At 65.1% G+C, this 55004-nt stretch carries 59 protein-coding genes, 2 tRNA genes, 1 other RNA gene and 1 pseudogene (2 of these 63 cut by a window edge); 29 read left to right on the top strand and 34 right to left on the bottom strand.

Annotated elements, in window-relative coordinates:
• The 5 genes in view from AOA14_RS13945 to AOA14_RS13965 are tightly spaced (at most 47 nt apart) and all read right to left on the bottom strand, a layout consistent with a single transcriptional unit that may run on beyond the window.
• Positions 1–948, bottom strand: the 5' portion of a protein-coding gene (locus AOA14_RS13945) for a pilus assembly protein CpaE (protein WP_062902232.1). Its footprint begins 324 nt before the window's first position; 948 of the gene's 1272 nt are visible here — the first part of the coding sequence; its start codon is at positions 946–948; its stop codon lies beyond the left edge, outside the window.
• Positions 945–1592: a CpaD family pilus assembly protein gene (locus AOA14_RS13950; protein ID WP_040590037.1), complete on the bottom strand. Its 648-nt coding sequence runs from the start codon at positions 1590–1592 to the stop codon at positions 945–947. The genes AOA14_RS13945 and AOA14_RS13950 overlap by 4 nt, the downstream gene beginning before the upstream one ends.
• Before the next feature lie 23 nt (positions 1593–1615).
• The gene (locus AOA14_RS13955; protein WP_062902233.1) at positions 1616–3121 is read right to left on the bottom strand and encodes a type II and III secretion system protein family protein; all 1506 of its coding nucleotides are present in this window, start codon (positions 3119–3121) and stop codon (positions 1616–1618) included.
• 1 nt (position 3122) lies between these two features.
• Positions 3123–4145: a Flp pilus assembly protein CpaB gene (gene cpaB, locus AOA14_RS13960; RefSeq protein WP_062902234.1), complete on the bottom strand. Its 1023-nt coding sequence runs from the start codon at positions 4143–4145 to the stop codon at positions 3123–3125.
• 47 nt (positions 4146–4192) lie between these two features.
• The gene (locus AOA14_RS13965) at positions 4193–4681 is read right to left on the bottom strand and encodes an A24 family peptidase (protein WP_003044552.1); all 489 of its coding nucleotides are present in this window, start codon (positions 4679–4681) and stop codon (positions 4193–4195) included.
• 94 nt (positions 4682–4775) lie between these two features.
• On the opposite strand from AOA14_RS13965, the gene AOA14_RS13970 reads away from it, so the two are divergent.
• Together AOA14_RS13970 and AOA14_RS19350 are read left to right on the top strand one after the other, a co-directional pair.
• Positions 4776–5915 (top strand): NAD(P)/FAD-dependent oxidoreductase, encoded by a 1140-nt coding sequence (locus tag AOA14_RS13970; RefSeq protein ID WP_062902235.1) that lies wholly within the window; start codon positions 4776–4778, stop codon positions 5913–5915.
• An 84-nt stretch (positions 5916–5999) separates the two neighbouring features.
• A complete protein-coding gene (locus AOA14_RS19350) occupies positions 6000–6176 on the top strand; it encodes a YegP family protein (RefSeq protein ID WP_082657463.1) in 177 nt (58 codons plus the stop codon).
• 54 nt (positions 6177–6230) lie between these two features.
• Here the strand turns inward: AOA14_RS19350 and dcd are convergent, their stop codons facing one another.
• Genes dcd through AOA14_RS13990 form a run of 4 tightly spaced genes read right to left on the bottom strand, consistent with a single transcriptional unit; the run spans position 6231 to position 8532 of the window.
• Entirely contained in the window at positions 6231–6785 is a 555-nt protein-coding gene (gene dcd, locus AOA14_RS13975) for a dCTP deaminase (protein ID WP_062902236.1), read from the bottom strand.
• 39 nt (positions 6786–6824) lie between these two features.
• Positions 6825–7277, bottom strand: a complete 453-nt coding sequence (locus AOA14_RS13980) for a cytidine deaminase (RefSeq protein ID WP_062766683.1) — start codon at positions 7275–7277, stop codon at positions 6825–6827.
• Complete coding sequence (locus AOA14_RS13985; protein ID WP_238929666.1) at positions 7277–8038, bottom strand: glycoside hydrolase family 25 protein; 762 nt, start codon at positions 8036–8038, stop codon at positions 7277–7279. The genes AOA14_RS13980 and AOA14_RS13985 overlap by 1 nt, the downstream gene beginning before the upstream one ends.
• The gene (locus AOA14_RS13990) at positions 8035–8532 is read right to left on the bottom strand and encodes a UPF0262 family protein (RefSeq protein WP_003044535.1); all 498 of its coding nucleotides are present in this window, start codon (positions 8530–8532) and stop codon (positions 8035–8037) included. The genes AOA14_RS13985 and AOA14_RS13990 overlap by 4 nt, the downstream gene beginning before the upstream one ends.
• Before the next feature lie 128 nt (positions 8533–8660).
• Between AOA14_RS13990 and AOA14_RS13995 the strand changes: the two genes are divergently transcribed.
• Positions 8661–10172, top strand: coding sequence for a replicative DNA helicase (locus AOA14_RS13995; RefSeq protein WP_062903176.1), 1512 nt, complete (start codon positions 8661–8663; stop codon positions 10170–10172).
• A 124-nt stretch (positions 10173–10296) separates the two neighbouring features.
• Here the strand turns inward: AOA14_RS13995 and AOA14_RS14000 are convergent, their stop codons facing one another.
• From AOA14_RS14000 to astD, 6 genes are all read right to left on the bottom strand, one after another.
• Entirely contained in the window at positions 10297–11205 is a 909-nt protein-coding gene (locus AOA14_RS14000; RefSeq protein ID WP_238929667.1) for a phosphoadenylyl-sulfate reductase, read from the bottom strand.
• The gene (locus AOA14_RS14005; RefSeq protein ID WP_062902237.1) at positions 11198–11620 is read right to left on the bottom strand and encodes a DUF934 domain-containing protein; all 423 of its coding nucleotides are present in this window, start codon (positions 11618–11620) and stop codon (positions 11198–11200) included. The genes AOA14_RS14000 and AOA14_RS14005 overlap by 8 nt, the downstream gene beginning before the upstream one ends.
• Entirely contained in the window at positions 11613–13247 is a 1635-nt protein-coding gene (locus tag AOA14_RS14010) for a nitrite/sulfite reductase (RefSeq protein WP_062902238.1), read from the bottom strand. The genes AOA14_RS14005 and AOA14_RS14010 overlap by 8 nt, the downstream gene beginning before the upstream one ends.
• Position 13248: 1 nt before the next feature.
• Positions 13249–13545 (bottom strand): DUF2849 domain-containing protein, encoded by a 297-nt coding sequence (locus tag AOA14_RS14015; protein WP_062902239.1) that lies wholly within the window; start codon positions 13543–13545, stop codon positions 13249–13251.
• Positions 13533–14330 carry a uroporphyrinogen-III C-methyltransferase gene (cobA, locus tag AOA14_RS14020; protein ID WP_062902240.1) on the bottom strand — a complete coding sequence of 266 codons (798 nt, stop codon included), beginning with the start codon at positions 14328–14330 and terminating at the stop codon, positions 13533–13535. Before cobA ends, AOA14_RS14015 begins: the two co-directional genes overlap by 13 nt.
• 86 nt (positions 14331–14416) lie before the next feature.
• Positions 14417–15862 carry a succinylglutamate-semialdehyde dehydrogenase gene (gene astD, locus AOA14_RS14025; protein ID WP_062902241.1) on the bottom strand — a complete coding sequence of 482 codons (1446 nt, stop codon included), beginning with the start codon at positions 15860–15862 and terminating at the stop codon, positions 14417–14419.
• Between the two features lie 229 nt (positions 15863–16091).
• Here astD and AOA14_RS14030 point away from each other — a divergent pair, with 229 nt between their 5' ends.
• The 3 genes from AOA14_RS14030 to AOA14_RS14040 all read left to right on the top strand — a co-directional run bounded on the left by AOA14_RS14030 (position 16092) and on the right by AOA14_RS14040 (position 19670).
• Complete coding sequence (locus AOA14_RS14030; RefSeq protein WP_062902242.1) at positions 16092–16982, top strand: alpha/beta fold hydrolase; 891 nt, start codon at positions 16092–16094, stop codon at positions 16980–16982.
• Positions 16979–18181, top strand: a complete 1203-nt coding sequence (locus tag AOA14_RS14035; protein ID WP_202988271.1) for a glycosyltransferase family 4 protein — start codon at positions 16979–16981, stop codon at positions 18179–18181. Before AOA14_RS14030 ends, AOA14_RS14035 begins: the two co-directional genes overlap by 4 nt.
• Positions 18182–18266: 85 nt before the next feature.
• On the top strand, positions 18267–19670 hold the full coding sequence (locus tag AOA14_RS14040; RefSeq protein WP_062902243.1) for an NAD(P)H-dependent flavin oxidoreductase: 1404 nt from the start codon (positions 18267–18269) through the stop codon (positions 19668–19670).
• Between the two features lie 42 nt (positions 19671–19712).
• Here AOA14_RS14040 and AOA14_RS14045 read toward each other — a convergent pair whose 3' ends face one another.
• Entirely contained in the window at positions 19713–20711 is a 999-nt protein-coding gene (locus AOA14_RS14045; RefSeq protein WP_062902244.1) for a 2-hydroxyacid dehydrogenase, read from the bottom strand.
• 136 nt (positions 20712–20847) lie between these two features.
• Between AOA14_RS14045 and AOA14_RS14050 the strand changes: the two genes are divergently transcribed.
• On the top strand, positions 20848–21306 hold the full coding sequence (locus tag AOA14_RS14050) for an SH3 domain-containing protein (RefSeq protein ID WP_062902245.1): 459 nt from the start codon (positions 20848–20850) through the stop codon (positions 21304–21306).
• Between the two features lie 83 nt (positions 21307–21389).
• Here the strand turns inward: AOA14_RS14050 and AOA14_RS14055 are convergent, their stop codons facing one another.
• Both AOA14_RS14055 and AOA14_RS14060 read right to left on the bottom strand, forming a co-directional pair.
• The gene (locus AOA14_RS14055; RefSeq protein WP_062902246.1) at positions 21390–21854 is read right to left on the bottom strand and encodes an RcnB family protein; all 465 of its coding nucleotides are present in this window, start codon (positions 21852–21854) and stop codon (positions 21390–21392) included.
• 278 nt (positions 21855–22132) lie between these two features.
• Positions 22133–23320, bottom strand: coding sequence for an acetyl-CoA C-acyltransferase (locus AOA14_RS14060; RefSeq protein ID WP_058813245.1), 1188 nt, complete (start codon positions 23318–23320; stop codon positions 22133–22135).
• Between the two features lie 166 nt (positions 23321–23486).
• On the opposite strand from AOA14_RS14060, the gene AOA14_RS14065 reads away from it, so the two are divergent.
• The 5 genes from AOA14_RS14065 to AOA14_RS14085 all read left to right on the top strand — a co-directional run bounded on the left by AOA14_RS14065 (position 23487) and on the right by AOA14_RS14085 (position 29631).
• The gene (locus AOA14_RS14065) at positions 23487–24941 is read left to right on the top strand and encodes a coniferyl aldehyde dehydrogenase (RefSeq protein ID WP_062902247.1); all 1455 of its coding nucleotides are present in this window, start codon (positions 23487–23489) and stop codon (positions 24939–24941) included.
• 66 nt (positions 24942–25007) lie between these two features.
• Positions 25008–25092, top strand: a tRNA-Leu gene (locus AOA14_RS14070).
• A 95-nt stretch (positions 25093–25187) separates the two neighbouring features.
• Positions 25188–26048 carry a non-homologous end joining protein Ku gene (gene ku, locus AOA14_RS14075; protein WP_062902248.1) on the top strand — a complete coding sequence of 287 codons (861 nt, stop codon included), beginning with the start codon at positions 25188–25190 and terminating at the stop codon, positions 26046–26048.
• A 156-nt stretch (positions 26049–26204) separates the two neighbouring features.
• Complete coding sequence (ligD, locus tag AOA14_RS14080) at positions 26205–28712, top strand: DNA ligase D (protein WP_062902249.1); 2508 nt, start codon at positions 26205–26207, stop codon at positions 28710–28712.
• Positions 28713–29010: 298 nt separating this feature from the next.
• The gene (locus tag AOA14_RS14085; protein ID WP_058813295.1) at positions 29011–29631 is read left to right on the top strand and encodes a PilZ domain-containing protein; all 621 of its coding nucleotides are present in this window, start codon (positions 29011–29013) and stop codon (positions 29629–29631) included.
• 5 nt (positions 29632–29636) lie between these two features.
• Here the strand turns inward: AOA14_RS14085 and AOA14_RS14090 are convergent, their stop codons facing one another.
• The 7 genes and pseudogenes from AOA14_RS14090 to rpsD all read right to left on the bottom strand — a co-directional run bounded on the left by AOA14_RS14090 (position 29637) and on the right by rpsD (position 35449).
• Positions 29637–30296, bottom strand: a complete 660-nt coding sequence (locus AOA14_RS14090; RefSeq protein WP_062902250.1) for an FABP family protein — start codon at positions 30294–30296, stop codon at positions 29637–29639.
• A gap of 23 nt (positions 30297–30319) precedes the next feature.
• Positions 30320–31171: an N-carbamoylputrescine amidase gene (aguB, locus tag AOA14_RS14095; protein ID WP_062903179.1), complete on the bottom strand. Its 852-nt coding sequence runs from the start codon at positions 31169–31171 to the stop codon at positions 30320–30322.
• 112 nt (positions 31172–31283) lie between these two features.
• The gene (locus tag AOA14_RS14100) at positions 31284–31745 is read right to left on the bottom strand and encodes a hypothetical protein (RefSeq protein WP_062902251.1); all 462 of its coding nucleotides are present in this window, start codon (positions 31743–31745) and stop codon (positions 31284–31286) included.
• A 60-nt stretch (positions 31746–31805) separates the two neighbouring features.
• A pseudogene (locus AOA14_RS20390) lies at positions 31806–31934 on the bottom strand (hypothetical protein); the annotation flags it as partial.
• A gap of 90 nt (positions 31935–32024) precedes the next feature.
• Positions 32025–33008 carry an agmatine deiminase family protein gene (locus tag AOA14_RS14105; RefSeq protein WP_062902252.1) on the bottom strand — a complete coding sequence of 328 codons (984 nt, stop codon included), beginning with the start codon at positions 33006–33008 and terminating at the stop codon, positions 32025–32027.
• A gap of 14 nt (positions 33009–33022) precedes the next feature.
• Positions 33023–34720: a M28 family metallopeptidase gene (locus AOA14_RS14110; protein WP_062902253.1), complete on the bottom strand. Its 1698-nt coding sequence runs from the start codon at positions 34718–34720 to the stop codon at positions 33023–33025.
• Positions 34721–34837: 117 nt separating this feature from the next.
• Complete coding sequence (rpsD, locus tag AOA14_RS14115) at positions 34838–35449, bottom strand: 30S ribosomal protein S4 (protein ID WP_003044490.1); 612 nt, start codon at positions 35447–35449, stop codon at positions 34838–34840.
• 198 nt (positions 35450–35647) lie between these two features.
• On the opposite strand from rpsD, the gene AOA14_RS14120 reads away from it, so the two are divergent.
• Positions 35648–35959 carry a chorismate mutase gene (locus AOA14_RS14120; protein ID WP_062902254.1) on the top strand — a complete coding sequence of 104 codons (312 nt, stop codon included), beginning with the start codon at positions 35648–35650 and terminating at the stop codon, positions 35957–35959.
• Between the two features lie 7 nt (positions 35960–35966).
• Here the strand turns inward: AOA14_RS14120 and AOA14_RS14125 are convergent, their stop codons facing one another.
• From AOA14_RS14125 to rpiB, 6 genes are all read right to left on the bottom strand, one after another.
• Positions 35967–36182, bottom strand: coding sequence for a hypothetical protein (locus AOA14_RS14125; RefSeq protein WP_062902255.1), 216 nt, complete (start codon positions 36180–36182; stop codon positions 35967–35969).
• A 110-nt stretch (positions 36183–36292) separates the two neighbouring features.
• Positions 36293–37045 (bottom strand): RNA methyltransferase, encoded by a 753-nt coding sequence (locus AOA14_RS14130; RefSeq protein WP_062902256.1) that lies wholly within the window; start codon positions 37043–37045, stop codon positions 36293–36295.
• 2 nt (positions 37046–37047) lie between these two features.
• A complete protein-coding gene (nrdR, locus tag AOA14_RS14135) occupies positions 37048–37512 on the bottom strand; it encodes a transcriptional regulator NrdR (RefSeq protein WP_062902257.1) in 465 nt (154 codons plus the stop codon).
• 3 nt (positions 37513–37515) lie between these two features.
• Entirely contained in the window at positions 37516–37734 is a 219-nt protein-coding gene (locus tag AOA14_RS14140) for a hypothetical protein (RefSeq protein WP_062766734.1), read from the bottom strand.
• Between the two features lie 5 nt (positions 37735–37739).
• Complete coding sequence (gene glyA, locus AOA14_RS14145; protein WP_062902258.1) at positions 37740–39047, bottom strand: serine hydroxymethyltransferase; 1308 nt, start codon at positions 39045–39047, stop codon at positions 37740–37742.
• Positions 39044–39496 carry a ribose 5-phosphate isomerase B gene (rpiB, locus tag AOA14_RS14150; protein WP_062902259.1) on the bottom strand — a complete coding sequence of 151 codons (453 nt, stop codon included), beginning with the start codon at positions 39494–39496 and terminating at the stop codon, positions 39044–39046. The genes glyA and rpiB overlap by 4 nt, the downstream gene beginning before the upstream one ends.
• Before the next feature lie 179 nt (positions 39497–39675).
• Here rpiB and AOA14_RS19865 point away from each other — a divergent pair, with 179 nt between their 5' ends.
• Positions 39676–39813, top strand: a complete 138-nt coding sequence (locus AOA14_RS19865) for a hypothetical protein (protein ID WP_238929793.1) — start codon at positions 39676–39678, stop codon at positions 39811–39813.
• A 148-nt stretch (positions 39814–39961) separates the two neighbouring features.
• On the opposite strand, the gene AOA14_RS14155 is transcribed toward AOA14_RS19865, so the two are convergent.
• Positions 39962–40618, bottom strand: a complete 657-nt coding sequence (locus tag AOA14_RS14155; RefSeq protein WP_003044467.1) for an alpha/beta hydrolase — start codon at positions 40616–40618, stop codon at positions 39962–39964.
• A 211-nt stretch (positions 40619–40829) separates the two neighbouring features.
• Between AOA14_RS14155 and AOA14_RS14160 the strand changes: the two genes are divergently transcribed.
• From AOA14_RS14160 to AOA14_RS14225, 14 genes are all read left to right on the top strand, one after another.
• Positions 40830–41915, top strand: a complete 1086-nt coding sequence (locus AOA14_RS14160) for a cysteine desulfurase family protein (protein WP_062903180.1) — start codon at positions 40830–40832, stop codon at positions 41913–41915.
• On the top strand, positions 41912–42250 hold the full coding sequence (locus tag AOA14_RS14165) for a 2Fe-2S iron-sulfur cluster-binding protein (RefSeq protein WP_120694163.1): 339 nt from the start codon (positions 41912–41914) through the stop codon (positions 42248–42250). Before AOA14_RS14160 ends, AOA14_RS14165 begins: the two co-directional genes overlap by 4 nt.
• Complete coding sequence (gene bla, locus AOA14_RS14170) at positions 42250–43158, top strand: class A beta-lactamase (protein WP_062902260.1); 909 nt, start codon at positions 42250–42252, stop codon at positions 43156–43158. The genes AOA14_RS14165 and bla overlap by 1 nt, the downstream gene beginning before the upstream one ends.
• 41 nt (positions 43159–43199) lie before the next feature.
• An RNA gene (gene ffs, locus AOA14_RS14175) (signal recognition particle sRNA small type) lies at positions 43200–43297 on the top strand.
• 1 nt (position 43298) lies between these two features.
• Positions 43299–44423, top strand: a complete 1125-nt coding sequence (locus AOA14_RS14180; RefSeq protein WP_202988272.1) for a hypothetical protein — start codon at positions 43299–43301, stop codon at positions 44421–44423.
• Positions 44424–44517: 94 nt separating this feature from the next.
• Entirely contained in the window at positions 44518–45564 is a 1047-nt protein-coding gene (locus AOA14_RS14185; RefSeq protein WP_202988273.1) for a hypothetical protein, read from the top strand.
• A 59-nt stretch (positions 45565–45623) separates the two neighbouring features.
• Positions 45624–47357, top strand: a complete 1734-nt coding sequence (locus AOA14_RS14190; protein WP_409372269.1) for a DNA polymerase III subunit gamma/tau — start codon at positions 45624–45626, stop codon at positions 47355–47357.
• Positions 47354–47689 carry a YbaB/EbfC family nucleoid-associated protein gene (locus AOA14_RS14195; protein WP_062902263.1) on the top strand — a complete coding sequence of 112 codons (336 nt, stop codon included), beginning with the start codon at positions 47354–47356 and terminating at the stop codon, positions 47687–47689. The genes AOA14_RS14190 and AOA14_RS14195 overlap by 4 nt, the downstream gene beginning before the upstream one ends.
• Positions 47690–47943: 254 nt before the next feature.
• On the top strand, positions 47944–50340 hold the full coding sequence (gene lon / locus AOA14_RS14200) for an endopeptidase La (RefSeq protein ID WP_003044448.1): 2397 nt from the start codon (positions 47944–47946) through the stop codon (positions 50338–50340).
• Between the two features lie 171 nt (positions 50341–50511).
• Positions 50512–50784, top strand: a complete 273-nt coding sequence (locus AOA14_RS14205; RefSeq protein ID WP_003044445.1) for an HU family DNA-binding protein — start codon at positions 50512–50514, stop codon at positions 50782–50784.
• A 162-nt stretch (positions 50785–50946) separates the two neighbouring features.
• Positions 50947–51021, top strand: a tRNA-Val gene (locus tag AOA14_RS14210).
• A gap of 97 nt (positions 51022–51118) precedes the next feature.
• Positions 51119–51433, top strand: a complete 315-nt coding sequence (locus tag AOA14_RS14215) for a PepSY domain-containing protein (RefSeq protein WP_062902264.1) — start codon at positions 51119–51121, stop codon at positions 51431–51433.
• Positions 51434–51533: 100 nt separating this feature from the next.
• Positions 51534–52199 (top strand): response regulator transcription factor, encoded by a 666-nt coding sequence (locus AOA14_RS14220; RefSeq protein ID WP_003044440.1) that lies wholly within the window; start codon positions 51534–51536, stop codon positions 52197–52199.
• Between the two features lie 104 nt (positions 52200–52303).
• Positions 52304–53608: a sensor histidine kinase gene (locus AOA14_RS14225; RefSeq protein ID WP_040590107.1), complete on the top strand. Its 1305-nt coding sequence runs from the start codon at positions 52304–52306 to the stop codon at positions 53606–53608.
• Between the two features lie 108 nt (positions 53609–53716).
• On the opposite strand, the gene AOA14_RS14230 is transcribed toward AOA14_RS14225, so the two are convergent.
• The gene (locus AOA14_RS14230) at positions 53717–53896 is read right to left on the bottom strand and encodes a PspC domain-containing protein (RefSeq protein WP_003044434.1); all 180 of its coding nucleotides are present in this window, start codon (positions 53894–53896) and stop codon (positions 53717–53719) included.
• A 61-nt stretch (positions 53897–53957) separates the two neighbouring features.
• Positions 53958–54086, bottom strand: a complete 129-nt coding sequence (locus AOA14_RS20275; protein WP_255265911.1) for a hypothetical protein — start codon at positions 54084–54086, stop codon at positions 53958–53960.
• A 250-nt stretch (positions 54087–54336) separates the two neighbouring features.
• Here AOA14_RS20275 and recF point away from each other — a divergent pair, with 250 nt between their 5' ends.
• Positions 54337–55004, top strand: the 5' portion of a protein-coding gene (gene recF / locus AOA14_RS14235) for a DNA replication/repair protein RecF (RefSeq protein ID WP_062902265.1). Its footprint extends 442 nt past the window's final position; only the first 668 of its 1110 coding nucleotides appear in the window; its start codon is at positions 54337–54339; the stop codon falls past the right edge of the window.

The raw sequence follows: 55004 nt of genomic DNA on the forward strand, positions 1-55004 counted from the left end.
GACGCGCGCGCCCGGCACATTTTGCTTGAACCACGACAGGAGACGGATCGTATCGCGCGCCGAAGCCAGCGTGACGTCGGTGACGAGCACGATCGTCCCGCATTCCGACACGAGGTGCGGGAAGGGGATGAGAACCTGACGCGGAATATCGACGATCGTCATCTCGAACGCGTTCCGCAGCTCTTCCTCGAGCTGATAGAAGGCCGAACCGTCGGTCATGACCGGCTGGTGGATCGGCGCTTCGGCCGACAGCAGGCTGAGCTTGTCCGAGGCGCGCACCATGGCGCGTTCGATGAACAGCCCGTCGATACGGCTGGGATTGTCGATCGCGTCGATCAGCCCGCGGCCGGGCTCGAGATCGAGCGTCAGCGCACCGGTGCCGAAATGCACGTCGAGGTCGAGCAGCGCGGTCTGGCGGTCGGCCTGTTCGCTGATCGCCCAGGCGAGCGAGGTCGACACCATCGAGGCGCCGACGCCGCCGCGCACGCCGACGACCGCCATCATGTGGTGCGGCTTGTCGTCATGCATGTCGGCATGCTTGGGGGCCGAAAGGATCGCCTGCGCATTGGTCAGGGCGTCGCGGACCTGATCGAGCGACAGCGGTTTCAGGAGGTAATCCTGAATGCCGCTCGACAAGAGATCGCGATAGAGGCGAACGTCGTTGACCTGGCCCGCCGCGATGACGACGGTGCCGGGTTCGCAGACCTCTGCCAGCGCGTTGATGTCGTTGATCGGATCGCCCGACTCGGACATGTCGACGAACAGGATGTTCGGGCTCGCCGAGACCGACAGCGACTGCACCGCGTTGCGCAGGCCGCCCTTGTTGCACTTCTCGATGGGCCAGCCCATGTCGGCGGCGGCGACGCGGATCAGCTCCAGCGTATCGTCGTCGCACACAAAGGCGTTGAACGGGTCACGCAGCCCGGCTGCTTTGAAAGGCGCGTTCACTGGCTTCCTCCGCTGTTGCTGGTCGCCTGTCCGCGCAGGTCGCCTGCGCCCGTCGGCGGTTTGTCGCGATAGGTCTTGATCGCTCGGGTCGCGGTCGTCGGATCATTGTCGCGCTCGCTGGTGCCCTTGATCAGATCGTTGGGATCGGCGACCATCGCGGCCAGATTGCTGTTCGTCGCGCAGCCATAGTTGGCCGAGGTCGCGTTGTTGACGTTGATCGCCGAACGGCTCGACCAGTTGGGGCAGCTCGGCACCGAAGCCGAAGCGCGCGTCACGATCACGCGAACATAGCCCGGCGCGACCGCGCCCGTCGTCACCGGCACATCGCCGCTGAGCAGCAGGCCGCGGCGTTCGACCATCTCGCGGATCGTTTCCTTCGCGCCGCTGCTGCCATAGGCCGACGGGTCTTCGATCGCGATACGGTCGCCGTAACGGACGTTCATGGCATCGAGCCAGCCCTGCAGACGGCCTTGCTCGCTGGGGGCGAGGTCACCGCCTGCCGCCGCGACGTCGAACTGGTAGATATCGTTGCGCACGACCGGCTGATGCACCGATTCAAGGCTGCGATTGCTGTTCGCGGCGCCTGCGCAGCCGGCGAGAGTGGTTGCCAGCGCCAGGACGGTCCAAGTTGCGATTTTCTTCATCACGTTGCTCCTGTTTGCCAGCATCACTTCTTGAGGTTGAAGCCGGGCGCCGCATCGGGCGAACCCGCGCGCGGCCGGTCGGCATCGTTCACCGAGGTGTCGAGGCGCGGTTTGGGACGATCGCCGCCCGTCACGCCATCGGTCTGCTGATTGAGCAGCAGGCGCTGAAGGTCGTTCGCGTCCTGATAGCCATCGGTCGGCAGCTTGATCTCGTTCGCCGACACCGGCTTGACGAGATAGGGTGTAACCACGATCACCAGTTCGGTTTCACCGCGGCGGAAGCTGTCCGATTTGAACAGCATGCCCAGGATCGGCACGTCGCCGAGGCCAGGCACCTTGTCGATGGCGCCGATCGAACGGTTGTTCATCAGGCCCGCGATCATGAAGCTTTCGCCCGAACCGAGTTCGACCGTCGTTTCGGCGCGGCGGATGGTCAGCGCGGGGATCTGGAAGCCATCCATTTCGATCGCGCCTTCGGTCGACAGTTCCGACACTTCGGGACGGACGCGCAGGCTGATGCGGCCATTCGACAGCACCGTCGGCGTGTAGGCCAGGCTGACGCCATATTTGCGATATTCGATCGTCGTGCCGGCGAAGTTGCCGGGGATCGGGATCGGGAATTCGCCGCCCGCCAGGAAGTCGGCGGTTTCACCCGAAATGGCCGTGAGGTTCGGCTGTGCCAGCGTCACCACCATGCCCGAGCGTTCGCCGAGATCCAGCGAAGCCATCAGGTCCATGCCGAACAGGCGGCCGGCGGCCCCAAAGCTGTTGGTGCCCGTGGGAACATTGAAATTATAGGCGGTCGTGCCAGGCGCAACCGGCGGTTCGCCTTCGCCCGGATAAAGGATCGAGCCCGGCGAGCGGCCGCGCACGATGCTGCCGAGAAAGCCGTTGCCCATCGCCCCGTCGCGATCGCGCGACAGCACGTTGCCGCTGATTTCCTTGACGAGCGTGCGGTTCACTTCGGCGATGCGGACCTGCAAATTGACCTGCAGCGGCGTCGCGGTGCGCAGGCGCGAAAGTACCTTCGTCTGTTCACCGACAAACGCCTGGACGAGGCGTTCGGCCTCGGCCGCATCGTCGGGCGACTGGACGGTGCCGGTCAGCAGGACGAAGCCGTTCATCGTGTTCGACTGGATCTTCGCGTCAGGCATTGCGAGCGCGAGCATCTGGTCGATCGTTTCGATATTGTTGCCGACGCGGGCAACGGTCGAATAGACAACGCGGCCGTTGCCGTCGGTCGCATAGATGCTCGTTTCACCCGGCGCCTTGCCGAAGATGTAGAGCTGGCGCGCCGAGCGGACCTGAACGTCGGCAACCTGGTCGTTGGCGACGAAGACGTCCGACATGGCGGCCGGCAGGCTGACCAGGCGGCCGCGGCCGACCGACAGGTCGATGCTGCTGCTGGCGTTCTGAATGGCCTGCGCAACGGCTTGCTGCGCGGGGGCGGAGATCAGCGTCGCTGCAACCAGGCCGACGGCCAGGGTGCGGGCGAGGGCCGCCGCCTTGAAATTGGCTTTGCTGTGCATCTTACTTACCCCCAACCGGAACTGCGGTCACTTTATCGCCACGGGTCACGCGGACCACCGGGCCGATCGGCACGGCGGCGGCCTGCGGGCTGCCGGCTGCGATCGGCATGCCGGCGGGCGGACGCGGCGCCGAGACCCGGCCGCTGACCGGAATCCAGAAGCGCGAGACGTCGCCGCCCGTGGTAGCGGTGCGCGACGGGGTCGGACGACCGGCGGCATCGGCCATCATCCGGCGCTCGGCCGCGCTGCCGCCCTTGGTCGGCACGTTCACGTCGCCCGACGCGATCGCCGCTTCGAGTTCGCCGGTGTTTTCGGCGAGCGGACGCAGCGCGAGCGAGAGCTTGCCCATATTTTCGGCGACCGCGATGCGTTCGGCGATGTCGGGCGTTGCTTCCAGCGTCACCGAGCCGAAGGTGCGCACCGGCGTCTTGCCGGTTTCGTCTTCGGCGTCGTAGCGCTGGTCGGTGGCAAGGACGCGGACGTTCCGCACGATGGTTTCGGCGGTGTAGAGCTGGTCGTCGGGATAGGAGCTGCCCTCCTTGACCGCGATCGTCTGCGCGAGCAGCACGTCGACGCGGTCGCCCGGGAAGACGAAACCGGCAACGCCCTGTTCCTGGGAAACCTTGACCGTCACGGCGCGCATGCCCGGTGCGAGAGCGGCAGCAAGGAAGCCGCGGTCATCGGGATGGACGAGCGAGCCCTGGGTCAGCGGCTGACCGGCGGTGATCGGGTAGCGCACGACGGTGCCCACCAGCGTATTCACGTCGGTCTTGTCCTTCAGGAAGTAGGCCTTCTCGACCAACTCCTTCGGCCACGGCTGATAGCGGAAGCTGTCGGGGCCGATAATCGTGCCCGTCGGCAGCTGCCGTGTCGCGACGAGGATCATGGGGCCGTTGATTTCGGGCGCCGCTGCTGCGCGCGCCGTCGGTGCGGAGGAACCCCGCATCATCTGGTTGACCCCGAACGCCGCGCCGATCGCAATGATCAACGCGCCGACGATCAGCATAATCTTTCGCGTATCCATGACGGTTTTTCGCCTCCTACACCCACCGGACGCGGGGATGCTTGCCCTCAGGTCGATCCGATAAACTGAAACTGGTTAAGATAGTGTTGGTGAAGCGCCCAAAGGCCCCCGGCGGCGATCGCGAGCCCGTAGGGAACCTCTATCGCCTTGTCCGAAGGACGAATTTTGGACTGAATCAGCATCACAGCCGACAGGATTCCGCCCCCGATCGCCATGATGGTCAGCATGGGAAAGTACAAATAAAGTGGAATCCAGAGCATCACGGCGCCGATCATCTTCACATCACCGCCGCCCATCGCTCCCAGAGCGAAGAGACCGGCGAACACCGCGAAGACCGCAAAGGCGGCGCCGAACTGCATCGGCATGTCGGGCCAGAATGCCATGCCCGACACTATCCAGAAGGGGATAGCGAAGAGGGCGATGGTCGCATTGAGGCCGTTCGAGATAGTGCGCGAGCGCAGGTCGCTGACCGCCGCGGCGATCATCAACAAGGCGAGCAGCCCCATCAGGCCCAATGCGATGATTTTCTGGTCCATGCCGCCGCTGTAGCGACTATGGCTTATCAAATAGTAACCATGAGTGTGCGCCCGCCGGGTTGCATTCCGCGGGCCAGCGGATATGCGGCGTCGCATGTCCGACCCGCGCCCTTCCTCCACCGACGTGCTGATCGTTGGCGCGGGCATCGCCGGTGCAAGCGTGGCCGCCGCGCTGGCGCCGCACCGCCGCGTGCTGATGGTCGAGGCCGAGGAGGCGCCCGGCTATCATGCGACGGGCCGGTCGGCGGCCTTCTGGCACGAAAGCTATGGCGGCCCCGGCGTGCAACCGCTGTCCGCTGCGTCGTTCGATGCGCTGGCGCGGCCGGCAGCCGATTTTTCCGACAAGCCTTTCCTGACGCCGCGCACCGCGCTGACCATCGGTCGCGGCGGCGCGGAGACCGCGGCGGTCGATGCCTTCGTTGCCGAATTTCGCGCCAAGGGGGTTGTGATCGACCGCATGGGTTTCGACGCGATGGCGGCGCTGGTGCCCGGTCTGCGATCCGAATGGACCGCCGCCGCCTATGAAGCGGCGTGCAGCGACATCGACGTCGGCGCGTTGCATGCGGCCTATCTGCGCGCGGCGAAGCGCGGCGGGGCGGTGCTTGCAACGCGCGCGCGTTTCGACGGTGCGCGCCGGGTCACCGGCGGCTGGGAGGTCAGCGTCGGGGGCGAAACACTGCGCGCCGAGCTGATCGTCGATGCCGCAGGCGCATGGGCCGATATGGTCGCTGCGCGCTGCGGGATCGCGCCGGTCGGCATCCAGCCCTATCGCCGGACGGTGGCGCAGCTTCGCCTGGACGTGCCCATCACCGCTGACTTGCCACTGATCGTCCATGTCGGCGGCGACTTTTATTTCAAGGGCGCCGGAGAGGGGCGCGTCTGGCTGAGCCCGCACGACGAGACGCCGTCCGAGCCGTGCGATGCCGCGCCCGAGGAGTGGGACGTGGCGGTCGCGATCGAACGGATGCAGTCGGTGGTCGACTGGCCCGTCGCCGCGGTCGAGCGCAAATGGGCCGGGCTGCGCAGCTTCGCCCCCGATCGCCTGCCGGTCTTCGGCGCCGACCCGGCCGAGCCCGCTTTCATCTGGTGCGCGGGGCAGGGCGGTTTCGGCATCCAGACGTCGCCCGCGATCGGCGCACTGCTCGCCGCACAGCTTGGCGCGCCGGCGCCGGGCGGGGCGATCGGCGCGGTCGATGCCTTCGCCTATGCGCCGGGCCGGTTCGGCGCACACTGACACTCGGCGCTTGCGCTCGCAAATCAGGGGTTTAGGATGCGGGAGCCGCGTCGCCCGTGGCGCGGCTGACCAGTGGAGGTACCCGTGGCCCATTATTTCGAGATCAAGAAGAACAAGGCCGGCGAGTTCGTCGCCTATTTCAAATATAACAGCGAAACGATCTTCTGGACCGAAGGCTATAGCAGCAAGGCATCGGCGAAGAACGCCATCGAGTCGATCAAAAAGAACGGCCCTGCCGCGGAAACCCGCGAAGCCGAATGATCCCGGCGGCGCGGGCGCATTTGGCGTCCGCGCCAGCTGGTACGCTCGAGCGAACTACAGCTTGGGCAGCGTGACGCCCTGTTGCCCCATATATTTGCCGGCGCGGTCGGCGTAGCTCGTCTCGCACGGTTCGTTCCCCTGCAGGAACAGGAACTGGCACGCGCCTTCGTTGGCATAGATTTTGGCGGGCAGCGGAGTGGTGTTCGAAAACTCCAGCGTCACATGCCCCTCCCAACCCGGTTCGAGCGGGGTGACGTTCACGATGATGCCGCAGCGCGCATAGGTCGATTTGCCGAGGCAGATGACAAGGACGTCGCGGGGGATACGGAAATATTCGACCGTCCGGGCGAGCGCGAAGCTGTTCGGCGGGATGATGCAAACATCGGTTTCGCGGTCGACGAAGCTGTTCGCGGCGAAATCCTTGGGATCGACGACCGCGCTGTCGACATTGGTGAAAATCTTGAATTCGGGCGCGACGCGCGCATCATAGCCGTAGGACGAGAGGCCGTAGCTGATGCAGCCGTCACGCCGCTGCGCCTCCACGAAGGGTTCGATCATGCCCTGCGTCCGGGCGGCTTCGCGAATCCATTTATCGGAAAGAATGCTCATGCCGCTGTCTTGTCGGTCCTCGGCGGCTTGCGCAAGCGGTCAGTCGGGGATCATCCCCAGATCCTTCGGCCCGAAGGCGGCGGGGAGCAGTTCGCTCAGGCGATAGGTGGTGACCGCGCTGCCGTCGCCCGAAGCGCAGTGGACCAGGATATCGGTTTTCGACCGTTCGGCGGCTTCGTTTAGTATCTGGCGGCAGCGGCCGCAGGGGTTGACCGGATCGCTGCCGATCAGTGCATCGCCCTCGGGGCGCCCGCCGATGATGGCGACTTCGGCGAGTTCGCCGATCCAGCCTTCGTTGGCGATCTTGGCGACTGCGGTGGTCTCCGCGCAGAGCGTCAGACCGTAGCTCGCGTTTTCGACATTGGCACCGGTCACGACATCGCCGTTTTTCAACAGCAGCGCGGCGCCGACATGAAAGCCCGAATAGGGGGCATAGGCGCGGCTCGCGGCGTCGCGCGCGGCATCGATCAGGGCATCGCGGGTGTCGGTCATTATTCCTGTCCTTCGGGTCGCAGCACGTTCCAGCCCACCGTTCCGCCGGCGCCGGTCAGCCGGACATAGTCGTTCGCCTGCCACATCGCCCAGGGGTGGGCGCCATAATCGGGTTCGAAAAAGTCGCGGCGCAGCCAGGTCGTGCGGGCAATTCCGGCGGTGACGCGATAATCGGCCTCGAAGGCGGGGCCGGGCGCGATCACGCTGCGCTTGCCGGTATGCGCCTCGATCTGCGCGAGGAAGGTCGCAAGTTCGCTGAGCAGCAGCGCGCGCGTCGGCCGGTCGGGGCAGCGGTCGTCATAGTCGAGCCATACCACCGGCGGCAGCGCATCGGCGCGGCGCGCGACGTGGCGGATGAAATTGGCCGCCTGGTCGGTTGCCAGCTTGCACAGGCTGTAGCGATGGATCGCGCCCACCTGCACGCCGACGACGCGCGCCTGCGCGGCGTTGCGGGCATATTGCGGATCGATGCCGTCGGCGCCGTCGGTCGCCATGACATAGGCGAAATCGGCGCCCGCCGCCTTGATCGATCCCCAGTGGACCTTGCCATTGTCGGCGGAGATGGTGACGCCCTGAATCGGATAGAGCGCGCGGTCGGGCGTCCAGCGCGCCGCCCACCACAGCGCGAGACCGGCGAGCAGCAGGATCAGGACGAGTCCGCCGCCGATCCGGCGCGCCAGCCGGGCGGAGCGTGCCCGCCAGTCGGACAGGCCTTTCGTTGCGGTTTTGCCCTTTGTTTTTACCCCCGCGCGCATCGTCATCCCTTGATGTGAAGCACACAGATCAGCGTGAAGAGACGGCGCGCGGTGTCGAAATCGACCGCGATCTTGCCATCGAGCCGGTCCATCAGCATTTCGGCGGCCTCGTTGTGCAGCGCGCGGCGCGCCATGTCGACGGTCTCGATCTGCTGCGCGGTAGAGGTCTTGATTGCCTGATAATAGCTGTCGCAGATCGCGAAATAGTCGCGGATCGGACGGCGGAAGCGCCCGAGGCCCAGGATTACCGCTTCGAGCGGCGAGCCGTCCTCGCGGCTGATCTCGAAGATCAGGCGGCCGTCCTCGACGCGGAGCATCAGGCGATAGGGGCCGGCATAGCCATCGGGGTGGCCGCGCTGCGGCACGAACTTGTTGTCCTCGATCAGATCGAAGATTGCGACGCGCCGCTCCTGTTCGACATCGGGGTTGCGCCAGACGATCGAGCCCTCGTCGAGCTCTACCGAGATGATGCGCTGTTTCGATGGGTCGGCGTCGGTCATGCTGTCCGTGCTTCTACTTGGCCGGGCGCGAAGGGCAAGGGCGACTTATTCACAGCATTCCACAGTTATGATAGGTTGATCGATATCGTCGATTGCGCCCGCCGCGCCTTCGACGCATGAAAGCTGCCATGCCCGAGCTTGCCCTTTTTCCTGCCCCGGTCCCCGCCGGGGACGAACGCCAATTGCCCCGCAATATCGAGGCCGAGGCCGCCTTTCTGGGCGCGATCCTGATCGATAACCGAGTCGTCGAGGATTTGCCCGTGCAATTGACTGCGGCGCATTTCTTCGAACCGCTGCATGGCCGCATCTTTGGGCAGGCAATGGCGCTGATCGAGCGCAACAGCATTGCGACGCCGGTGACGCTGAAGCCCTTCTTCGAAAATGACGAAGCGATAAAAGCGGTCGGCGGGGTCGGCTATCTGGCGCAACTGACCGGCAGCGGCGCGGGCCTGATCGGTGCGCGCGACTTCGCGCGGCAGATTTTCGACCTCGCGCTGCTGCGCGAACTGGTCGGCGTCGGGCGGGGATTGGTCGAGGGCGCGCTCGACACGAGCGAAAGCGTCGACCCGCATGCGCAGATCGAGGAAGCCGAAACCGCGCTCTATCGCGTCGCGGGCGGCGAGGCCGAAATGGGGTCGGTCAAGAGCTTCAGCGCCGCGAGCCTCACCGCCTTGCAGGCCGCCGAGCGCGCGCTCAATTCGGGCGGCCATCTGTCGGGGATCACGACGGGTATCGGCAGCATGAACGCCAAGATCGGCGGCATGCACAATTCGGACTTGATGATCCTCGCCGGGCGTCCGGGGATGGGCAAGACCTCGCTTGCGACCAATATCGCCTATAATGCCGCCGAACGCTGGCGGCGCGACGAGGAGGACGGGATTCCGCCCGAAAAGAATATGGGCGCCAAGGTTGCCTTCTTCAGCCTCGAAATGTCCGCTGACCAGCTCGCGACGCGTGTGCTGGCCGAACAGTCCGGGGTGTCGGGCGAGGCGCTGCGCATGGGCAAGATCAGCAAGGAGCAGTTCCAGCAATTGTCGCGCGCCGCGCAGGCGCTGCAGACGCTGCCGCTGTTCATCGACGATACGCCTGGCCTGACGATCGCCAGCCTGCGCACCCGCGCGCGCCGCCTGCAGCGCCGCCACGGCATCGGCTTCATCATCGTCGACTATTTGCAGCTGCTGCAGGGCTCGTCGAAGAGCGGCGACAATCGCGTGCAGGAAATTTCGGAAATTTCACGCGGATTGAAAACGCTGGCGAAAGAGCTTCACGTTCCGGTGATGGCGCTGTCGCAGCTCAGCCGCCAGGTCGAAAGCCGCGAGGACAAAAGGCCGCAGCTTTCCGACCTTCGCGAATCGGGATCGATCGAGCAGGACGCCGACATGGTGCTCTTCGTGTTCCGCGAGGATTATTATGTCGCCGCGCGCGAGCCCAAACGCCCGGTCGAGGGCGACGATATCAAGATCCACGCGGCGCATGAGGAATGGGCCGCCGAGATGGAGCGTGTTTTTGGCCTCGCCGAGGTGATCGTCGCCAAATCGCGTCACGGCTCGACCGGCAAGATTCGCCTGCACTTCGAGGCGAAGACGACGAAGTTCAGCGATCTGGCGGACGACAGCCAGGCCTATGCGGATTATGAGTAGATAGCCGCGCCCAGTGTCCCTGCGAAGGCCGGGGCCCATCACGAGGTTTTGCAATCAAAAGCCTGCGTCTGGCGAAGGGGCAGGAGATGGGCCCCTGCCTTCGCAGGGGCACGCGGATCTGTTCTCAGAACGCCGGGTCGTTCGCCGGATTATCGTCGATCGGCGTCACCGCTTCGTGGATGCCGCATTCGGTCTTGTCCCAGCCGCGCCAGCGGCCCGCGCGCGGGTCTTCGCCCGGTTTGACCTTCGAGGTGCAGGGCGAGCAGCCGATCGAGGGATAGCCCTCGGCCTCGAGCGGATGGCGCGGCAGATCGTGCTCGGCGAAATAATCGTCGAGCATTTCGCGCGTCCAGTTGGCGAGCGGGTTGAATTTCAGACGGCCGGTGTTGCCGTCGAGCTCGAAGCGCGGCAGGCCGGTGCGCGTCGACGACTGGAAGCCCTTGCGGCCGGTGATCGACGTGTCGAAATCGGCGAGCGCCTTTTCGAGCGGCTTGACCTTGCGGATTTCGCAGCAGCCGTCGGGATCATACGACCAGCGCAGTTCGGTCGCGTCCTTTTCGGCGAGTTCGGCGGCATCGGGCGTGAGATTGACGAGATTGAGGCCGAGCCGTGCGGCAAGTTCGTCGCGATAGGCCAGCGTTTCGGGAAAATGCTTGCCCGTGTCGAGGAACAGCACCGGCATGTCGGGCGCGACGCGCGTCACGAGATGGAGCAGCACCGCGCTTTCGGCGCCGAAGCTCGACACGATCGCAGTGTCGCCGAGCAGCCCCGCGCCGATCACGCTTGCAACCGCCTCGCCCGCGTCCTGGCCGCGGAACAGGTTGTTGAGACGGATGACATCGGCCTGCGTGAAACGCGGCGCGACGTCGATCCGGTCGCGGGTGCGATCCGCGCGCCCTTCTTGCCGTTCGTCCTGAGGAGCCGTTGAGCTTGTCGAAACGGCGTCTCGAAGGGCTTCGCCCGGTGCTTCGAGACGGGCCTTCGACGAGCTCAGTCCCTCCTCAGCACGAACGGATTTCCTGAAATCAGCCATGCCTCAGCTTCCAGATCGGCACCGCCGCGTCGGTGGCGTCCTGATAGACGAGGGCGTAACGGTTCAGCGCCGCCTCGACATCGGCGGGGTTGAGCGCATGCTGCGAGGAGAAGCTGTCGAAACCGCAGCGCCGCATGAAGAAGAGGAGGTCGATCAGCACATCGCCCTCGGCGCGCAGTTCGCCCGTGTAGCCCGCTTCGCGCAGGATGCGCGCGCTCGAAAAGCCGCGCCCGTCGCGAAAGCGCGGGAAGGAAATTTCGATGAGTTGCAGGCGGTCGAGATAGGGGATGAGGCGCCGCGCATCCTCGCCCGCCTCGAGCCGCACCGCGGTCGCGTCGGGCTGTTCGAGGAAGGCGTCGAGCGTGACCGCGGGTTCTTCGTGCGGCTGGTCGTCGCGATAACGGAAATTAGCCATAGATGGCCTCCTTGAAAGGGTCGAGACCGACGCGGCGATAGGTGTCGAGAAAGCGTTCGCCGGGCTCGCGCAGTTCGCGATAGCGTTCGACGGTGCGTTCGACGGCATCGACGATGCCCGCTTCGTCGAAGCCGGGGCCGGTGATCTTCGCCTGCGACGTGTCCTCGGCGCCCGAGCCGCCGAGGAGGAGCTGGTAATTTTCGGTGCCCTTGCGATCGACGCCAAGGATGCCGATCTGCCCCGCGTGGTGATGACCGCAGGCGTTGATGCAGCCAGAGATCTTGATCTTGAGCTCGCCGATATCGAGCTGGCGTTCCATATTCGCGAAACGCTCGGCAATCTTTTGCGCGACCGGGATCGAGCGCGCATTGGCGAGGGTGCAATAATCGAGACCGGGGCAGGCGATGATATCGGTGACGAGGTCGAGATTGACGTTCGCGAGCCCCGCGGCGTCGAGCGCCTGCCATAGCGCGTAGAGATCGGCCTTGCGGACATGCGGCAGGACGAGATTCTGCGCGTGCGTCGCGCGAATCTCGTCGAAGCTGTAACGTTCGGCAAGGTCGGCGACGAGTTCCATCTGCTCGGCCGAAATGTCGCCGGGGATGCCGCCGACCGGCTTCAGACTGATGTTGGCGATCGCATAGCCCGGTGCCTTGTGCGCCACGACCTGGCGGTCGACCCATAGCGCGAAGTCGGGATCGCTGCGGTCGATGTCGTCGGACAGGCCCGCCTCGAACGGCGGCGGCGTGAAATAGGCCGCGATGCGGTCATACTCGGCCTGGGGAAAATCGGTGCCGAGCGCGAGGAAGGTCTGGAACTCCTCCTCGACCTGGCGGCGGAATTCCTCTTCGCCGAGCTCGTGGACGAGGATCTTCATCCGCTGTTTGTGGATATTGTCGCGCCGCGCGTGGAGGTTCCACACGCGCAGGATCGCCTGGAGATAGGAGAATATCTGGGCTGCGGGCAGGAAATCGCGGATCTTGTAAGCGATGAATGGGGTGCGCCCCATGCCGCCACCGGCATAGACCTCGAACCCTTCCTCGCCCGCTTCGTTGCGCACGATGCGCAGCGCGCAGTCGTGCCAGCGCAGCGCCGCGCGATCCTCCGCCGCCGAGATCACCGCGATCTTGAACTTGCGCGGCAGATAGCTGAATTCGGGGTGGAAGGTCGTCGCCTGACGGATCAGTTCGGCCCATGGGCGCGGATCGCAGATCTCGTCGGCGGCGGCGCCGGCATATTGGTCGGCGGAGATGTTGCGGATGCTTTCGCCGCTGGTCTGGATCGCATGCATCTCCACCGACGCCAGTTCGGCGAGGATGTCGGGCGCCTCTTCCAGCTTGATCCAGTTATACTGGATATTCTGGCGGGTGGTGAAATGACCGTAGCCGCGGTCATATGTGCGCGCGATATGCGCGAGCTTGCGCATCTGCCGCGAATTGAAGGTGCCATAGGGAATGGCGACGCGCAGCATATAGGCGTGGAGCTGGAGATAGAGGCCGTTCTTCAGCCGCAGCGGCTTGAACTGGTCGTCATTGATGTCGCCCGCGAGGCGGCGGCGCACCTGGTCGCGGAACTCCTCGACGCGCGCATCGACCATCGCCTGGTCATATTGGTCATATTGATACATGTCAGATCACCCAGTCGCCGGCCGTCGGATCGGCGGGTTTCAATGTCAGGTCGGGGCGCACGGTCGGGCCGAGCGCGCGGATGCGGTCCTTGATATGCGCGGGGCGCGGACCCTCGGCGGTCTGCTCCGCATCGACGATATAGCCGCCGTTGACGCGGCGCGCGCCATCCTCGGCCGCGAGCACCGCCTCGCCATGTTCGCCGACGTCGGCCGCATCCTCGACATGGAGCGACCAATCGCGGCCGGTCCACCAGATGACGGCACCCGATTTCAGGTCGTTTCCGGTCAAGATTCGCATGCAATATCCTTCAGAGCATTGGCGACGCCCGGGGCGCCGAGGCAGTCGAGCGCGTCGGCGCGCGCCGCGACCTTGCCGACGATGATCAGTGCCGGGCTTTGCACCGCCTCGCGCGCGACGAGGTCGCCGAGATCGGCGAGCAGGGTGCGCAGCACGCGCGCCTCGGCCGTGGTGCCGCGTTCGATCACCGCGACAGGCAGGCCGGGCGAGACCCCGTCGGCGATCAGCTTGTCGGCGATCGCATGCGCCGTCGCGAGGCCCATGTAGATGACGAGAGTGCGGCCATGTCCCGCGAGCCCCGACCAGTCCTGATCGGTCAGATCCTTGCACTGGCCGGCGACGAAGCTGACCGCGCTCGCATCCTCGCGGTGGGTGAGGGGGAGGCCCGCCTGCGCGGCGCAGCCCGCGGCCGCGGTGATGCCGGGAACGACCTCGACCGCGATGCCCGCCGCGCGCGCGGCGTCAAGCTCTTCGCCGCCGCGGCCGAAGATGAAGGGATCGCCGCCCTTCAGCCGCACGACCTGTTTTCCGGCGAGCGTCTCGCGCACGATCAGCGCGTTGATCAGTTCCTGCTTCATCGTGTGACGGCTGCGCTGCTTGGCGACGCTGATCCGTTCGACATGCGGCGGGATCAGCGCGAGCACGCCCGCCCCGACCAGCCCGTCATGAACGACAAGGTCGGCGCTTGCCAGCAATCGCGCGGCGCGCAGCGTCAGCAGGTCGGGATCGCCAGGCCCGGCACCGACGAGCCACAGCTTGCCTGCCAAAGAAGGTTGCTTTTCCATGCGACCCTAAATGGTCGGCGGGCGCCGGAATCGCAAAACAGGCTTTGTTGGCGAGGGTGAAGCTAAAATTGCCCCGGATCTGGCGGTCAGAGATATTTCTTCGTCACCAGCTTCGGCGTGTCGTCGTCGCGCAGGCCGACCCCGATCGAAGCGCGCAGCGCGTCGCTTTCGGAGCTGGCGACCGGATAGGCGCAATAGTCGGCGGCGTAAAAGGCGCTCGGCCGATGGTTGCCCGACAGGCCGACGCCGCCAAAGGGCGCGGCCGAGGAGGCGCCGTTGGTCGGGCGGTTCCAGTTGATGACGCCGGCGCGGGCATTCGCCCAGAATTGGTCGTAAAGCTGCGGTGTCCCACCGATCAGCGCCGCCGAGAGGCCGAAGGCGGTGTTGTTCGCCTCGGCAATCGCGGCTTCGAAACTGTCGACGCGGATCACCTGCAGCAGGGGGCCGAACAGCTCGATATCGGGGCGTTCGGGCATCGCGGTGACGTCGATGATACCGGGGGTAAGGAAGGGGCGGTTCGCATCGGGCCGCGTCATGTGCCGGATCACCTGGCCGCCGTTCGACATCAGGATCAGAAAGCTCTCGGTCAGGCCGTCGGCGGCCTCGTTGTCGATTACCGGCCCCATATAGGGGGCAGGGTCGGCGTGGGGATGACCGACGATCAGCCGTCCCGCGAGCGTCTTGACCTCGGCGAGCAGGTGATCGGCCAGATCCTGTTTGACGATCAGCCGCCGGGCATTGCTGCAACGCTGGCCCGCGCTCAGGAAGGCGGACTGGACGACGATCGTTGCCGCGGTCGCGATGTCGGCGGTGTCCCAGACGACGATCGGATTGTTGCCACCCATTTCGAGCGCGACGATCTTCCCCGGCTGATCGGCGAACTGGCGGTTGATCGCGACCCCGGTGCGCGCCGACCCGGTGAACAGCAATCCGTCGATGCCGGGATGCGCGGCCAGCGCCTTGCCCGCGTCGGGTCCGCCGATGACGAGCCGCACGACCTCTTCGGGAACTCCGGCGCCGTGGAGCAGTTCGACAAGCCGCGCGCCAACGGCAGGGGTTTTTTCAGACGGTTTGAACAGCACCGAATTGCCGGCGATCAGCGCCGGCACGATATGGCCGTTCGGCAGATGCGCGGGGAAATTATAGGGGCCGAGGACGGCAAGCGCGCCGTGCGGCTTGTGGCGCACCGCGTTGCGCAGCCCCATCGCGCCTTCGATCCGGCGGTTGGGGGTGCGTTCGGCATAGGCCTTGATCGAGATATCGACCTTGTTCGCGACCGATTCGACCTCGGTCCGCGCTTCCCACAAAGGTTTGCCGGTCTCGCGCGCGATCAGATCGGCGAGCTGTTCGCCATCGGCCTTCACCCGGTCGGCAAAGCGGCGCAGCGTTTCGGTGCGGAAGGTGACGGGCTTCGCGGCCCAAGCGGGCCAGGCGGCACGCGCGGTTGCAACTTCGGCGTCGATGTCACTGATACGGCCGCGCCATAATTCGGCGCCGGTTGCCGGCTCGAAGGACAGAAGGTCTTCGCTCATCCCCGTTCCCCCGTCGATTTGGGCGCACAAAGGCGCCGGTGCGCTCGATCATTGGGGGGCGGCAAAAGCATTGTCGCCCTCTTATCTGCGAAAGCGTACGGCGGCAACCGCGATAGGCCCCGCAACAGCGAAAGCGGGCCGATTGTCACGGGCGCGACAGGGTGGCTTGCACCGGCGCGCGCGGTTCGCGATAGAGGCGGATAGTATCGGCTTAAGGGGACGGGCAATTTTGGCGCGACAGGATGCACAGCGCGAATGGAGCGATCATTATTGGTGGTCGGCCGACGGCGTTCGCCTGCACGCGCGCATCTATGACGGACCCCCGACCGCGGCGGAGGCGCCGCCGATCCTGTGCATGCCCGGCTTGGCGCGTAACGCCCGCGATTTCGAGGCGCTGGCACCGCATATGGCGGCACAGCGGCGGGTGATCGTGATCGAGTTCCGCGGGCGGGGCGAGAGCGCCTATGCCAAGGATCCGATGACCTATGTCCCGCTGACCTATGTCCAGGATGTCGTCGCGCTGCTCGACGAGTTGGCGATCGCGCGTTTCGCGACGGTCGGCACGTCGCTCGGCGGGCTGGTATCGATGTTCCTTGCCGCCAGCCTGCCGGGACGGCTCGTCGGCGCCGTGCTCAACGACGTCGGACCCGAACTCGAGGCGGCAGGGCTCGATCGCATCCGCGACTATATCGGAGCCGGCGGCAGCCAGCCGACGTGGATGCACGCGGCGCGCGCTTATGCCGAGCTCAACGCCGCGGTTTATCCGGACTATGACATTCACGACTGGCTGCGCATCACCAAGCGGACCCACCGGCTGACTCCCGAAGGACGCATCGTCACCGATTACGACAAGCAGATTGCGGCGCCGCTGCGCCTTGCCGGCGATCAGGAGGGTATCGACCTGTGGCCCGCCTATGGCGCGCTTGGCGCTGCACCGGTGCTGATCCTGCGCGGCGCGCTGTCGGACATTCTCGCTGGAACGGCTGCCGCAAAAATGCGGGCCACGCTGCCCCATGCGACGCTGGTCGAGGTTCCGGGCATCGGTCATGCGCCGACGATGGACGAGCCCGCGGCGCGCGCGGCGATCGACGCCTGGATCGCGGCGCTTCCCGCCGCGTGACCGAAGTCGGCGCGATCGAGGAGCGGGAGCATCCCGTCCGCATCCTTCACCTTCATTCGAGCTTTTCGCTCGGCGGCAAGGAGGCGCGGTCGGTTCGCCTGATGAACCTGATGGGCGACCGGGCGCAGCACACGATCCTGTCGGCGGTCCCCGATGCGCTCGGCGCGCGCGATGCGATCGATCCGGCGATCGACGTCAGCTTTCCAACCGATGCGCCGCGGCTGGCCGGGCGGCCGTCGCTGGCGCGTTTCCGCGATCTGGCAACCTATATCTACCGCTTCGACCTGGCGCTCAGCTATAATTGGGGCGCGATGGACGGGGTGATGGCGCACCGGCTCTACTGGCATCGCTGGTGGTATCGGATGCCGCCATCCCTGATTCATCACGAGGATGGGTTCAACGAGGACGAAAGCGTCCGGCGCAACTGGAAGCGCAACCTCTATCGCCGCTATGCGCTGCGTACCGCTGCGGGCGTCGTCGTTCCCTCGACACTGCTCGCCGGGATCGCGGCGGACGAGTGGAAACTGCCGCCCGATCGCATCCATCTGATCCGCAACGGGATCGACGTCGCCGCCTATGCCGCCGCGCCGTCGGTGCCGATCCCGGACTTCGTCCGCCGGCCGGGCGAGGTGGTGATCGGGACGGTAGCGGGGCTACGCAAGGTCAAGGATCTGCCGCGCCTCGTGCGCGCGGTCGCGGCGCTGCCGCCGCATGTACGGCTGGTAATCGTGGGGGAGGGGCCAGAACACGCGGCGATCGCCGCCGAGGCGGCGGCGTGCGGCATGACCGACCGGCTGGTGCTTGCAGGGTTCATGCCCGAACCGGCGCGCTGGATCGGCCATTTCGACCTGCTCGCGCTCTCGTCGCGGAGCGAACAGGCGCCGATTGCGGTGATCGAGGCGATGGCGGCGGGGCTGCCCGTTGTCAGCCCGGCGGTCGGCGACGTGGCGGCGATGGCGGGCGAGGCGAACCGCCCGTTCATTGCGGCGGACGAGGCGGGTTTTCGCGCCGCGCTGGCGCGCCTTACGAGCGATGCCGCGCTGCGCGGAGCAATCGGCGCGGAGAATCGGCGCGTCGCTGCCGAGCGCTTCGCCGAATCCGGGATGGTCGCGGGCTATCAAAGCCTCTATGCTCGCGCGCTGGAAGGATATGACGTTTTTACGGGGCGTTTCCTGGGGTCGGACCCCGCCTTCGATTGACAAAGGCGGTCCGGTTCCGCTTACGGAAGAGGCAAATGGGGGCTGGCGCGCGGCTGCGCAGCCGGCGGAGAGAAAGAGGTTTATAGTGTTCAAAGGTTTAAAGCCCATCCTTTACGGCGGACGCGAAGTCTGGCCGCTGGTCGAGGGCGGGAAGGGCGTGTCGGCGACCAACCATATGTCGAGCGGCGCGTGGGCCGCGGCCGGCGGGATCGGTACCGTTTCGGCGGTCAACGCCGACAGCTACGACGCCGAAGGCAAGATCGTGCCGCAGGTCTATCGCGCCGCGACGCGCCGCGAGCGGCACGAGGAGCTGGTCCGCTACGCCATCGACGGCGCGGTCGAACAGGTGAAGCGCGCTTATGACCTCGCCAGCGGCAAGGGTGCGATCAACATCAACGTCCTCTGGGAAATGGGCGGAGCGCAGCAGGTATTGGAAGGCGTGCTCGAACGCACCAAGGGGCTGATCACCGGCGTCACCTGCGGCGCGGGGATGCCGTACAAGCTCAGCGAAATCGCCGCGCGGCACAATGTCCATTATCTGCCGATCATCTCGTCGGCGCGTGCGTTTCGCGCGCTCTGGAAGCGCGCCTATCACAAGGTCGCGCATCTGATGGCGGCGGTCGTCTATGAAGATCCGTGGCTCGCCGGCGGGCACAACGGCCTGTCGAACGCCGAAGATCCGCTGAAGCCCGAAGATCCCTATCCGCGCGTCAAGGCGCTGCGCGACACGATGCGCGCCGAGGGGATTTCGGACGACGTGCCGATCGTGATGGCGGGCGGCGTCTGGTATCTGCGCGACTGGAACGACTGGATCGACAATCCCGAATTGGGCTCGATCGCCTTTCAATATGGCACGCGGCCGCTACTGACGCAGGAAAGCCCGATCCCGCAGGAGTGGAAGGACCGGCTGCGCACGCTCGACGAGGGCGATGTGTTGCTCCACCGCTTCTCGCCCACAGGCTTTTATTCGAGCGCGGTGCGCAATCCATTCCTCCGCGATCTCGAAGCGCGGTCGGAGCGGCAGATTCCCTATTCGAAGCAGGAAGCGGGCGACCATGTCGCGCAGCTCGACGTCGGCGTGAAGGGGCGCAATTTCTGGGTGACCCCGCACGACCGCGACCGCGCGCGCGACTGGGTGGCCGAAGGCTATACCACCGCGCTCAAGACGCCCGACAATACGGTCGTCTTCGTCACCGAAGAGGATAGGACGGTGATCCGCAAGGATCAGGCCGATTGCATGGGCTGCCTGTCGCACTGCGGCTTTTCGGCGTGGAAGGACCATGACGATTATTCGACCGGCTATCTCGCCGATCCGCGCAGCTTCTGCATCCAGAAAACGCTGCAGGACATCGCGCACGGCGGCGACGTCGACCAGAATCTGATGTTCGCGGGCCACGCCGCGTTCAACTTCAAGACCGATCCCTTTTATTCCAACAACTTCACCCCGACGGTGAAGGAACTGGTTGACCGGATTCTGACGGGGGATTGATGGTCCCCGTCGCCCCCGCGCAGGAGGGAGGCGACGGGTCCTCTAAGCCCACCCCTCCAGCACCTGATCGGGCGGCCGGTGCCCGTCGCACCAGGCACGGATATTGGCGATGACCTTTTCGCCCGACGCCTCGCGGCCCTCGATCGTCGCCGAGCCGAGGTGGGGTAGCAGCACGACATTGTCGAGCGCGAGCAGGTCCGGATCGACCGCAGGTTCGTGCGTATAGACGTCGAGCCCCGCGCCCGCGATGCGGCCGGTCTTGAGCGCCGCGATCAGCGCCTTTTCGTCGACGATCTCGCCGCGCGCGGTGTTGATCAGATAGGCAGTCGGCTTCATCGCACCGATACGCGCCGCGCTGACCATCTCATGGGTTTCGGCGGTGTGCGGACAGTGGATCGTGACCACGTCGCTGATCCGCAGCAGCGTGTCGACGCTCGCATGATAGCTCGCGCCCAGTTCCTCTTCGATCGTTTCGGGCAGGCGGCGGCGGTTGTGATAGTGGATCGACAGGCCGAAGGCGCGGGCGCGCCGCGCGACGGCAAGGCCGATACGACCCATGCCGACGATGCCGAGCAATTTGCCGCCGACGCGGTGGCCCAGCATCGCGCTCGGCGCCCAGCCCTGCCATTTGCCCGAGCGCATCAGCTTTTCGCCCTCGGCCAGCCGGCGCGGGACCGACAGGATCAGCGCCATGGTCATGTCGGCGGTGTCCTCGGTAAATACGCCGGGGGTGTTGGCGACCATGATGCCCTTCGCGCGCGCCGCGGCGAGGTCGATATGATCGACCCCGGCCCCGAAATTGGCGATCAGCTTGAGCCGGTCGCCCGCGGCGCCGATGATCTCGGCGTCGATCTCGTCGGTCACGGTGGGCACCAGCACGTCGCAGTCGGCGACCGCAGCCTTGAGTTCGTTCTTGGTAAAGGCGTGATCGTGTGCCGACAGGGCGACGTCGAACAATTCGGCCATGCGCGCCTCGACCGCCGGCATCAACTGGCGGGTGACGATGACGCGCGGGCGTTTGGGGCGGGATGAATCGGGCATGGCGCCGATAGAGCGCGGCGGCGCGTGGGGGTCAAGAGGGCCAAGCGTGCGCTGACGCGAAAGCCGCTGTGGACGAACGGGGCGAAGGCTGCGGCGAACGGTTGAAAAGCGCCCCCGATTTTGACAAGGCAGGCGAATGACCAGCCGCACGATATTCGCCCTCCTGACGCTGGCCGTGGCGACCGGACCCGCCACGGCGCAAAGCGATCCCGAACTGCCCTATTGGGCGTCGATCAGCGTCGACGAGGCGCGGATGCGCAAGGGGCCGTCGCCCGATGTGCCCGTGGTGTGGGAATATCGGCGCAAGGATCTGCCCGTTAAAGTGGTCGCGCGCCACGATATCTGGCGCAAGATCGAGGATCCCGACGGGACGCAGGGGTGGATGGCGGCGCGGCTGCTCAGCCGCACGCGCACCGCGATCGTCACCGGCGGCATCCGTCCGATGCGCGAAAAGCCCGACGCGGCCGCGGCGATCGCCTTTCGCGCCGAGGCCGGTGTGGTCGGCCGCATCACCGACTGCAAGGACGGCTGGTGCTTGTTCAACGTGAAGGGCCGCAAGGGCTGGATCGAAACCGACCACATATGGGGCGATTGATCACCCGCAACGCATGACCCCGCAACGCATGACAAAGGGGCCGGCAGTCGCCTGCCGGCCCCTTCTCTCGTCACCATTGGTATTTAGCGCCAGCGGAAGTGGTTATAATAGACGCGAACCACCTTGCCCGTGCGCACATTGACCAGCAACAGGTCGTTATAGTGGCGGACATAGGCCAGGTTGCGGCCCGCCTTCGGGACGCCCCAGCGCGCATCATAGTTCAGGCGATAGGTCGGGGCGTAATAGGTCGAACGCAGCGAATTGCCGACCGCGAAGCGGTGATAGCTGAACGGCGCACGCCAGTTCTGGTAGCGATTGTCGCGGCGCCAGTCGCGCTTGTCCTCGCGATATTCGCGCTTCGCGTCGCGCACGTCGCGGTGAGCATCGCGCACATCATGGCGATCGCCATAGCGCTTCGCCTGGTTGAGGTCGCGCTGTTCCTGGCGAATATCCTGGCGATCGCGGGCGAGCTCGCGCGTCTGGGCCTGCGCCACGGCGGGGACCATCATCGCGGCGATCAGGCCGGCGGTGAGAATTTTGCTCTTCATAATGCCATTCCTTGTCTTGCCGTCAGGGGGAGGGGATCTGCCCGATGACAGGGAAAGGATTAGGCGAGTCGATTTGAACGGAGCCAGAATGCCGCGTTTATTTTGAGGACATTAGTGTCGCAAAGTGTCGCGCGGGTTGAAAATGGCCGCGGCGCGACCGTCGCCATGCGTCGTCATTGCGAGCGGCGGAGCCGCGCGGCAATCCAGAGCTGGCATAAACCGCTCTGGATTGCTTCACCCGGCTTTCGCCGGGTTCGCAATGACAGCATGGAGCTGGCTTAAACCAGCTCGACCGCGACCGCGGTGGCTTCGCCGCCGCCGATGCACAGGCTGGCGATGCCGCGCTTCTTGCCGTGGCGCTGAAGCGCGGCGATCAGCGTGGTGATGATGCGCGTGCCGCTGGCGCCGATCGGATGGCCGAGCGCGGTCGCGCCGCCGTGGACGTTGATCTTGTCGTGCGAAATGCCAAGGTCGTGCATCGCGAACATCGCGACGCAGGCGAAGGCTTCGTTGACTTCGAACAGGTCTACGTCGCCGATCGACCAGCCGGCCTTCGCCAGCACCTTGTTGATCGCGCCGACGGGAGCGACCGTGAAATCCTTGGGTTCCTGTGCGTGCGCGGCATGCGCGACGAGCTTGGCGACCGGCTTCTTGCCCTTCGCTTCGGCGACCGACTGGCGCGTCAGCACGACCGCGGCGGCGCCGTCGGAGATCGACGAACTTGTCGCCGCGGTGATCGTGCCGTCCTTGGCGAAGGCAGGACGCAGCGTCGGGATCTTGTCGGGGTTGCCCTTGCCGGGCTGTTCGTCGGTGTCGACGACAACCTCGCCCTTGCGGGTGGTCAGCGTGACTGGCGTGATTTCGGCGGCGAAGGCGCCGTCGGCGATCGCTGCCTGGGCGCGCTTCAGCGATTCGATCGAATAATCGTCCTGCGCCTGGCGGCTGAGCTGATAGGCGTCGGCGGTGTCCTGTGCGAAAGTGCCCATGGCGCGGCCGGCGTCATACGCGTCCTCCAGCCCGTCGAGGAACATATGGTCATAGGCGGTGTCATGGCCGATGCGCGCGCCCGAACGATGCTTCTTGAGCAGATAGGGGGCGTTGGTCATCGACTCCATGCCGCCTGCAACGACGAGGTCGATGCTGCCCGCGGCGAGCGCCTCGGCGCCCATGATCACGGTCTGCATGCCCGAACCGCACACCTTGTTGACGGTGGTCGCCTGCACCGACTTGGGCAGACCTGCCTTGATCGCGGCCTGACGTGCCGGCGCCTGGCCGAGCCCGGCGGGCAGCACGCAGCCCATATAGATGCGTTCGACATCGTCGCCGGCAACGCCCGCGCGCTCGACCGCCGCCTTCACCGCGGTCGCGCCGAGATCGGTCGCGCTCGCGTCCGACAACACGCCCTGCATGCCGCCCATCGGGGTGCGGGCATAGGAGAGGAAAACGACGGGATCGGTGGCGGTCATGGCAAAAGACTCCGTAGGGGAAAGGTCATCGGTGGCCCGATTAGCGCCTTTGCTGCACTTGCGAAAGGGGGTGGGGTAGGGGGATCGCCCTAAACGATGCGCGTTTCAACTTGAAACCCGCTGCAGAGCGTGGTCAAACAGGCGCAATCACATGGGGAGACGGGTCATGGCCACCGCCATCAAGGAAGATATCGCCAGCGAAACCGCGCGGATGCAGCGCGTGCTCGAAACGCAGCGCGTCAGCTTTACCGCCGCGATGCCCGAAAGCCTGTCGGTCCGCACCGACCGCATCGACCGCGCGATCGCGCTGCTGGTCGATCATGCCGAGGATTTCGCCAAGGCGGTGAGCGAGGATTTCGGCCATCGCAGCCGCGAACAGACGTTGATGACCGACATCATGCCGTCGGTCAGCGCTCTCAAGCATGCCAAGAAGCATATGGCGGCCTGGTCGCGCGGCGAAAAGCGCAAGCCCACCTTTCCGCTCGGCCTGCTCGGCGCGAAAGCCGAAGTCGTCTATCAGCCGAAGGGCGTCGTCGGTGTGGTCGCTCCGTGGAATTTCCCGGTCGGCATGGTCTTCGTGCCGATGGCGGGGATATTGGCCGCGGGCAACCGCGCGATGATCAAGCCGAGCGAGTTTACCGAGAATGTCTCCGACCTGATGGCGCGCCTTGTCCCCGACTATTTTGACGAGAGCGAAATGGCGGTATTCACGGGCGGGGCCGATGTCGGCGTCGCTTTCTCGAAGCTGGCGTTCGACCATATGATCTTCACCGGGGCGACGAGCGTCGGCAAGCATATCATGCGTGCTGCGGCGGATAATCTCGTGCCCGTGACGCTCGAGCTGGGTGGCAAGTCGCCGACCTTCATCGGACGCAGCGCGAACAAAGACCTCGTCGGCCAGCGCGTCGCGCTCGGCAAGATGATGAACGCGGGGCAGATCTGCCTTGCGCCCGACTATCTGCTCGTCGCCGAGGATCAGGAGGGCGAGGTGATCGACAGCGTGAGCAAGAGCGTCGCATCGCTCTATCCCACGCTGCTCAAGAATGACGACTATACGTCGGTCGTCAACGGCCGCAATTTCGACCGCCTGCAGGGCTATCTGGCCGATGCGCGCGAGAAGGGCGCCGAGGTGATCGAGGTCAATCCCGCGAACGAGGATTTCGCGAGCGCCAACGGCCACAAGATGCCGCTCCATATCGTGCGCGGCGCGACCGACGATATGAAGGTGATGCAGGAGGAAATCTTCGGCCCGATCCTGCCGGTCAAGACCTACAAGACCATCGACGAGGCAATCGATTATGTGAATGCGCACGACCGTCCGCTCGGCCTTTATTATTTCGGGCAGGACAAGAGCGAGGAGGACCGCGTGCTGACGCGGACGATCTCGGGCGGCGTCACGGTCAACGACGTGCTGTTTCATAATGCGATGGAAGACCTGCCCTTCGGTGGGGTCGGGCCGTCGGGAATGGGCAATTATCATGGGCTGGACGGCTTCCGCACCTTCAGCCACGCGCGCGCCGTTTATCGCCAGCCCAAGCTCGACGTCGCCGGGCTCGCCGGCTTCAAGCCGCCCTATGGCAAGGCGACCGCCAAGACGCTGGCGAAGGAATTGAAGAAATAGCTTGGCAAGCGGCGGCGCTTCGCCCTAGGGGGAGCGCCGCGCTTTCGGGCGATGCGCCCGTGGCAGGCCCCTGTGGTGAAATTGGTAGACGCGCTCGACTCAAAATCGAGTTCCGCAAGGAGTGCTGGTTCGAGTCCGGCCAGGGGCACCATAACCCATAATCGACCTTCAGACGCGTAACGGCTCCGGCGGAACCCGCATGGCAGGCCGCGCATTGCATTCGCATTCCGCTATGGAGGTTTGCAGATGGTGCAACGCGCCTATTGGAAGGGTCAGATCCGCCTCGCACTGGTGTCGATCCCCGTCGAAATCTATCCGGCAACCAAATCGGGGGCGAGCGTCAGCTTTCGCCAGATCCACGAACCGAGCGGCAAGCCGGTCAAATATGAAAAGGTGGTGCCCGGCATCGGCGCCGTCGATACCGATGATATCGTCAAGGGCTATGAGGTGTCGAAGGGCCAGTATGTCCTGCTCGACGAAGAAGAGATCGAGGCGGTCAAGCTGGAGAGCAAGCGGACGCTCGAGCTGGTCCAGTTCGTCGACGCGAGCGACATCGACATCCTCTATTATGAAAAGCCCTATTATGTCGTCCCCGCCGACGATCTGGCCGAGGAAGCCTATATCGTCCTGCGCGAAGCGCTGCGGCGAACGAAGAAGGTGGGGCTGGGGCAGCTTGCGCTGCGCGGTCAGGAGCAGCTCGTCGGGCTGCGTCCCTGCGGTAAGGGGCTGGTGCTCGAAGTGCTGCGCTATGCCGAGGAAGTGAACAAGGCCGCCAGCTATTTCCGCGACGTGCCCGCGAGCAAGCCCGACGCCGACCTGCTCGATCTCGCCGAAACGCTGATCGACAAGAAGAGCGGCAAGTTCGACGCCGCCGACTATCACAATCACTATGTCGATGCGCTGAAGCGCGTCATCGCCAAGAAAGCGAAAGCCAAGGGCAAGCGCGTGCTCGAGGATGTCGGGGAGCCCGCCGATGTGCGCGAAGGGTCGAATGTCATTGATCTGATGGCAGCGCTCAAGGCGTCGGTCGACGGCAAGAAAACGGCCGCCGCTGCGACGAAGAAGAAGGCGCCCGCCAAAAAGGCGCCGGCGAAAAAGCGGGCATAGTCTCGTGAACGCCGGATTGCACTCGGCTATTGTGTGCCCCTGCGAAGGCAGGGGGCCATCATCCGGCCTCGTGCCATTTTCCTACGGTTCGGCTCGCATCGCCCGCTTCGGTGATGGGCCCCTGCCTTCGCAGGGGCGCAGACAAGGTGGAACGCGATGACCCGTGCCGACCCTCTCGCCCAATATAACAAGAAGCGCGATTTCAAGCTGACCCCCGAACCCGCGGGCAAGGTCGCGAAGGGGGGCGGCAATCGCTTCATCGTCCAGAAACACGACGCGACGCGCCTCCATTACGACTTCCGGCTCGAAGTCGATGGCGTGCTCAAGAGCTGGGCGGTCACCAAGGGGCCGAGCGCGAACCCCGACGACAAGCGGCTCGCGGTGCGCACCGAAGATCATCCGATGGCCTATGCCGATTTCGAGGGGGTGATCCCCAAGGGCGAATATGGCGGCGGTTCGGTGATGCTGTGGGATCGCGGCACCTGGGCGCCGGTCGCGGGGAAGAGCGCGAAGGATCTGGAAAAGGGCCATCTTCACTTCACCCTCGACGGCGAGCGGATGAAGGGCGAATGGCTGCTCGTCCGCATGAAGCCTCGCGCCGGTGAAAAGCGCGAGAACTGGCTGCTTCGCAAGATCGACGACGCCTATGCGGGGGGCAGCGACGACTTGACCGGCCGCTACCTCACCAGCGTCCTCACCGATCGCCCGATGGCCGAGATCGCGGGCGACGAAGACGGCGAGCAATCGCTGAAGGGCGCAAAGGGCGAAGCGTTCGCGAAGAAGATGGCGGCAGCGGCGGCGCACAATCGCAAGGTCGCCAAAGGCTCAAAAGCCGGCGCCAAGCCGCCCAAATTCCGCAAGCTGCAGCTGGCGACGCTCGTCGACAGCGTGCCGGCCGGCAACAACTGGTTCTACGAGATCAAGTTCGACGGTTATCGCGCGCTCGTCGCCGCGGCGGGGGATCAGGTCGTCGTCTACACGCGCAGCGGGCTCGACTGGACCGACAAGTTCGCCCCGCTCGCCCGCCATATCGCCGCGCTCGACCTGCCGCCGTGTCTGATCGACGGTGAGATCGTCGCCTATGGCAAGGACGGCAACCCCGACTTCTCCTCGCTCCAGGCAGTCCTGAAACGCGGCCACGGCGCGCAGGACGAGGCGACCGACCTGCATTTCTTCGCCTTCGACCTGCTCGAAGAGAACGGCAAGTCGCTCACCGCACTCGGCAATCTAGAACGCAAGGAACGTCTCGAGGCGCTGCTCCGCGATGCAGCGCCGCCGATTGCGGTCGCCGATCATGTCATCGGCGCGGGCGAAAAGCTCTATGAGGCGATGTGCGGCGCAGGGCAGGAGGGCATCATCGCCAAGCGCGCCGATGCACCCTATGCCGGCCGCCGGTCGAAAAACTGGGTGAAGGTCAAATGCACCCGCCGCCAGGAATTCATCATCGTCGGTTGGAAGGAGAGTTCGGCGAAGGCACGTCCCTTCGGCTCGCTACTTCTCGCGCAGCGCGAAAAGGGCGAGCTTGTCTACAAGGGCAATGTCGGCACCGGCTTCGATGCCGATACGATGGCGATGCTCGCGGCGAAGTTCGCGGGCCGCGCGCGCAAGACGGCGCCGGTCGATGTCGACAAGGCGGCGGCGCGCAAGGTCCATTGGGTAAGGCCCGACCTTGTCGCCGAGATCGCTTTCGCCGAATATACCGCCAGCGGCTCGGTCCGCCACGCAAGCTTCGTCGGGCTGCGCGCCGACAAGGAGGCGAAGGACGTGAAACCCGAAACCAAGGCCAAGGCTCCCAGCCCGGTCAGCGACGTGAAGATCAGCAGCCGCGACCGCGTCATCTTCCCTGAGGCAAAGGCGACGAAGGGCGACCTCGCCGACTATTATGCCGCGGTGGCGCCGGTCATGCTCCCCCACCTCGCGCGCCGCCCGGCCAGCCTGGTCCGCTGTCCGCAGGGACGCGCGAAGCAATGCTTCTTCCAGAAGCATGATTCAGGCTCTTTCGGCCCGCACGTCCACCACGTTCCGATCGAAGAGAAGGACGGCGGCGTTGAGGATTATCTCTATGTCGAGGATGCGGACGGCATCCTCGCCTGCGTCCAGATGGGGACGATCGAATTTCACGGCTGGGGCAGCCACGTCGATACGCTCGAACAGCCGGACCGCATGGTCTTCGACCTCGACCCCGACGAAGGGCTCGACTTCGCCGACGTCAAAAAGGCCGCGGCGGATTTGAAGCGCCAACTCGCCGACATCGGCCTCGTCAGCTTCGCGATGCTCTCCGGCGGCAAGGGCGTCCATGTCGTCGTGCCGCTCGATCCGGGGCACAGCTGGGACGCGCACAAGGATTTTGCGAAGCGCTTTGCCGAGGCGATGAGCCTTGCCGAACCCGATCGTTTCGTCGCGACGATGAGCAAGGCAAAGCGCAAGGGAAAGATCTTCATCGACTGGCTGCGCAACCAGCGCGGCAGCACCGCAATCATGCCCTATTCGGCGCGGGCGCGGGCTGGGGCGCCCGTGGCGGTTCCCATCGATTGGGACGGGCTGGCCGCCATCGACAGCGCGCGCCACTGGACGATCGCAGACGCCCGCGCCTTGCTCGATCGCGCCGCGAGCCCGACGCTGAAGGGATGGGGATTTGCGCGGCAGACGCTGCCCGCGATCTGACCCCGCATCGGCGCTGCGATCCTCCCGCTTTCGAGGCCCGAAAAATAACGATGCTTAGCCATTTAATGTTGCAATTCTGGCACCGTTAAAATGGGGAAAATGTGCAATTTATTCATAATCGGGTTGCATGCTTATCGGGTGGTTCGGTCAACTTGTTGAAAGCAGGTTAACCTTACTCGGAACATGTTTGAATATTTTGCAGAATTCGGATATTCTTGCCCGACCAGGCCTGAATATTCTCCATTAGTTCGATGCCATTTCCTTCCATCGGGATGGCATTGTGGATCAGGAGGATGGAATGATCGAACCCCGCTTTTCGGGCACGGCGCACGAACCCAGGGCCGCGACCGATGGCGATCGTCGTGGGGGGGACCGTTACCGGACGGTCTGGCGGATCGCAAAAGTCGTGCGCGACAATGATGTTGGTCTATGGCGCGTGCGCAATATTTCGGACCGCGGCATGCAGCTTGCGGCCGACGTTCCCGTTCATGTCGACGAAAATCTGGACATCTATCTGTCCGACAGTGTCGTGCTGAAGGGCAAGATCGTATGGGCCGACGGTGGCCGCTGCGGCGTGGCCTTTCACGAAGAGATCGACGGCGCCGGCGTGCTCAAACAGCTTGCTGCCGAACAGCGCGCTTATGGCTATCGCGCCCCCCGCATCCCGCTCCACTCGCGCGCCAAGGCGCAGGTCGATGGGGTCGAAAGCATCATCGAGCTTGTCGACATGTCGCAAAGCGGCGCGGGCTTCGTCCATGGCGGACATCTCGAGGTCGGGCGCCATCTGCACCTGACGCTGGCCGACGGGCTGGAGCGCAAGGCGATCGTGCGCTGGGCGCGCGGCGGCCGCGGGGGATTGTGGTTTACCGAACCGCTGAACCGCGTCGATCTGGAAAGCATTCGCCGTTTCGAGGGCTGAGCCGTTCAGGCGATCGCCTTTGCCTTACCATCGCGGACGATCTTTGCCCAAGGGTTGAGATCAGCTTCGGCGACCTTGACCAGCCGGTTGTGGTCGCGGTGGCGGAAAGGCGCGTCGCGGCCATGCACCATCAGCATCGTGTCGGAGACATAGCTCCACGATCCGTCGGCATGGAATTCGACGTCGAGCTGATAGCTGTCGGTGCGGAACGCCGCTTCCAGAAACGCGGTCGAACAGATGCCATATTCGGTCTGGCCACGCTCGGCGCGCACCGACAGCTTGCGTGCATCGGGCGCCGCGTGTCCCGCCGCAATCGCTATCTGGCCGCGCGGAATCGCCAGCGTTTGCAGGATCAGCCGGGTCGCCGGTTCGTAGAGCCAGTAACCGACCTGGTCATGGAAGGAGATATCCTCTTCGGGCGTGTTGATGTGCAGATGGTAGCGCAGGCCATAGAATAGCTGCGGCCCGTTCGCCTGCGGGTCGATCGGCTGCATTTCGACCCGCTCGTAATAGTTGCGGGTTTCGGGGCCGTCGGCCTTCGGATTGACATCGACGCCGCGCTTTCCTTCCCAGATGCCGGCGAAATGGCGCAGTGGGCCGAGATTGGCGAGCGTGTCGGGGTCGACATTCTCGGGCTCGGTGAAGATGTCGTTCGGCACGTCCATGCGTTATCCCCCAATCCGCGCGGTCAGATGTCCTCGGCCAGTCGTCCGTAAAGCTGGGGCCGGCGGTCACGGAAAAAACCCATCCCCGCGCGATGCTTCGCCGCGCGGTCGAGATCGATCGTTTCGACCAGCACCCCCGTTTCGGCGGCGTCGAACGCCTGCGTCAGATCACCCCATTCGTCGGTGATGAAGCTGTGGCCATAGAAATTCGCGTCACCCTCTGCGCCGATGCGGTTGGCGGCGATCACCGGCATGCAGTTTGACACCGCATGACCCTGCATCGCGCGGCGCCACATGTGGCGGGTGTCGAGGTCGGCGTCATAGGGCTCGCTGCCGATCGCGGTCGGATAAAAGAGCAGTTCGGCACCCATCAGCGCCATCGCACGCGCGCATTCGGGATACCATTGGTCCCAACACACCCCGACGCCGATCCGCGTTCCGAAGACGTCCCAGACCTTGAAGCCCGTGTTGCCGGGGCGGAAATAATATTTCTCTTCATAGCCCGGCCCGTCGGGGATGTGGCTCTTGCGATAGGTGCCCATGATCGCGCCATCGGGGCCGATCATCGCGAGCGTATTGTAGTAATGCGGCCCGTCCTTCTCGAAGAAGCTGGTCGGGATCGCAACTTTGAGCTTCGCGGCGAGCGCCTGCATCGCCTTGACGCTGGGATGGTCGGCGGTCGGGTGGGCGCTAGCGAACAGCGCCTCTTCTTCGACCTGGCAGAAATAGGGGCCTTCAAACAGCTCGGGCGGCAGGACGACCTGCGCGCCCTTGGCCGCCGCTTCCTCGGCGAGCGCCGTGACCGCGTCGATATTGGGTTGCACGGGGCCGGGAAGCGGGAGCTGGAGCGCAGCGACGGTGATGGAGCGGGTCATGAGGCGGATATAAGCAAGCCGGCGCATCTTGCCACCGCAAAAGCGGATGAGAGGTTGGTGTTGTTAGCCTAAGGGGAGCGTCCGCAAGCGACCGATTGCGGTCATTGGGCCGTCAAAGCTGTGACGCGTCCCACGGCGACAGCCGTAAAGTTTCTCTTTGTTGCGCGATCGTCGAAGCCGCTGCCTGCCTTAACGTTGCCGCGTCCGATGCGAGGTTGGACATACGCTCGGCCTTTAGATGAAGCATCGATGTTTGATCCCCGGAGCCATTCAACACACGCCCGAACATTTCGGCTGCTTCATCGTTACGCCCGACTAGCCCTGCTGCGACCCCGGCGTTGTAGAGCATCCAACTTGGGTGCGTCGGTGCCTGTCGCGCTTCGGTCCGCGCCTGTTCCAGGAGAATCTCGGCCGTATCGGGTAGGGAACTAAACATTGCCGCAAGTCGCCGTGCTTCATCGGCCGCTCTGTCGGCGAGGCGCGCGACTGCCACCGCAAATTGTTCGTCCGATAAGTATTCCTCGAAGCCTTCCAAGCGTCCGCCGAAGTCAAAGCTGATCGGCGCAACGTCCATCCAAAGCCAGTGTGCTCCGACGTTAAGATAGCTGCCCTTGCTCCAAGAGCTTGGCTGGAACTCGACAACAGTGAGCCACCAAGAATGATCGAAGAACCATAAGCGCGATTGCCCTTTGCGCTGAAAGCCTAAGGGCCTCAGCGCCGCTTTTGCAGCGTTGGCAATGATCTTGTCGTGTGGGCCCGGTATTCGTCCTCCGCGCCAAAACCTATTCGCGCTTTCGTCGGTTTCCTACCCCAACACCGACGCTTGCACCACCATCCGTGCCCACGCGTCGCCTCACGCCGGCACCTGCTGGCTCGAGCAATGGAAGCTGCCGCCGCCGGCGATGATTCCGCGCGCTGGAACGCCGACGGCGCGGCGATCGGGGAACAGCACCGCGAGTGCCTCGACTGCAGCAGCATCGTTGGCGACGCCATAGGTCGGGACGACAACAACCGTGTTGCCGATGTAGAAGTTCATATAGCTCGCCGCGACGATCTCGCCGTCCATCTCGACCCGGCCGGGCGAGGGGAGGTCGACGATCTCGATGCCACCGAACGCCGCGGCGCGCACGCGCGCATCCTCGTAAATATCGGCGTTGGGGTCGTCGCTGCCCGCCGCCACGGGCAAGGCAAGCCGCCCCTCGCCCACGAAGCGGGCGAGATTGTCGACATGGCCGTCGGTATGGTCGCCGACCAGCCCCTTGCCGAGCCACAGCAGGCGGTCGATACCGAGCGACTGGTGTAGCCTTACGGCAATGTCCGCGCGCGTCAGAGACGGGTTGCGGTTGATGTTGAGCAGGCATTCCTCGGTCGTGACGCAAAGTCCGGTGCCGTCGACGTCGATCCCGCCGCCTTCGAGCACCCAATCCTGCTCATCGACGGGCAGGCCGCTTTCGGTCGCCAGCGCGGCGCCGACTTCCTGATCGCCCGGCATGACGAATTTCTCGCCCCACCAGTTGAAACGAAAGTTGCGCGCGCGCCTTTTCAGGCCCGTTCCCACGATGATCGGTCCCGTGTCGCGCAGCCAGATGTCGCCGAGCGGCTGCACCAGGATGCGCACCCCGTTGTCGACGAGAGCCGCAGCAATCTGCGCCTGCCGCTCGTCATTGACCACTAGCCGCACCTCCTCGCCGCGGCCGCCGTCGTGGACAACGTTGGCAAAAGCAGCGACATCGGCACGCGCCGCATCGATTTGCCCCGCCCACTCGTCATCGAGGTGCGGAAAGCCGATCCACACTGCGGCGTGCGGCGCCCATTCGGCGGGCATATGGAGCGTCATGGGCGCCGCCTCGCTTATTTGCCTTCGCGCGATTTGTCGCGCGCGGCGCGGAACTCGTCGCCTTCGTTCCAGTTGGGCCAGCTATCGGTCGATGCGAGCATCCGGCCGGCGGCATAATAGAGGCGGAGATCGGCGAGCATGCCGTCCCAATTCTTTATCGCCGCATATTCGTCGCCGGGCGCGTGGTAGCGGTTCTTCTCATAATCCTCGGCGGCCTTCTTGCCGGCGTCCTTGCCGCCCGCGACCAGATCTTCGCCGGCGCCGAAGTTGAAGAAGGGCACGCCGCGCTTGGCGAAGCTGAAGTGATCCGAGCGATAGTAGAAGCCCTTTTCGGGGGTCGGTTCATCGACAATCGTCACCTTCGCCGCCTTGGCGATCTTTTCCAGATAGGCGTCGAGCTGCGACTTGCCGCGGCCGACGACGACGATGTCCTTCGCGGGCCCATTGGGGTTGAGCGCGTCCATATTCACGCCGCCCACCGTCTGCGCGAGCGGGAACACCGGGTTCGCGGCATAATATTCCGATCCGAGCAGACCCGATTCCTCCGCCGTCACTGCCAGGAAAACGATGCTGCGATCGGGCGCGCCCGCCTTCTGATAGGCCTGCGCCAGCGTCACCAGCGCGGCGGTGCCGGTCGCATTATCGACGGCGCCGTTGCAGATATCGTCGCCGTTCACCGGGGTGCAGCGGCCAAGATGGTCCCAATGCGCGGTGTAGAGCACATATTCGTCGGGCCGCTTCTTGCCGGGCAGAATGCCGATGATGTTATGCGACAGCTTCTTGGAAATCTGATTGTCGAAGCTGAGCGACGCCTTGACGCCGGTGAGCGGAACGGCCTTGAAACCCTTCTTGCCCGCCGCTTCGCGCAGCGCGTCGAAGTCCTGCCCGGCGCTCGCGAACAATTCCTTCGCCTTGTCGAACTGGATCCAGCCGTTGGCGGCAGTCTGATCGGCGCCGCCATCCTTCTTTTCGGCGAGATATTGGGTGCCGGTGTTGCTGCTTTCCACGACGTTCCAGCCATAAGCGGCGGGTTCGGTGTCGTGGACGATCAGCGCGGCGGCGGCGCCCTGACGCGCCGCTTCTTCATATTTGTAGCTCCAGCGGCCGTAATAGGTCATCGCGCGGCCGTTGAATTCGCCTTTGGCTTCCGGGGTTTGCCAGTCGGGGTCGTTGACGAGGATGACCACCGTCTTGCCCTTCACATCGAGCCCGGCATAATCGTTCCAGCCCTTTTCAGGCGCGTTGATGCCATAGCCGACGAAGACGACGTCGCTGTCCTTGATTTCGGTTTTCGGCTGCACACGATAGCTGAACGCGACATAATCCTTCGCATATTGCAGCGTGACCGGCGCCTTGCCGCCGGTGAAGCGCAGCGGCGTCGCATTCTTTGCGGTGATCTCGACCAGCGGGACTTCCTGCGTCCACTGGCCGTTGTTGCCGGGCTTCAGCCCCGCCGCCGCGAACTGGCTCGTCAGATAGGCGATCGTTTTTTCCTCGCCCTTCGTTCCGGGCGCGCGGCCTTCATAGGCATCCGACGACAATTCCTTGGTCACATCCTGCAAAGTCTGGAGCGACAAGTCGGGGAACTGGACATCGGGCAAGACGGCAACCGCGTCGGCCGCCGTGGCGCCGGTCGTCGGCGCATCGGCGTTGCACCCGGCAACGCCGAGCAGAACCGCAAGAGCTGCGGTGGTTCGGGGGAAGCGAAGCATGGAATTTCCTTGGATTTTCGTGTTCGACGAGGGGGCTTTTGCCAGCCGGGCCGCCCCGATGCAAGAAGGGCGGCCCTTTCGGACCGCCCCCTTGATGTCGCTTCGGTGGAAACCGGATCAGCGCGAATAGAATTCGACGACCAGATTGGGTTCCATCTTCACCGGATAGGGCACTTCGTCGAGCGTCGGCACGCGGACGAAGGTCGCCTTGGTGCCGTCGAGCGCCAGATATTCGGGCAGGTCGCGCTCGGGCAAGCTCTGCGCTTCGGCGACCAGCGCCATTTCCTGCGCCTTCTTGCCGAGGGTGACTTCGTCGCCCGGCTTCACGAGGCGGCTCGCGATGTTGCACTTCACGCCGTTCACATAGACGTGACCGTGGCTGACGAGCTGGCGCGCCGAGAAGATCGTCGGCGCGAACTTGGCGCGATAGACGAGCGCGTCGAGGCGGCGTTCAAGCAGGCCGATCAGATTCTGGCCGGTGTCGCCCTTCATACGCGCGGCTTCGATATAGTTCTTCTTGAACTGCTTTTCGGTGATGTCGCCGTAATAGCCCTTGAGCTTCTGCTTGGCGCGGAGCTGGATGCCGAAGTCCGACATCTTGCCCTTGCGGCGCTGACCGTGCTGGCCGGGGCCATATTCGCGGCGGTTGACCGGGCTCTTCGGGCGACCCCAGATGTTTTCGCCCATCCGGCGGTCGAGTTTATACTTGGCGCTCTGGCGCTTCGACATTTGCGTCTCCAATTTGCTGTGTGCCGAAGGATCTCGGCGGGTCCCGGATCGCACCACAGGAACGCTGTCCTGTGCGACCGCCGCTTCACCGGGGTGCGGGGTCAATTTGCGAAGGCGCGCGGTTAGACGGTAGGCGCGGCCGAGTCAAGTCGTGCCGGACGCTGGACGGCGCGCAAAAAGGCGCTAAAGGCAGCGCGCATGACCTCTGCCAAACTTCCCGACCAATGCGAAACCATGGCCGACGTGCGCGCCGGCGTCGATCAGGTCGACCGCGAGCTTGTCGCGCTGCTGGTACGCCGGTTCGGCTATATGGACGCAGCGGCGCGGATCAAGACCGAGCGCAGCGCCGTTCGCGACGAGCCGCGCAAGGCACAGGTGCTCGACAATGTTGCGCGCGAGGCCGGAAGCGCGGGCCTCGACCCGCAGCGTATCCGCGCGGTGTGGAACGAACTGGTCGAACAGTCGATCGCCTATGAGGCCGTCCGCTGGGACCGCCTGCGCACCGACTGACCGTCGCTCAATTGGTGGCGGCGGTACCGGGCTTGTCGCCATCGGCGTGGGCATCGTCCTTTGGCGGTGCCGATTCGACGACGGTGCGGCAGATGCGCTTCGGCACCGCGCTGCCGGTGCTTTCGACCTTTTCGCAAATCTTCTTCGGCTTGGCCGACTTTGCCGGCGGAGGGGCTTCGGTTCCCGCCGCTGCAAGGGCGAGCGAAAGCATCAGGCTCATCATCTTCAGTCTACTCCCGGGGAGAGCCGCGTCGCAATTCTGCGGCGGCGGGCCAACGATGCTGCACCGCAGCACGATGCGAAGAAATTGTCAATTCCGTTGCGGCGGACGACTTACCGCGCGCGGGGCGTGCGGCCCAATATGGTCACGATCCCGTGCATCATCCGGATGTCGTTGTGCGACCAGCCGGTCTTCGTCAGCGCGGTGCGCAGCGTCCGCAGCGTTGCCTCGGTCCGTTCCTCGGGAAAGAAATAGCCGGCCTTGTCGAGGTCGCGGACGAAATGCTGGATCAACTCCTCTAGCTCGCCGTGCGGGGCGGGGGGATCGAGCGGGACGTCCGGCGGGCTGGCGAGCGCGATGCCTCCCTTGCCCCCGCTCGGGACATGCTTCGACCATTCATAGGCGAGCAGGATCACCGCCTGCGCGAGATTGAGCGACCCGAACTGGGGGTTGATCGGCACCGTGACGATGCTGTGGGCCAACGCGACGTCGTCGGTTTCCAGTCCCGAGCGCTCGGGCCCGAAGATATAGGCCGACCGTCCGGCGCTGGCATGAACCTGACTTGCCGCCTCTTCGGGCGTGAACACGGGCTTGGAAACCCCGCGCTTGCGCACGGTGGTCGCATAGATGGTCTGGCAATCGGCGACCGCATCGGCCAGCGTATTGAATACCTGCGCCTCGGCCAGCACCACGTCGGCCCCCGATGCGGCGGGCCCCGCATCGGGGTTCGGCCAGCCATCGCGCGGCGCGACGAGGCGCAGTTCGGTCAACCCGAAATTGAGCATCGCGCGCGCTGCCTTGCCGATATTCTCGCCAAGTTGGGGGCGCACGAGGACAATGACGGGGGGAGGGGCCAGATCCGTCACGGTCAGCCCTGCTTCGCTGCCTCGGTGATCGACGAGGCGAATTCCTCGAAATCCCGGGCTTCGGTGAAGTCGCGATAGACGCTGGCGAAGCGGATATAGGCGACATTGTCGAAGCCCTTGAGCGCTTCCATCACCATCGCGCCGATCTGCGTCGCCTGAACCTCGTTATCGCCCGAGGTTTCGAGCTGGCGCTGGATGCCCGACACCAGCCGTTCAATCCGCGCGCCGTCGATCGGGCGTTTGCGGCATGCGATCTGGACGCTGCGCATCAGCTTTTCGCGGTCGAAGGGTTCGCGGCGGCCGTCGGCCTTGAGGACGGCAACTTCGCGCAACTGAATCCGCTCGAAGGTGGTGAAGCGCGCGCCGCAATCCTCGCACTGGCGGCGGCGGCGGATGGCGGCGCCGTCCTCGGTCGGACGGCTGTCCTTCACCTGGCTGTCTTCATGTCCGCAATAGGGGCAGCGCATGGGTTAGCGCTTCACCCGCGTATAGAGCGCGATCGCCGCGCCCGCGAACAGGCCGACCGGCCAGGTCACGACGGGCAGCACCGCACCCGCGATCGCGCCGACGACGCCGCCGGTGATGACCGGCCGCGTCGAGGGATGATCGATCCCCTGCTTGCCCATCGCCTTGACCTCTTCGATCGTCAGTTCGACCAGCGTCGGTTCTTCGGGGTGCTGCCGCGCCATCGCCCTTATCCCTGATAGATGGGGAAGCGTTCGCACAGCGTGCGGACGCGGCCGCGGACATTCGCCTCGGCATCGGCATCGCCATGCTCGCCCTTGTCGCGCAGCGCTTCGAGCACGTCGGCGACCATGTCGCCGATTTCCTCGAACTCGGCGATGCCGAAGCCGCGCGTCGTGCCCGCGGGCGATCCGACGCGGATGCCGCTGGTCTTGACCGGCGGCAGCGGATCGAAGGGCACGCCATTCTTGTTGCAGGTGATCGCCGAGCGTTCGAGCGCTTCGTCGGCGTCGCGGCCGGTGATGCCGAGCGGACGCAGGTCAATGAGCGCCAGATGCGTGTCGGTGCCGCCCGCGACGACATCAGCACCGCGCGCTTTCAACCGGTTAGCGAGCGCCTGCGCGTTGGCGATCGTCGCTTTCGCATAGTCCTTGAACTCGGGGCGCAGCGCCTCGCCAAAGGCGACCGCCTTGGCGGCGATGACGTGCATCAGCGGGCCGCCCTGGAGGCCGGGGAACACCGCCGAGTTGATGCGCTTCGCAATCGCCTCGTCATTGGTCAGGATCATGCCGCCGCGCGGGCCGCGCAGCGTCTTGTGCGTCGTCGTGGTGACGACATGCGCATGCTCCATCGGCGAGGGGTGGGCGCCGCCGGCGACGAGGCCCGCGAAATGCGCCATATCGACCATCAGCAGCGCGCCGACATCGTCGGCGATGGCGCGGAAGCGCGCGAAGTCGAGCGTACGTGGATAGGCCGAGCCGCCCGCAATGATGAGCGCGGGGCGATGTTCCTTCGCCAGTGCCTCGACCTGGTCGAAATCGACCAGATGATCGTCGGCGCGCACACCATATTGGACGGCGTTGAACCATTTACCCGACATGGCAGGCGCCGCACCGTGCGTGAGGTGGCCGCCGGCATCGAGGCTCATGCCGAGGATCGTCGCGCCGGGCTTGGTCAGCGCCAGCATCACCGCCCCGTTCGCCTGCGCGCCCGAGTGTGGCTGGACGTTCGCGAAGTTGCAGTCGAAAAGCTGCTTCGCGCGATCAATCGCGAGCTGTTCGACTTCATCCGACGGCGCGCAGCCCTGATAATAGCGGCGCCCCGGATAGCCTTCGGCATATTTGTTGGTGAAGACCGACCCCTGCGCCTCGAGCACCGCCTTGGAGACGATGTTTTCCGAGGCGATCAGTTCGATCTGATATTGTTCGCGTTCCAGCTCATGCTTCATCGCTGCGGCGACTGCAGGGTCGGTGGCGGCGACGCCGTCAGTGAAATAGCCGGCCGATTTGATGGGCTTGTCGAGCGTGTCGGTGGTCATTGGCTGTTCTCCAGGACGGGCGGGTGGGAAAGCTTGTCGACGCGGCGCGCGTGGCGGTCGCCGGCGAAGTCGGTGGTCAGGAAGGCGGTGACGCAGGCCTTGGCCATGTCGATGCCCGTCAGCCGCGCACCCATCGCGATGACGTTCGCGTCATTATGTTCGCGGGCAAGCTTCGCCGACAGCGGCTCGGACACCAGGGCGCAGCGGCACGCCGGATTGCGGTTGACCGAGATCGAGATGCCAATGCCCGACCCGCACAGCGCAATGCCTTTATCGGCGCTGCCATTGGCGACCGCAGCGGCGAGGCGGTAGCCATAATCGGGGTAATCGACGCTCTCGGGACCATGGGTGCCGAGGTCGGCAACCTCATGCCCTTCGCCGCGCAGCCAGTCGGCGAGCAGCGCCTTCAGGTCGGTGGCGGCATGGTCGGATGCAATGGCGATGCGCACGGCGCGTCTCCCGCTGGGGCGTTGAGGGAATCGGATGAGCGCGCTTTAAGCGAAGCGCCGCGGATTGGCCATAAGCGGCAGCGGCTTTTTCGCCGCTATTTTGTCACAAAGCGGGTTTGACCGGCCGGCCTGCCGCCCGTAGAGCGCCGGGCATGGGCGACCTATTGCTTTCTATCGTCATGTTGGGCGGAATCGCGCTGCTGGGCGGTGGGGTCATGGTGTTTCGCAGCGGCGACCGCCGCCGCGCGCTGCTGATGGTTGTCGCGGCGCTGATCATGTTCGCCAATGTCGCCATCTGGCTGGTTCCGGTGAAATGATATCGGTCCTCCCTGTCGCGTAGCGATGGGGAGGGGGACCGCTCGCGAAGCGAGTGGTGGAGGGGCGGCGGATTCGCGCTATTTGCCCCTCCGTCAGCCCTTCAGGCTGCCACCTCCCCATGGCTTCGCCACAGGGAGGATTTGAAGCTCAGCGGATCGGTGAATCGGGCGCAAGCCGCATGTCGAGATAATTGTCGAGCGACTTCATCAGCTGATCGAGTTCATGCTCGAAGAAATGGTTGGCGCGCGGAATCTCGTCGTGGTGGATGGTGATGCCCTTTTGGGTGCGCAGCTTGTCGACGAGCTTCTGGATCGCGCCTGGCGGGACGATTTCGTCCTGGCCGCCCGCGACGATGATACCCGACGACGGGCAGGGCGCGAGGAAGCTGAAGTCGTACATGTTCGCCGGCGGCGCGACCGACAGGAAGCCGCGAATTTCAGGGCGCCGCATCAGAAGCTGCATGCCGATCCAGGCGCCGAAGCTGAAGCCGGCGACCCAGGTCGTCTGCGCCTCGGGGTGGATCGACTGGACCCAGTCGAGCGCTGCCGCGGCATCGGACAATTCGCCGATGCCATTGTCGAACGTGCCCTGGCTGCGGCCGACGCCGCGGAAGTTGAAGCGCAGCACGGCGAAGCCGCGCGCGACAAAGCTCTTGTACATCGCCTGGGTGATGCGGTCGTTCATCGTGCCGCCACCCTGCGGGTGCGGGTGAAGGATCAGCGCAACCGGTGCGCGCGGACGCGGCGGGGGCGAGAAACGACCTTCGATGCGGCCCTCGGGGCCGGGGAAAATGACGTCGGGCATGGAAGCACCTCTTATCTTTTTTGAGCTCCCGGCCGAATCGCCGGTTGGCGGGGTGGCGGAGCGAAGGTCGCGCCTATATAGAAAATAGGTCTCAACTTGCAACTTTTGCGAATCGTTCGCAATAGAAGGCGATTCCTACTCTTGTTGGTCATCCGACGAGAAAGAGAGAGCGTAGCTCGACACCAACGCGATTAGCGGGCAAATGCCGCAAATGATCTACCTCGACTATCAGGCCACGACCCCGCTCGCTCCCGAAGCGCGCGAGGCGATGCTGCGATGGCTTGGCGATGACGGCGACAGCTTTGCGAACCCCGCGAGCACGCACAAGGCAGGGCGCGCGGCGGCGGCGGCGGTCGAGGTTGCGCGCGATCAGGTGGCGGCGCTGTTGCCGCGCGGGGGGCGCGTCATCTTCACGTCGGGCGCGACCGAGGCGCTGAACTGGGCGCTCTTCTGCGGTGCGCGCGCGATGCCCGGCGGGGTTGCGGGGCTCAGCATCGAACATGCCGCATCGCTCCAGTGCCTCGAGCGGCTGGACGCGGCGATCCTGCCGGTCGATGCGGCGGGGCTGGCGCTGCCGCCCGACGCGGCGCTGATTCCTGAAGGCGGTATCGTCGCGACGATGCTGGTCAACAACGAGGTCGGGACGATCCAGCCGGTCGCCGATTTCGCCGCGGCGGCGCATGCGAAGAACAGCCTGCTGCTGTGCGACGCGGTACAGGGGTTCGGCCGCATCGCGATCCCCGAAGGGCCCGACCTGATCGCCGTATCGGCGCACAAGATTCACGGGCCCAAGGGGATCGGCGCGCTGTGGATTCGCGACGGCGTCGATTTGCCGCCGCTGATGCTGGGCGGCGCGCAGGAACAGGGGCTGCGATCGGGGACCGTCTCGCCCGCGCTCTGTGCCGGGTTCGGTGCGGCGGCGGCGCTGGCGGCCGACCGTCTGGAGGTCGACGCTGCGCATGTCGAGCGCCTGTGGTCGCTCGCGATGGACATGCTGCCCGAGTGGACGATCAACGGCGCCGAAAGCCAGCGCTATCACGGCAATCTCAATATCCGACGCGAAGGGGTCAACGGGCTGCGGCTGATGTCCGATGCGCGCGGCGTCGCCTTTTCGCTGGGCAGCGCCTGTGGCAGCGGATCGGGCAAGGTCAGCCATGTGCTGCGCGCGATGGGCATCAGCGAAGCCGACGCGCGCGCCTCCATCCGTCTCGGTTGGGGACGCTATACGTCCGAACAGGCGTTGCGCGACGGGCTGAATGCCATCAAGGATGCGGTCCGCTTGCAGGGAGTGAATTGATGCGCGTCACCTTCATCCATGCCGATGGCAAGGGACGCACCGAAGTCGTCGCGGAACCGGGTTCGATCCTGCTCGACGTGGCGCAGGCGCATATGATGCCGCTGGAAGGGACGTGCGAGGGGCAGATGGCCTGTTCGACCTGCCATGTCATCGTCGCGAAGGAGGATTTCGGCCGCCTGCCGCCCGCCAGCGAGATGGAGGAGGATATGCTCGATCTTGCCGCCGGGGTGCGCCGGACCAGCCGCCTGTCGTGCCAGATCGTACTGACCGAGGATCTCGACGGTCTGACCGTTCATATCCCGTCCGAAAGCCGCAACATGCAGGGGCCGCGCTGATGCGTCGCCGGCGCGCTGTGGGCTTTGCCCTGACGCTCGCCGCCGTCGTCACGCTGGCCGGGTGCGCGTCGTCGCCTGCCGCGACCAACAGCGCCCGCGACAGCGCGCAGGCGAGCGTCGCGAACCGGATCGCGGCACTGGAAAAGAAAAGCGGCGGTCGGCTGGGCGTTGCCGTTACCGACCAGTTCGGGAAGCTGATCGTCGGCCACCGCGCCGACGAGCGTTTTGCGATGTGCTCGACCTTCAAGCTGCTGCTCGCGGCACAAACGCTGACCGCGGCGAAGAACGGTGTGTCGCTGCGCACGCCGCTGCCCTTCACGCGCGCCGAACTGCTGCCGTACTCGCCGGGCGCCGAGCGCCTGCTCGATGCGGAGGGGAAGGGCGAATATCGTATCGGCTTCGCCGCCGAGGACGCCGTGGTGCTCAGCGACAATCTCGCCGCCAATCTGCTGCTCGATCATTTCGGTGGCCCGACCGCCTTCACCGATCATGTTCAGGCGACCGGCGATCTGGTCACGCGGCTCGACCGGATGGAGCCCGACCTCAACGCCAATATTCCGGGCGATCCGCGCGATACCACCAGCCCCGCGGCGATGGCGAAGAGCGCGGCCGCCTATATCTTCGGCGACAAGCTCGACACCGCCTATCGCACGATGCTGCGCGATTGGCTGGTCAAGAGCGAGACCGGGCTTGAACGCATCCGCGCCGGGCTGCCCAGAACCTGGCCTGTCGGCGACAAGACGGGGTCGTGTGGTACCGCCTATAATGACGTGGCGTTCGTCGAGGAGCCGGGGGGCGACAAATATATGATCGCCGTCTATCTCGACCGCCCCGCGCTGAAGGGCGACGCCGCCAACGCGATCATCGCCGATGTGGCGCGCGCGGTGACGGGCGACCGCACCGAATAGCCGCGCCGCTTGCAATTCGCGCCCACCGCCGCCATATGCGCGCCGGGAGTCGGGCGGACGCAGTCTTCGCCAACCCGGTCAGGTCCGGAAGGAAGCAGCCGCAACGAATTCGCTGCGGGTCGTTCCGGCTCCCACCCCTCATGAAATTCAGAGCTGTCCGGACTGGCTTTATTCGTCCTTGCTCTTGTCGAAATGGCCCGCCAATCCTCTGTAGATTGGGGGAGGAATATATGCACCTGTGGGCAGCGATCGCGACGATTTTGGCGATGGCGACGTCTGGACAGACTTTCGCCGCGGAACCCGCGGCCACCGGCGCCTCCTTGTCGCGATTGTGCGGACTCCAGAAGGCCGGGCCATATCGGTTCGGAGTGCCGAGGTATGAAGCGCGATTGGGCGAATCTAAGCCGGGCGGCGAATCTTTTCCCGCCCCGTTCAGCCGCGTAAACCTTGTCACGACCAACTGGTCCGGCCGTGTGATGCTGGTCGAGTTTCGGGGCCCGATCGCCGAGTCGGACGCGGGATCGGCAGCCGAGACGATGATGGTAGCGGGGTTCCAACGCGATGGCTGGCGTCCTCTGTTCGATGCGGCCGACGAGTCCGTGCCGACCGCTCCTGAGATCGCGGATGCCGATCATATTTTCACGCGGACAACAGACGAAAAGGGGATGTCGGGAACCCTATACGCGGGGTTGAGCTGGCGCGCCGGCCAACTCACGCTTGCTTGCGGGCGTGCCGATCTGCTGGCGCTCGACAGGCTCGAAGCTGAGGGGGTGCTGCCCGAGGATGCACGGCGGCCCCAGGAACCGGCGCCGGTTACAGCGGCACCGCTTACGTCTGCCCGATGCATCGATCTGGAGACGCAGGCGCAGGCAGCGGCAATGTTCGATGGCGGGACCGACGCCTATGTCGATCAGGTCGGCGATCAACAGGATTATTGGGATAGGCTGGCGCGGTGGCAGCGCTGGCGCCTTGAAAAGTCGGGCAAGGTCGATGCGGCTCGTCTCGACGAGCTGCAATATGCGGCGGAGGACGCGCGTAACGCAGCTGCGCAAGAGGATCCGCTGGCGGCTATGACCGGTGCACTTGAGGCGATGCCGGAGCTGGAAGAGGCCCGGAAATCGCGTGAGCCGCGACGGATATGCGAAGCCTATGCGAGGGTTGCAAATTTCGTGGCGAATGATCTGTGGCAGCGCGCGGAGCGTTCAAAGGCCGTGAGCGCGGCATGGGCGGCGGAAGCTGCGCGACTGGATATTCCGCTGGATTAAGCTCTTCGTTTTTCCTCCGGTCATAGCCAAGACTACGGCTTGACCGCCCGCAATTGCCCGCACACCCTGCGCGTCGCAGCAGGGGAGGATGGGCATGAGATATCTTGTTCCGGCCGGACTGGGCATGGCGGTCTTGCTCGTAATGGGGGCGGTGCAGACCTCGACGGCGTATGAGATCAAACCGAAACAGCCCAATCATGAGCGGCTGACCGCGCTGGCCGAGCGGTGCCTTGCTGCCGCCGCCGGTGCCTTGCCCAGCCATTGCCCGCTGCCCCGCACCGCGGCCGAGTTTGCGGCGACCGACATTGGCGGGTCGGTCTACGCCAATGCCGTCCGCTGGCCGGACGATCCGACGCGCCAGATCAGTGCGACGGGCCTGGGCAAGATTGCGGTCAATCTTGGCGCCGAACGCTGCAAGAGGCATGTCGGGCCGGGCAAGCCCTTTGGCGGCCTGATGTGCAACAGCCATTATGGCGCGCTGCAATTCCTGCACGCCATGCGCCCGACGGCGGGCGAGGCGCCATCCGAAACCCGCGCCAAGATCCTCGGCTGGACGCGCGCGGCCTTTGCCATCGCAACAGGGCAGGGCGTTGATGCGACGACGGGATATTGCACCTATTTCCGAAGCCAATCTCCCGCACTTGCCGAAGCTTTTGCGCCGCCCGGCTTTCCCTATTGCGACGACCGGACCGAAGGCGGGAAAAGCTATAAGGCGTGGCGCGTGCATACGCTGTTCACGCTCGAATGCCGCAATCCCTTCGCGTCGACCAAATGCAGCGAATTGACCGGCGATGTCGCAGCCGATCTGGCACGCAAGCGCGCGGCCGGGGCTTTGCTGCATCTGATCCAGGACAGTTTCTCGCAAAGCCATACGGCGCGGGGCGGCGTTTTTCCCGCCGGCCCCTACAGCGCCCGCGTCGTGTGCCTGCCGGTGCGCGAATATTATGATTATGCCCAGAATAGCGGCGTCCATCCGGCGGCCGACAAGGCGCCGACCTTCGACCTTGCCGGCTGCGCCGACGGGCCGGTGGCCGATCCGATCACCGCGTCGGCGCAGATGCTCTGGTTGATCGAGCAGCGCGCGAATCCCGATGCGGCGGTCAAGCTGATGGCGGAGGCGGTTCTGGGCGCGGCGACCTGACGCGCGGCGGCGCGCGCATACCCTTCGACAATCGGCGCGGCGCATCCTAAAGACCGGCTATGGACGATTCCGCCGACGACACTCCGATGCTGGGCATGGACTTGCCAGAGGCGCCGCCCGCGTCCGCCTCGAACGGGCCATACCGCGTCCTTGCCCGCAAATATCGGCCGCAGACCTTTGCCGAACTGATCGGGCAGGATGCGATGGTGCGCACGCTCGGCAATGCGATCGCGCGCGATCGGCTGGCGCATGCGTTCCTGATGACCGGGGTGCGCGGGGTCGGCAAGACGTCGACCGCGCGGCTGATCGCCAAGGCACTCAACTGCATCGGCCCCGACGGGCAGGGTGGGCCGACGATCGACCCGTGCGGGGTGTGCGAGCCGTGCCGCGCGATCACCGAAGGGCGTCATATCGACGTGATCGAGATGGACGCGGCGTCGAACACCGGCGTCGACGACGTCCGCGAGATTATCGAGGCGGTGCGCTATGCCGCGGTGTCGGCGCGCTACAAGATCTATATCATCGACGAAGTGCATATGTTGTCGCGTAACGCGTTCAACGCACTTCTGAAAACGCTCGAAGAGCCGCCGCCGCACGTCAAATTCCTCTTCGCGACGACCGAGGTGAACAAGGTGCCGGTGACGGTGCTGTCGCGCTGTCAGCGGTTCGATCTGCGGCGCATTACCCCCGACATGCTGTTCGCGCATTTCAGTTCGATCCTGCAGAAAGAGGGCGTCGAGGCCGAGGCGCCCGCCATCTGGCTGATCGCCAATGCCGCCGAAGGATCGGTGCGCGACGGGCTTTCGATCCTCGACCAGGCGATTGCCCACGCCGATCTGGAAGCCGATGGCGCGGGCGGCGGGCGGATTTCGGCCGACCAGGTCCGCACGATGCTGGGCCTGTCGGACCGCACGGCGATTGCGCAGTTGATGGCGACCGTGCTTGGCGGCGATGCGGGTGCCGCGATCGACCTTGCGCGCGCGCAATATGCGCTTGGGATCGAGCCGGTCGCGATGGTGCGTGGGTTGATGGACCTGACGCATGCGGTGACGCTGGCCAAGGTGGCGCGCCACGACGATCCGGCGCTGGCCGCCGCCGACCGCGAACGCATCGGCGATTGGGCGCAGAAGCTGGGCTTCGCACCGCTCAACCGGCTGTGGCAATTGCTGCTCAAGGGGCATGACGAGGTGCTGCGCGCGAACAATCCGCTCGAGCATCTGGAAATGCTGTTGCTGCGCGTGATCTATGCAGCGTCGCTGCCCGATCCGGGCGAACTGGCGAAGCTGCTCGAATCGGGCGGCGTTCCGGCGATGCCGCTTGCGGCGCCGCAGCCTGAGCCCGGCGGCGATACGCCCGGCGCGCCGGTTGCGGCCGCCACGCCGCCGGCGACGGTCGAGGCGGTGGAAGCACCGCCCCCTGCGGCGCTGACCATCGCGCAGATTCACCAGCTGCTGGAATCGACGGGCAATCATCGGCTTGCGGTCGACGTCTATGACCATATGCGGCTGATCGCGCTCGAACCGGGGACGCTGACGTTCGCGCCCGTGCCGGCGCTCGGCGAAGGCTTTGCCCGCGATCTGGCCGACGCGCTGCTCGCGGCGACGGGCAATCGCTGGTCGGTGCGCGCGGGCGAGGGTGAAGGCCGGCCCAGCCTGGCGCAAATGCGCGCCGCGAAACTGGCCGACAATGATGCGCGAATCCGCGAACTGCCCGTGGTAAAGGCCGTTTTGGCGGCATTTCCCGACGCAAGACTTGTCGAGGATGGCGACAATCGCCATAAGTCCGCCCCATGAAATCGATCGAAGAAATGATGAAGGCGGCGCAGGAAGCGGCTGCCACGGTGCAGGCCCAGATGCAGGAGGCGCAGGCGAAGCTCGACAATGTCGAGGTCGAGGGCGTTTCGGGCGGCGGCCTGGTCAGGATTACCGCGACCGCCAAGGGCCGGATCAAGGCGATCGCGATTGACGACAGCCTGATGGTTCCTAGCGAAAAGCAGATGCTCGAAGACCTGCTTGCCGCTGCGTTCAATGACGCGCGCGAAAAGGCCGATCAGGCGAGCAACGAGGAAATGGGCAAGATGACCAGCGGCCTGCCGCTGCCGCCCGGGTTCAAGCTGCCGTTTTGACGAATTGATCCTCCCTGTGGCGGAGCCATGGGGAAGGGGGACCACCGCCTCAGGCGGTGGTGAGGGGCGACGACATTGCGTCATTGGCCCCTCCGTCAGCCCTTCGGGCTGCCACCTCCCCATGGCTTTGCCACAGGGAGGAGAGATGCCCATTCACTGCACCGTCATTGAATGCGCGCCAAGTTACGCCATATTAGCGATAACCACCCTATTAAAAGGGCGGCGCGCGGTCTTGCGCCCGCTCAGGAGCCCTGATGAACCAGTCTTTTCCCCTTCTGCCCCTGCGGGACATTGTCGTCTTTCCGCACATGATCGTGCCGCTGTTCGTCGGCCGCGATCGCTCGGTCGCCGCGCTCGAAGCGGCGATGGAAGCCGATAAGGAAATTTTTCTCGTCGCCCAGCTCGATCCGGGCGAGGACGATCCTGTCCGCGACGATCTGTACGATACCGGCGTGATCGCGACGGTTCTGCAATTGCTCAAACTACCCGACGGCACCGTCCGCGTGCTGGTCGAAGGCAAGCAGCGCGCCAAGCTTCAGTCGCTCGACGATGACGGCAAGGCCGTGATGGCAACGGTCGAGCCGATCGCTGATGCCGTCGACGACAGTGTCGATACCGCGGCGCTGATGCGCTCGGTCGTCGACCAGTTCGAAAGCTATGCCAAGCTCAACAAGAAGATGCCGGCCGAAACCGCGGTGCAATTGTCGCAGATCGACGATTCGTCGCGCCTCGCCGACTCGGTTGCCGGCAACCTCAACATCAAGGTCGCCGACAAGCAGGCGCTGCTCGTCGAGAATGCGCCCGCAAAGCGGCTCGAAATGGTGTTCGCCTTCATGGAAGGCGAGCTCGGCGTGCTGCAGGTCGAAAAGAAGATCCGCGGCCGCGTGAAGCGCCAGATGGAAAAGAGTCAGCGCGAATATTATCTCAACGAGCAATTGAAGGCGATCCAGCGCGAACTCGGCAACGACAATGGCGAGGGCGGCGACGATCTCGCGGAACTGCAGGCCAAGATTGACAGCCTGAAGATGTCGAAGGAAGCCAAGGCCAAGGCGAACGCCGAGCTCAAGAAGCTGCGCGCGATGGCGCCGATGTCGGCCGAGGCGACCGTCGTTCGCAACTATCTCGACACGCTGATCGGCCTGCCCTGGGGCAAGAAGTCGAAGCTGAAAAAGGACATCGCGAAGGCGCAGGACGTTCTGGATGCCGATCATTTCGCGCTCGAAAAGGTCAAGGACCGGATCGTCGAATATCTTGCGGTCCAGGCGCGCACCAACAAGCTGAAGGGGCCGATCCTGTGCCTCGTCGGTCCTCCGGGCGTCGGCAAGACTTCGCTCGGCCGCTCGATCGCGAAGGCCACGGGCCGCGAGTTCGTGCGCCAGTCGCTCGGCGGCGTGCGCGACGAGGCCGAAATCCGCGGCCACCGCCGGACCTATATCGGCTCGCTGCCGGGCAAGATCGTGACCAACCTCAAAAAGGCCGGCACGATGAACCCGCTGTTCCTGCTCGACGAGATCGACAAGCTGGGTCAGGATTTCCGCGGCGATCCGGCGTCGGCGCTGCTTGAGGTGCTCGACCCCGAACAGAATGCGAAGTTCCAGGACCATTATCTGGAGGTCGACGTCGACCTTTCGGACATCATGTTCGTGACCACCGCCAACTCTCTCAACCTGCCGCAACCCCTGCTCGATCGCATGGAGATCATCCGGCTCGAAGGCTATACCGAGGACGAGAAGGTCGAGATCGCCAAGCGTCATCTGATCGCCAAGCAGGTCGAGGCGCACGGGCTGAAGGCCGGCGAGTTCGAGCTGACCGACGAAGGTCTGCGCGACCTGATCCGCTATTATACCCGCGAAGCGGGCGTCCGGACGCTCGAGCGCGAGATTGCGCGTCTGGCGCGCAAGGCGCTGCGCAAGATCCTCGAAGGGAAGGCGGAAAGCGTCGTGGTGACGCCCGAAAACCTCTCCGAATTTGCGGGCGTGCGCAAATTTCGCCACGGCGTTTCGGACCGCGAGGATCAGGTGGGCGCGGTTACCGGCCTTGCCTGGACCGAGGTCGGCGGCGAACTGTTGACGATCGAAGCCGTCACTGCGGCGGGCAAGGGGCAAGTACGCACCACCGGCAAGCTGGGCGAGGTGATGACCGAGTCGGTGCAGGCCGCGCTGTCCTTCGTCAAGGCGCGGGCGCCCGCCTATGGCATCAAGCCCAGCCTGTTCGCGCGCAAGGACATCCACATCCACCTGCCCGAAGGCGCGGTGCCCAAGGACGGGCCCTCGGCCGGCGTCGGCATGGTCACGGCGATGGTGTCGACGCTGACCGGCATCGCGGTGCGCAAGGATGTCGCGATGACCGGCGAGGTTACGCTGCGTGGCCGCGTGCTGGCGATCGGCGGCCTCAAGGAAAAGCTGCTTGCGGCTCTGAGGGGCGGCATCACGACCGTTTTCATTCCCGAAGAGAATGAAAAGGACCTGGTCGAGATTCCGGCGAACATTACCGCGGCGCTGAAGATCATTCCGGTGAGTCATGTCGATCAGGTGCTCGCCGAGGCGCTGGTCAGCCCTGTCGAGCCGATTGAATGGACCGAAGCCGACGAATTGGCCGCTTCGCCGCCGATTTCGGCGGGTGGAGACCCCGAATCGGCGATTCGGCACTGACCGGACCGCCGACGGGGCTTCCGCAAGAGCCTTTTCATCGCAAAATCGGCATTTTGGCCGGTTTCGCGCCGCTTTTTGCTTTGACAAGGCGGGGCGAAACATCGTTAGTGGCGCGCCATGGCTTCGGGCCATGAGAATCATTCAACAACCACACACAGGGGTTCCTTAGGCATGAACAAACAAGACCTGATCGCCGCCGTCGCTGACTCGAGCGGCCTCACCAAGGGCGATGCGAGCAAGGCTGTCGAAGCTGTGTTCGATTCGATCACCGGCGCGCTGAAGAAGGGCGGCGAAGTCCGTCTCGTCGGCTTCGGCACCTTCGCGGTCAGCAAGCGCAAGGCGTCGACCGGCCGCAACCCGCGCACCGGCGAAACGATGACCATCGCGGCGTCGAACCAGCCGAAGTTCAAGGCCGGCAAGGCCCTCAAGGACGCCGTCAACTAATCGCTGGCGCTTCTTGACGAAGAAACATCTCGGGCCGTGGCGCAAGCTGCGGCCCGATTTGCATTTCGGGGGTGCCGAGTCGCAAATCGGCGTTGCAATCGCGGCGCGAGCGGTTATGGACGACCCGCTTTCGGACGCGGCGCAGCCGCTTCGGTCCGGGGCGGGCGCGTAGCTCAGCGGTAGAGCACACCCTTCACACGGGTGGGGTCACAGGTTCAATCCCTGTCGCGCCCACCATGGCCCGGTGGCATGGTCGGTGGTTGTCGCATTGCGACACATCGGCTGACGGGGCCATTCATCGCCTATTCAATGCATAGGGGCTAAATCTCCCGGCATGATCCGCACCCTAACCCTCTCGATCGCCTCGGCGCTGCTGCTTGCTGCAGCCGGCCCGGCGGCTGCGCGCGGCGATCGCAACCGCGACCAGGACAATTTGCGCGAAGCGGCGGCACAGGGGCAGGTGATCCCGCTCAACCGCCTGATCGCCGATGTCCGTTCGCGCGCGCCCTACAGCAATATGACCTATCTCGGCGGCCCACAGTTCGATGCGCGCCAGATGGTCTATGCCCTCAAGTTCATGGACGGCAGCCAGGTGGTCATCGTCTATGTCGACGCGCGCACCGGTCGGATCGTCGGCCGCAGACCCTGACATTTTTCGCTGCAACGACATTTTGCGATGATCGTTGCGTCTTGGTAGAGAGGCGTTCGGCCCGCCCTGTCCGGTGGGTTCGCAGACGAAAGGTGCCTGAATGCGGATTTTGATTGTCGAAGACGAACCCACGCTGGGTCCGCAGCTCAAGGCGACGCTGGAGGGGAACGGCTATGCTGTCGACCTTGCCACCGATGGCGAAGACGGGCACTTCCTGGGCTCGACCGAAGATTATGACGCCGCGATCCTCGACCTCGGCTTGCCCGAAGTCGACGGGCTGACCGTGCTTGATCGCTGGCGCCGCGAAAAGCGCAACTTTCCCGTTCTCGTGCTGACCGCCCGCGACAGCTGGTCGGACAAGGTGGCCGGGCTCGACGCGGGTGCCGACGATTATCTCGCCAAGCCGTTCCAGACCGAGGAATTGATCGCTCGTCTGCGCGCGCTGATCCGCCGCGCCTCGGGCAATGCGTCGAGCGAGTTGATCGCGGGCAAGGTGCGGCTCGATACGCGCTCGGGCCGCGTCACGCTCGATGGCGAGCCGGTCAAGCTGACCGCGCAGGAGTATAAGCTCCTGTCGTACCTGCTGCATCACAAAGGCAAGGTCGTGTCGCGCACCGAACTGATCGAACATATCTATGATCAGGATTTCGATCGCGATTCGAACACGATCGAGGTGTTCGTCACCCGCATCCGCAAGAAGCTGGGTGCCGACATCATCACGACGATCCGCGGCCTCGGATATCAGCTCGACGATCCGCAGGGCTGATCATGGCCGAGGCCGACGCCGCCTCGCCGATCGAGCCCGGCACCGGAACCCGCACGGAGCCGGCTGCGCTGGCGAGCCTGACGACGGGTTCGCTCGCGCGGCGCATGATTGCGATCGCGGCGCTGTGGATTTCGGTGCTGCTGATCGGCGGCGGCTTCGCGCTCGACCGGGTGCTGACCGGCGCGATCACGCGCAACTTCGATTCGAGCCTCGAATATGTGCTGATCGCGATGATCCGCTCGTCGGAGATCGGCCCCGATGGCGAGGTGCGGCTGATCGAGCCGTTGGGTGACCAGCGCTTCCTCGAACCCTATAGCGGCCTTTATTGGCAGATCAGCGGCGGCGGGCAGGAGCCTTATCGCTCGCGCTCGCTGTGGGAACGGACACTCAAATCGCCCAAACCGCACGTTGATACCGGGCTTCATACCTATGACAGCACGCAGTTTCCCGACGAACAGCTGCGCATATTGGAGCGCAACGTCATCCTCCCGGGCAGCAAGACCAACTGGCGTTTCCAGATCGCACAGTCGCGTCAGGCACTCGACGAGCAAATCCGCGCGGTGCGCGCGACGCTGATTCCCAGCCTGGGGCTGCTTGGCGTCGGGCTGATCGTCCTCGCCGCGCTGCAGACCTTTTACGGCCTCTGGCCGCTGCGCCACATCCGGCGCGCGATCGCGGCGATGCGCGGCGGTGAAAACCGCCGCGTCATCGCGCCGCTGCCGCTGGAGGTGCAGCCGATGGTCGAGGAATTGAACGCGCTGCTCGCGCATAACGAAAAGCAGGCAGAGGAGGCGCGGCTGCACGCCGGCAATCTGGCGCATGCGCTCAAGACGCCGCTGACCGTGCTGCTCAACAGCGCCGCGGGGTCGGACAGCGAACTCGCCGAAACGATCCGGCGCGAGGCGGCGACGATGCGGCGGCAGGTCGATCATCATTTGGCGCGCGCGCGGGCGGTCGGGCGCCGCGGGGCGGCGCAGGCGCGCGCCGTTGTCTGGGACAGCGTCGACAGCGTGCTGCGCGCGCTGACCCGCCTCCATCCCGACGTGCGTTTCGACGAGGCGGGCGACAAGACGCTGGTGGCACGGGTCGAGCGGCAGGATCTGGACGAATTGATCGGAAACCTGCTCGAAAATGCGGCCAAATATGGCGGCGGGAGCGTTTTCGTGACCGTGCAGCGCGCGGGCGGCATGGCCGAGATACTGATCGAGGACGACGGCCCCGGCATTTCGCCCGCCGACCGTCAGCGTATCTTCGACCGCGGCGTCCGGCTCGACAGCGGCAAGCCGGGGACGGGGCTTGGCCTCGCCATCGTCCGCGACGTTGCTGAAATCTATGGCGGCAGCGTCGCGCTCGAAGAGAGCGAGGATCTTGGCGGGACGCTCGTACGGCTCAAACTGCCCGCCGGCTAGGTGCGCCGCGCAAAAGAAAAGGCCCACCGGCGGACCGGCGGACCTTCGATTGTGGAAATATGCGGGGCCGGTGCGACATGCCTGAAAGGCGGCCGGCCCGTGGCTGCGTTACGGCGCGAGGATCGCGACGGTCAGATAGACCAGCAGCGGCAGGCCGAAGCCCAGCAAAGTCAGTGCCACAAAGGCGACGCGCGTCCACAAGACGTCGAAGCCGAAGTGGTCCGCCATGCCGGCGCAGACGCCGAAGACCATGCCATCGCGACGATTCTTGCGAAAACCCTGTTTCATTTCTTTCCTTTCCGTCCCGGTCCCTCTGGGACCGGCGTTGTTCATGGGTGGGGGCGGCTGGTCAGATGACCAGCCGGCCGAGTTCCGCACCGTTCGGGCCAGCAGCGGCCAGGAACATGATCGAGCAGTAGAGCGTGGCAACCGCCGCGATGGCGTAGCTCTTGAGCGATTCGGTGTTGAAATGAGCCATGATATAATCCTTTCGTTCCTCCCACCCGGACCATCCGGTGGATGCCACAAGTAATGCAGGAGGCGTGCCAATTTCATACATTGGCGGTTAACCGCGGTTTTTTCGACATTGAAACTATATTTCAGCGGGAAAAAATCAATGATGTGGTGAAAATTGCCTCAAATTGGAATTTTTTGCGTTTCACCTTTGCCGGACAGCGATGATGCGCGGGACTCGCATCGCACACAGGGCTGGGGTAGGCGCAACGCAGATGACGCTGATCCGCCTTTCGTTGACCGATTTCCGCAATCACGCGGGGGCCGATCTGGCCGCCGGGCCCGGCCTTGTCGCTCTTCACGGCGACAATGGCGCGGGCAAGACCAATATATTGGAGGCGATATCGCTGCTCGCGCCGGGGCGCGGGATTCGGCGCGCGGCGTTGCCCGATATGGTGCGCGACGGCGCCGCCGGCGGCTTCGCAGTGTTCGGCGAGGTGCAGGGTGATCCCGCGCTCGCCCCCGTGGCGCTTGGTACCGGGGTCGAACCCTCGGCGCCGGGGCGCCGGATCGTCCGGATCAACGGCAGCGCCGCGGCCGCGACGGCACTCGGCGACTGGCTCGCCATCCTCTGGCTCACTCCGGCAATGGACCGTTTGTTCATCGAAACGGCGGGCAATCGGCGGCGCTTCCTCGACCGCCTCGTCCTTGCCCTTGACCCGCGCCATGCCCAGCATGGCAATCGTTATGAAGCGGCGATGCGCGCGCGGGGAAAATTGCTCGCCGACCTTCCCGCCGCCGATCCGCAATGGCTGGCGAGCTTGGAGGCGCAGCTGGCCGAGCATGGTGCGGCGATCGATGCGGCGCGCCAGCGGACGCTCGCGGCACTGTCCGCCGAACTGGCGGAACAGCCCGAAGCGCCCTTCGCGCGTCCGCTACTCAC

The organism is Sphingopyxis terrae subsp. terrae NBRC 15098 (assembly GCF_001610975.1).
GTDB lineage: Bacteria > Pseudomonadota > Alphaproteobacteria > Sphingomonadales > Sphingomonadaceae > Sphingopyxis > Sphingopyxis terrae_A.

Bases quoted from the DNA above. Each gene is read 5' to 3' on its own strand.
- AOA14_RS14100 (WP_062902251.1), bottom strand. From the start codon at position 31,745: ATGGACGTTGCGCCGATCAGCTTTGACTTCGGCGGACGCTTGGAAGGC.
- cobA (WP_062902240.1), bottom strand. From the start codon at position 14,330: ATGGAAAAGCAACCTTCTTTGGCAGGCAAGCTGTGGCTCGTCGGTGCC.
- AOA14_RS14005 (WP_062902237.1), bottom strand. From the start codon at position 11,620: ATGGCTAATTTCCGTTATCGCGACGACCAGCCGCACGAAGAACCCGCG.
- AOA14_RS14000 (WP_238929667.1), bottom strand. From the start codon at position 11,205: ATGGCTGATTTCAGGAAATCCGTTCGTGCTGAGGAGGGACTGAGCTCG.
- AOA14_RS13995 (WP_062903176.1), top strand. From the start codon at position 8,661: ATGCCCGAGCTTGCCCTTTTTCCTGCCCCGGTCCCCGCCGGGGACGAA.
- AOA14_RS14090 (WP_062902250.1), bottom strand. From the start codon at position 30,296: ATGGACGTGCCGAACGACATCTTCACCGAGCCCGAGAATGTCGACCCC.
- AOA14_RS13990 (WP_003044535.1), bottom strand. From the start codon at position 8,532: ATGACCGACGCCGACCCATCGAAACAGCGCATCATCTCGGTAGAGCTC.
- AOA14_RS14195 (WP_062902263.1), top strand. From the start codon at position 47,354: ATGAAATCGATCGAAGAAATGATGAAGGCGGCGCAGGAAGCGGCTGCC.
- bla (WP_062902260.1), top strand. From the start codon at position 42,250: ATGCGTCGCCGGCGCGCTGTGGGCTTTGCCCTGACGCTCGCCGCCGTC.
- cpaB (WP_062902234.1), bottom strand. From the start codon at position 4,145: ATGGATACGCGAAAGATTATGCTGATCGTCGGCGCGTTGATCATTGCG.
- AOA14_RS14220 (WP_003044440.1), top strand. From the start codon at position 51,534: ATGCGGATTTTGATTGTCGAAGACGAACCCACGCTGGGTCCGCAGCTC.
- AOA14_RS14230 (WP_003044434.1), bottom strand. From the start codon at position 53,896: ATGAAACAGGGTTTTCGCAAGAATCGTCGCGATGGCATGGTCTTCGGC.
- AOA14_RS14050 (WP_062902245.1), top strand. From the start codon at position 20,848: ATGACCAGCCGCACGATATTCGCCCTCCTGACGCTGGCCGTGGCGACC.
- ku (WP_062902248.1), top strand. From the start codon at position 25,188: ATGGTGCAACGCGCCTATTGGAAGGGTCAGATCCGCCTCGCACTGGTG.
- AOA14_RS14160 (WP_062903180.1), top strand. From the start codon at position 40,830: ATGATCTACCTCGACTATCAGGCCACGACCCCGCTCGCTCCCGAAGCG.
- dcd (WP_062902236.1), bottom strand. From the start codon at position 6,785: ATGAGCATTCTTTCCGATAAATGGATTCGCGAAGCCGCCCGGACGCAG.
- AOA14_RS14120 (WP_062902254.1), top strand. From the start codon at position 35,648: ATGACCTCTGCCAAACTTCCCGACCAATGCGAAACCATGGCCGACGTG.
- AOA14_RS14225 (WP_040590107.1), top strand. From the start codon at position 52,304: ATGATTGCGATCGCGGCGCTGTGGATTTCGGTGCTGCTGATCGGCGGC.
- AOA14_RS14180 (WP_202988272.1), top strand. From the start codon at position 43,299: ATGAAATTCAGAGCTGTCCGGACTGGCTTTATTCGTCCTTGCTCTTGT.
- astD (WP_062902241.1), bottom strand. From the start codon at position 15,862: ATGAGCGAAGACCTTCTGTCCTTCGAGCCGGCAACCGGCGCCGAATTA.
- AOA14_RS20275 (WP_255265911.1), bottom strand. From the start codon at position 54,086: ATGGCTCATTTCAACACCGAATCGCTCAAGAGCTACGCCATCGCGGCG.
- AOA14_RS14155 (WP_003044467.1), bottom strand. From the start codon at position 40,618: ATGCCCGACGTCATTTTCCCCGGCCCCGAGGGCCGCATCGAAGGTCGT.
- AOA14_RS14125 (WP_062902255.1), bottom strand. From the start codon at position 36,182: ATGATGAGCCTGATGCTTTCGCTCGCCCTTGCAGCGGCGGGAACCGAA.
- AOA14_RS14055 (WP_062902246.1), bottom strand. From the start codon at position 21,854: ATGAAGAGCAAAATTCTCACCGCCGGCCTGATCGCCGCGATGATGGTC.
- AOA14_RS14060 (WP_058813245.1), bottom strand. From the start codon at position 23,320: ATGACCGCCACCGATCCCGTCGTTTTCCTCTCCTATGCCCGCACCCCG.
- lon (WP_003044448.1), top strand. From the start codon at position 47,944: ATGAACCAGTCTTTTCCCCTTCTGCCCCTGCGGGACATTGTCGTCTTT.
- AOA14_RS14010 (WP_062902238.1), bottom strand. From the start codon at position 13,247: ATGTATCAATATGACCAATATGACCAGGCGATGGTCGATGCGCGCGTC.
- AOA14_RS14015 (WP_062902239.1), bottom strand. From the start codon at position 13,545: ATGCGAATCTTGACCGGAAACGACCTGAAATCGGGTGCCGTCATCTGG.
- rpsD (WP_003044490.1), bottom strand. From the start codon at position 35,449: ATGTCGAAGCGCCAGAGCGCCAAGTATAAACTCGACCGCCGGATGGGC.
- AOA14_RS14185 (WP_202988273.1), top strand. From the start codon at position 44,518: ATGAGATATCTTGTTCCGGCCGGACTGGGCATGGCGGTCTTGCTCGTA.
- AOA14_RS14205 (WP_003044445.1), top strand. From the start codon at position 50,512: ATGAACAAACAAGACCTGATCGCCGCCGTCGCTGACTCGAGCGGCCTC.
- AOA14_RS14140 (WP_062766734.1), bottom strand. From the start codon at position 37,734: ATGGCGCGGCAGCACCCCGAAGAACCGACGCTGGTCGAACTGACGATC.
- glyA (WP_062902258.1), bottom strand. From the start codon at position 39,047: ATGACCACCGACACGCTCGACAAGCCCATCAAATCGGCCGGCTATTTC.
- AOA14_RS13985 (WP_238929666.1), bottom strand. From the start codon at position 8,038: ATGACGATGCGCGCGGGGGTAAAAACAAAGGGCAAAACCGCAACGAAA.
- AOA14_RS14085 (WP_058813295.1), top strand. From the start codon at position 29,011: ATGATCGAACCCCGCTTTTCGGGCACGGCGCACGAACCCAGGGCCGCG.
- AOA14_RS14215 (WP_062902264.1), top strand. From the start codon at position 51,119: ATGATCCGCACCCTAACCCTCTCGATCGCCTCGGCGCTGCTGCTTGCT.
- AOA14_RS14045 (WP_062902244.1), bottom strand. From the start codon at position 20,711: ATGCCCGATTCATCCCGCCCCAAACGCCCGCGCGTCATCGTCACCCGC.
- AOA14_RS14105 (WP_062902252.1), bottom strand. From the start codon at position 33,008: ATGACGCTCCATATGCCCGCCGAATGGGCGCCGCACGCCGCAGTGTGG.
- AOA14_RS13965 (WP_003044552.1), bottom strand. From the start codon at position 4,681: ATGGACCAGAAAATCATCGCATTGGGCCTGATGGGGCTGCTCGCCTTG.
- AOA14_RS13980 (WP_062766683.1), bottom strand. From the start codon at position 7,277: ATGACCGACACCCGCGATGCCCTGATCGATGCCGCGCGCGACGCCGCG.
- AOA14_RS13955 (WP_062902233.1), bottom strand. From the start codon at position 3,121: ATGCACAGCAAAGCCAATTTCAAGGCGGCGGCCCTCGCCCGCACCCTG.
- AOA14_RS14065 (WP_062902247.1), top strand. From the start codon at position 23,487: ATGGCCACCGCCATCAAGGAAGATATCGCCAGCGAAACCGCGCGGATG.
- AOA14_RS14110 (WP_062902253.1), bottom strand. From the start codon at position 34,720: ATGCTTCGCTTCCCCCGAACCACCGCAGCTCTTGCGGTTCTGCTCGGC.
- nrdR (WP_062902257.1), bottom strand. From the start codon at position 37,512: ATGCGCTGCCCCTATTGCGGACATGAAGACAGCCAGGTGAAGGACAGC.
- AOA14_RS19865 (WP_238929793.1), top strand. From the start codon at position 39,676: ATGTTGGGCGGAATCGCGCTGCTGGGCGGTGGGGTCATGGTGTTTCGC.
- AOA14_RS14190 (WP_409372269.1), top strand. From the start codon at position 45,624: ATGGACGATTCCGCCGACGACACTCCGATGCTGGGCATGGACTTGCCA.
- aguB (WP_062903179.1), bottom strand. From the start codon at position 31,171: ATGACCCGCTCCATCACCGTCGCTGCGCTCCAGCTCCCGCTTCCCGGC.
- AOA14_RS13970 (WP_062902235.1), top strand. From the start codon at position 4,776: ATGTCCGACCCGCGCCCTTCCTCCACCGACGTGCTGATCGTTGGCGCG.
- ligD (WP_062902249.1), top strand. From the start codon at position 26,205: ATGACCCGTGCCGACCCTCTCGCCCAATATAACAAGAAGCGCGATTTC.
- AOA14_RS13950 (WP_040590037.1), bottom strand. From the start codon at position 1,592: ATGAAGAAAATCGCAACTTGGACCGTCCTGGCGCTGGCAACCACTCTC.